56 protein-coding genes (2 of these 56 running past the window's edge) are annotated in these 56,233 nt (G+C 63.5%); 34 read left to right on the top strand and 22 right to left on the bottom strand.

Features of this window, described 5'->3' with window-relative positions; all coding sequences use genetic code 11:
• Together folP and uvrA are read right to left on the bottom strand one after the other, a co-directional pair.
• Positions 1–90, bottom strand: the 5' end (the start) of a protein-coding gene (gene folP / locus G522_RS0101360) for a dihydropteroate synthase (protein ID WP_245586566.1). The gene continues 729 nt to the left of window position 1, outside the view; 90 of the gene's 819 nt are visible here — the first part of the coding sequence; its start codon is at positions 88–90; its stop codon lies beyond the left edge, outside the window.
• Between the two features lie 312 nt (positions 91–402).
• Entirely contained in the window at positions 403–3,315 is a 2,913-nt protein-coding gene (uvrA, locus tag G522_RS0101355; protein WP_051228021.1) for an excinuclease ABC subunit UvrA, read from the bottom strand.
• Between the two features lie 426 nt (positions 3,316–3,741).
• Here uvrA and G522_RS0101350 point away from each other — a divergent pair, with 426 nt between their 5' ends.
• Complete coding sequence (locus G522_RS0101350; protein WP_026789511.1) at positions 3,742–4,269, top strand: single-stranded DNA-binding protein; 528 nt, start codon at positions 3,742–3,744, stop codon at positions 4,267–4,269.
• 159 nt (positions 4,270–4,428) lie between these two features.
• The gene (locus G522_RS0101345) at positions 4,429–4,938 is read left to right on the top strand and encodes a GNAT family N-acetyltransferase (RefSeq protein ID WP_026789510.1); all 510 of its coding nucleotides are present in this window, start codon (positions 4,429–4,431) and stop codon (positions 4,936–4,938) included.
• On the opposite strand, the gene G522_RS0101340 is transcribed toward G522_RS0101345, so the two are convergent.
• Both G522_RS0101340 and G522_RS0101335 read right to left on the bottom strand, forming a co-directional pair.
• Positions 4,939–5,985, bottom strand: coding sequence for a zinc-dependent alcohol dehydrogenase family protein (locus G522_RS0101340; protein WP_026789509.1), 1,047 nt, complete (start codon positions 5,983–5,985; stop codon positions 4,939–4,941). It lies immediately after the preceding gene.
• Positions 5,986–6,074: 89 nt separating this feature from the next.
• Complete coding sequence (locus tag G522_RS0101335) at positions 6,075–6,443, bottom strand: winged helix-turn-helix transcriptional regulator (RefSeq protein WP_026789508.1); 369 nt, start codon at positions 6,441–6,443, stop codon at positions 6,075–6,077.
• Positions 6,444–6,571: 128 nt separating this feature from the next.
• On the opposite strand from G522_RS0101335, the gene G522_RS0101330 reads away from it, so the two are divergent.
• A complete protein-coding gene (locus tag G522_RS0101330; protein WP_026789507.1) occupies positions 6,572–7,414 on the top strand; it encodes an SDR family oxidoreductase in 843 nt (280 codons plus the stop codon).
• 26 nt (positions 7,415–7,440) lie between these two features.
• On the opposite strand, the gene G522_RS0101325 is transcribed toward G522_RS0101330, so the two are convergent.
• The 3 genes from G522_RS0101325 to G522_RS0101315 all read right to left on the bottom strand — a co-directional run bounded on the left by G522_RS0101325 (position 7,441) and on the right by G522_RS0101315 (position 10,269).
• Positions 7,441–8,313 carry an MBL fold metallo-hydrolase gene (locus tag G522_RS0101325; RefSeq protein ID WP_026789506.1) on the bottom strand — a complete coding sequence of 291 codons (873 nt, stop codon included), beginning with the start codon at positions 8,311–8,313 and terminating at the stop codon, positions 7,441–7,443.
• Entirely contained in the window at positions 8,310–8,741 is a 432-nt protein-coding gene (locus G522_RS0101320) for a metallopeptidase family protein (protein WP_026789505.1), read from the bottom strand. The genes G522_RS0101325 and G522_RS0101320 overlap by 4 nt, the downstream gene beginning before the upstream one ends.
• A 400-nt stretch (positions 8,742–9,141) precedes the next feature.
• On the bottom strand, positions 9,142–10,269 hold the full coding sequence (locus G522_RS0101315) for a PA0069 family radical SAM protein (RefSeq protein WP_026789504.1): 1,128 nt from the start codon (positions 10,267–10,269) through the stop codon (positions 9,142–9,144).
• Between the two features lie 251 nt (positions 10,270–10,520).
• On the opposite strand from G522_RS0101315, the gene G522_RS0101310 reads away from it, so the two are divergent.
• The 3 genes from G522_RS0101310 to G522_RS0101300 all read left to right on the top strand — a co-directional run bounded on the left by G522_RS0101310 (position 10,521) and on the right by G522_RS0101300 (position 13,164).
• Entirely contained in the window at positions 10,521–11,222 is a 702-nt protein-coding gene (locus G522_RS0101310; protein ID WP_026789503.1) for a glycosyltransferase, read from the top strand.
• Positions 11,223–11,321: 99 nt separating this feature from the next.
• A complete protein-coding gene (locus tag G522_RS0101305) occupies positions 11,322–11,828 on the top strand; it encodes a DUF1993 domain-containing protein (RefSeq protein WP_026789502.1) in 507 nt (168 codons plus the stop codon).
• Between the two features lie 175 nt (positions 11,829–12,003).
• Positions 12,004–13,164 carry a site-specific DNA-methyltransferase gene (locus G522_RS0101300; protein ID WP_026789501.1) on the top strand — a complete coding sequence of 387 codons (1,161 nt, stop codon included), beginning with the start codon at positions 12,004–12,006 and terminating at the stop codon, positions 13,162–13,164.
• A gap of 284 nt (positions 13,165–13,448) precedes the next feature.
• Here G522_RS0101300 and mutY read toward each other — a convergent pair whose 3' ends face one another.
• Entirely contained in the window at positions 13,449–14,555 is a 1,107-nt protein-coding gene (mutY, locus tag G522_RS25030; protein ID WP_051228019.1) for an A/G-specific adenine glycosylase, read from the bottom strand.
• A gap of 48 nt (positions 14,556–14,603) precedes the next feature.
• On the opposite strand from mutY, the gene G522_RS0101290 reads away from it, so the two are divergent.
• The 8 genes from G522_RS0101290 (at position 14,604) to G522_RS0101255 (ending at position 22,540) form a co-directional block, all read left to right on the top strand.
• Positions 14,604–15,131, top strand: a complete 528-nt coding sequence (locus tag G522_RS0101290; RefSeq protein WP_051228016.1) for a DUF721 domain-containing protein — start codon at positions 14,604–14,606, stop codon at positions 15,129–15,131.
• Between the two features lie 164 nt (positions 15,132–15,295).
• Positions 15,296–15,946, top strand: a complete 651-nt coding sequence (locus tag G522_RS0101285) for a DsbA family protein (RefSeq protein WP_036837556.1) — start codon at positions 15,296–15,298, stop codon at positions 15,944–15,946.
• A 141-nt stretch (positions 15,947–16,087) separates the two neighbouring features.
• Positions 16,088–19,546 (top strand): chromosome segregation SMC family protein, encoded by a 3,459-nt coding sequence (locus G522_RS0101280; protein WP_026789498.1) that lies wholly within the window; start codon positions 16,088–16,090, stop codon positions 19,544–19,546.
• Positions 19,547–19,793: 247 nt separating this feature from the next.
• Entirely contained in the window at positions 19,794–20,168 is a 375-nt protein-coding gene (locus G522_RS25025) for an AtpZ/AtpI family protein (RefSeq protein ID WP_084632642.1), read from the top strand.
• A 68-nt stretch (positions 20,169–20,236) separates the two neighbouring features.
• Positions 20,237–20,995, top strand: coding sequence for a F0F1 ATP synthase subunit A (locus G522_RS0101270; protein WP_026789497.1), 759 nt, complete (start codon positions 20,237–20,239; stop codon positions 20,993–20,995).
• 63 nt (positions 20,996–21,058) lie between these two features.
• Complete coding sequence (locus G522_RS0101265; protein WP_026789496.1) at positions 21,059–21,286, top strand: F0F1 ATP synthase subunit C; 228 nt, start codon at positions 21,059–21,061, stop codon at positions 21,284–21,286.
• A gap of 146 nt (positions 21,287–21,432) precedes the next feature.
• Positions 21,433–22,047 (top strand): F0F1 ATP synthase subunit B, encoded by a 615-nt coding sequence (locus G522_RS25020; RefSeq protein ID WP_036837552.1) that lies wholly within the window; start codon positions 21,433–21,435, stop codon positions 22,045–22,047.
• Between the two features lie 10 nt (positions 22,048–22,057).
• Positions 22,058–22,540, top strand: coding sequence for a F0F1 ATP synthase subunit B family protein (locus G522_RS0101255; protein WP_026789495.1), 483 nt, complete (start codon positions 22,058–22,060; stop codon positions 22,538–22,540).
• Positions 22,541–22,589: 49 nt separating this feature from the next.
• Here the strand turns inward: G522_RS0101255 and G522_RS25015 are convergent, their stop codons facing one another.
• The gene (locus tag G522_RS25015; RefSeq protein WP_051228013.1) at positions 22,590–23,282 is read right to left on the bottom strand and encodes a ribonuclease HII; all 693 of its coding nucleotides are present in this window, start codon (positions 23,280–23,282) and stop codon (positions 22,590–22,592) included.
• A 146-nt stretch (positions 23,283–23,428) separates the two neighbouring features.
• Between G522_RS25015 and aroC the strand changes: the two genes are divergently transcribed.
• From aroC to G522_RS28730, 3 genes are all read left to right on the top strand, one after another.
• Entirely contained in the window at positions 23,429–24,547 is a 1,119-nt protein-coding gene (aroC, locus tag G522_RS0101240; RefSeq protein WP_026789494.1) for a chorismate synthase, read from the top strand.
• Between the two features lie 5 nt (positions 24,548–24,552).
• Positions 24,553–25,077: a GNAT family N-acetyltransferase gene (locus G522_RS25010; protein WP_051228010.1), complete on the top strand. Its 525-nt coding sequence runs from the start codon at positions 24,553–24,555 to the stop codon at positions 25,075–25,077.
• Between the two features lie 224 nt (positions 25,078–25,301).
• Positions 25,302–27,431, top strand: coding sequence for a methyl-accepting chemotaxis protein (locus G522_RS28730; protein WP_084632641.1), 2,130 nt, complete (start codon positions 25,302–25,304; stop codon positions 27,429–27,431).
• Between the two features lie 75 nt (positions 27,432–27,506).
• On the opposite strand, the gene G522_RS0101225 is transcribed toward G522_RS28730, so the two are convergent.
• The gene (locus G522_RS0101225) at positions 27,507–27,965 is read right to left on the bottom strand and encodes an Lrp/AsnC family transcriptional regulator (protein WP_026789492.1); all 459 of its coding nucleotides are present in this window, start codon (positions 27,963–27,965) and stop codon (positions 27,507–27,509) included.
• Positions 27,966–28,132: 167 nt separating this feature from the next.
• On the opposite strand from G522_RS0101225, the gene ald reads away from it, so the two are divergent.
• Positions 28,133–29,248: an alanine dehydrogenase gene (gene ald, locus G522_RS0101220; protein ID WP_026789491.1), complete on the top strand. Its 1,116-nt coding sequence runs from the start codon at positions 28,133–28,135 to the stop codon at positions 29,246–29,248.
• Positions 29,249–29,321: 73 nt separating this feature from the next.
• Here the strand turns inward: ald and G522_RS0101215 are convergent, their stop codons facing one another.
• From G522_RS0101215 to G522_RS25000, 3 genes are read right to left on the bottom strand one after another with little or no spacing between them, the layout of a single operon-like run.
• Positions 29,322–30,554, bottom strand: a complete 1,233-nt coding sequence (locus G522_RS0101215; protein ID WP_245586565.1) for a class I SAM-dependent RNA methyltransferase — start codon at positions 30,552–30,554, stop codon at positions 29,322–29,324.
• Positions 30,547–31,281, bottom strand: coding sequence for a TlyA family RNA methyltransferase (locus G522_RS0101210; protein ID WP_036837546.1), 735 nt, complete (start codon positions 31,279–31,281; stop codon positions 30,547–30,549). The genes G522_RS0101215 and G522_RS0101210 overlap by 8 nt, the downstream gene beginning before the upstream one ends.
• Positions 31,282–31,322: 41 nt before the next feature.
• Positions 31,323–32,603, bottom strand: a complete 1,281-nt coding sequence (locus G522_RS25000; RefSeq protein WP_051228008.1) for an MFS transporter — start codon at positions 32,601–32,603, stop codon at positions 31,323–31,325.
• 214 nt (positions 32,604–32,817) lie between these two features.
• Between G522_RS25000 and G522_RS0101200 the strand changes: the two genes are divergently transcribed.
• Both G522_RS0101200 and G522_RS0101195 read left to right on the top strand, forming a co-directional pair.
• Positions 32,818–33,204: a hypothetical protein gene (locus tag G522_RS0101200; protein WP_026789488.1), complete on the top strand. Its 387-nt coding sequence runs from the start codon at positions 32,818–32,820 to the stop codon at positions 33,202–33,204.
• A 142-nt stretch (positions 33,205–33,346) separates the two neighbouring features.
• Entirely contained in the window at positions 33,347–34,183 is an 837-nt protein-coding gene (locus G522_RS0101195; RefSeq protein WP_036837543.1) for an MBL fold metallo-hydrolase, read from the top strand.
• Between the two features lies 1 nt (position 34,184).
• On the opposite strand, the gene G522_RS0101190 is transcribed toward G522_RS0101195, so the two are convergent.
• Together G522_RS0101190 and G522_RS0101185 are read right to left on the bottom strand one after the other, a co-directional pair.
• Positions 34,185–34,970 carry a DUF1499 domain-containing protein gene (locus G522_RS0101190; protein WP_026789486.1) on the bottom strand — a complete coding sequence of 262 codons (786 nt, stop codon included), beginning with the start codon at positions 34,968–34,970 and terminating at the stop codon, positions 34,185–34,187.
• Positions 34,967–35,965: a DnaJ C-terminal domain-containing protein gene (locus G522_RS0101185; RefSeq protein WP_026789485.1), complete on the bottom strand. Its 999-nt coding sequence runs from the start codon at positions 35,963–35,965 to the stop codon at positions 34,967–34,969. The genes G522_RS0101190 and G522_RS0101185 overlap by 4 nt, the downstream gene beginning before the upstream one ends.
• Before the next feature lie 221 nt (positions 35,966–36,186).
• Between G522_RS0101185 and pdxH the strand changes: the two genes are divergently transcribed.
• The 7 genes from pdxH (at position 36,187) to G522_RS0101150 (ending at position 43,668) form a co-directional block, all read left to right on the top strand.
• Positions 36,187–36,816 carry a pyridoxamine 5'-phosphate oxidase gene (pdxH, locus tag G522_RS0101180; RefSeq protein ID WP_281168415.1) on the top strand — a complete coding sequence of 210 codons (630 nt, stop codon included), beginning with the start codon at positions 36,187–36,189 and terminating at the stop codon, positions 36,814–36,816.
• Positions 36,817–36,833: 17 nt separating this feature from the next.
• Entirely contained in the window at positions 36,834–37,079 is a 246-nt protein-coding gene (locus G522_RS0101175; RefSeq protein ID WP_026789483.1) for an exodeoxyribonuclease VII small subunit, read from the top strand.
• 132 nt (positions 37,080–37,211) lie between these two features.
• Positions 37,212–37,670 carry a GyrI-like domain-containing protein gene (locus G522_RS0101170; protein ID WP_026789482.1) on the top strand — a complete coding sequence of 153 codons (459 nt, stop codon included), beginning with the start codon at positions 37,212–37,214 and terminating at the stop codon, positions 37,668–37,670.
• Between the two features lie 120 nt (positions 37,671–37,790).
• On the top strand, positions 37,791–39,713 hold the full coding sequence (dxs, locus tag G522_RS0101165; protein WP_026789481.1) for a 1-deoxy-D-xylulose-5-phosphate synthase: 1,923 nt from the start codon (positions 37,791–37,793) through the stop codon (positions 39,711–39,713).
• A gap of 24 nt (positions 39,714–39,737) precedes the next feature.
• Complete coding sequence (locus G522_RS0101160; protein ID WP_036837725.1) at positions 39,738–40,466, top strand: GNAT family N-acetyltransferase; 729 nt, start codon at positions 39,738–39,740, stop codon at positions 40,464–40,466.
• A 31-nt stretch (positions 40,467–40,497) separates the two neighbouring features.
• Positions 40,498–42,453: a bifunctional 2',3'-cyclic-nucleotide 2'-phosphodiesterase/3'-nucleotidase gene (locus G522_RS0101155; protein WP_026789479.1), complete on the top strand. Its 1,956-nt coding sequence runs from the start codon at positions 40,498–40,500 to the stop codon at positions 42,451–42,453.
• 171 nt (positions 42,454–42,624) lie between these two features.
• Positions 42,625–43,668 carry an AraC-like ligand-binding domain-containing protein gene (locus tag G522_RS0101150; protein WP_026789478.1) on the top strand — a complete coding sequence of 348 codons (1,044 nt, stop codon included), beginning with the start codon at positions 42,625–42,627 and terminating at the stop codon, positions 43,666–43,668.
• Between the two features lie 382 nt (positions 43,669–44,050).
• Here the strand turns inward: G522_RS0101150 and G522_RS24995 are convergent, their stop codons facing one another.
• Entirely contained in the window at positions 44,051–44,362 is a 312-nt protein-coding gene (locus tag G522_RS24995; protein WP_051228005.1) for a hypothetical protein, read from the bottom strand.
• A 328-nt stretch (positions 44,363–44,690) separates the two neighbouring features.
• Here G522_RS24995 and G522_RS0101135 point away from each other — a divergent pair, with 328 nt between their 5' ends.
• A complete protein-coding gene (locus G522_RS0101135; RefSeq protein WP_026789477.1) occupies positions 44,691–46,331 on the top strand; it encodes a Na/Pi cotransporter family protein in 1,641 nt (546 codons plus the stop codon).
• A 97-nt stretch (positions 46,332–46,428) separates the two neighbouring features.
• On the opposite strand, the gene G522_RS0101130 is transcribed toward G522_RS0101135, so the two are convergent.
• Complete coding sequence (locus tag G522_RS0101130; protein WP_026789476.1) at positions 46,429–47,406, bottom strand: magnesium transporter CorA family protein; 978 nt, start codon at positions 47,404–47,406, stop codon at positions 46,429–46,431.
• 247 nt (positions 47,407–47,653) lie between these two features.
• Here G522_RS0101130 and G522_RS29870 point away from each other — a divergent pair, with 247 nt between their 5' ends.
• Positions 47,654–48,007, top strand: a complete 354-nt coding sequence (locus tag G522_RS29870) for a DUF2946 family protein (protein WP_026789475.1) — start codon at positions 47,654–47,656, stop codon at positions 48,005–48,007.
• 115 nt (positions 48,008–48,122) lie between these two features.
• On the top strand, positions 48,123–48,692 hold the full coding sequence (locus G522_RS24990) for a copper chaperone PCu(A)C (RefSeq protein WP_245586564.1): 570 nt from the start codon (positions 48,123–48,125) through the stop codon (positions 48,690–48,692).
• Between the two features lie 206 nt (positions 48,693–48,898).
• On the opposite strand, the gene G522_RS0101115 is transcribed toward G522_RS24990, so the two are convergent.
• The 5 genes from G522_RS0101115 to G522_RS0101095 all read right to left on the bottom strand — a co-directional run bounded on the left by G522_RS0101115 (position 48,899) and on the right by G522_RS0101095 (position 52,682).
• A complete protein-coding gene (locus G522_RS0101115; RefSeq protein WP_026789474.1) occupies positions 48,899–49,090 on the bottom strand; it encodes a hypothetical protein in 192 nt (63 codons plus the stop codon).
• 512 nt (positions 49,091–49,602) lie between these two features.
• On the bottom strand, positions 49,603–50,532 hold the full coding sequence (locus G522_RS0101110; RefSeq protein WP_026789473.1) for a histone deacetylase family protein: 930 nt from the start codon (positions 50,530–50,532) through the stop codon (positions 49,603–49,605).
• A 103-nt stretch (positions 50,533–50,635) separates the two neighbouring features.
• The gene (locus tag G522_RS0101105; protein ID WP_026789472.1) at positions 50,636–51,625 is read right to left on the bottom strand and encodes an L-threonylcarbamoyladenylate synthase; all 990 of its coding nucleotides are present in this window, start codon (positions 51,623–51,625) and stop codon (positions 50,636–50,638) included.
• An 89-nt stretch (positions 51,626–51,714) separates the two neighbouring features.
• Positions 51,715–52,074: a hypothetical protein gene (locus G522_RS0101100; RefSeq protein WP_026789471.1), complete on the bottom strand. Its 360-nt coding sequence runs from the start codon at positions 52,072–52,074 to the stop codon at positions 51,715–51,717.
• Positions 52,068–52,682 (bottom strand): NUDIX domain-containing protein, encoded by a 615-nt coding sequence (locus G522_RS0101095; protein WP_026789470.1) that lies wholly within the window; start codon positions 52,680–52,682, stop codon positions 52,068–52,070. Before G522_RS0101095 ends, G522_RS0101100 begins: the two co-directional genes overlap by 7 nt.
• Before the next feature lie 94 nt (positions 52,683–52,776).
• Here G522_RS0101095 and G522_RS0101090 point away from each other — a divergent pair, with 94 nt between their 5' ends.
• The 4 genes from G522_RS0101090 to G522_RS24980 form a co-directional block, all read left to right on the top strand.
• Positions 52,777–53,532: a DeoR/GlpR family DNA-binding transcription regulator gene (locus G522_RS0101090; RefSeq protein WP_026789469.1), complete on the top strand. Its 756-nt coding sequence runs from the start codon at positions 52,777–52,779 to the stop codon at positions 53,530–53,532.
• Between the two features lie 175 nt (positions 53,533–53,707).
• The gene (locus tag G522_RS30405; protein WP_051228003.1) at positions 53,708–54,655 is read left to right on the top strand and encodes an ImuA family protein; all 948 of its coding nucleotides are present in this window, start codon (positions 53,708–53,710) and stop codon (positions 54,653–54,655) included.
• Positions 54,573–56,150: a Y-family DNA polymerase gene (locus G522_RS0101080; RefSeq protein WP_084632673.1), complete on the top strand. Its 1,578-nt coding sequence runs from the start codon at positions 54,573–54,575 to the stop codon at positions 56,148–56,150. The genes G522_RS30405 and G522_RS0101080 overlap by 83 nt, the downstream gene beginning before the upstream one ends.
• A 15-nt stretch (positions 56,151–56,165) precedes the next feature.
• A protein-coding gene (locus tag G522_RS24980) for an error-prone DNA polymerase (RefSeq protein ID WP_051227997.1) crosses the window boundary here: on the top strand, positions 56,166–56,233 show its 5' portion. Its footprint extends 3,292 nt past the window's final position; only the first 68 of its 3,360 coding nucleotides appear in the window; the start codon lies at positions 56,166–56,168; its stop codon lies off the right edge, out of view.

Raw genomic sequence — 56,233 nt, 5'->3', positions numbered from 1 at the left:
GCCGCCGTCGGAGAAGCTGTCGGGCGTGACGTTGAGAATACCCATTACCAGCGTGCGCTTGCCGAGGTCGGGAAGGAGAGAAAGGACCATGGGCCTCATCGCGTTTAGGGTCGGATCTCTGAGGTAGACCGCGCGCCGGTCGCTGGCAAGCGGCTGCTCACTCACGATGCCAGAAGTGCCTCATCCTGATTCTGATTGTAAGGATCATCCTGAATCAGATCGTGAGAATGATTTAGCTGAATCAATGCATGAAGTATAGGAATACCCATTAAAATCAGTATCTTGATGGAGATTCCGGAATCTCGTGCAGAACATCGCCGGTCCTGTGACGACGAGCATTCATCCCTTCAATCCCGCTGGCATATCCATGACCCGCCAGCGGGCAAGGTTCATCAGTTGCGATCACTCCGCCGCGTTGCGTCGTTGCGGACGCCGGTCGAGCAACTCGCGAAGATAGCGACCGGTGTAGCTCGCATCCACCTTCATCACCTCTTCCGGCGTGCCGGCAGCAACGATGCGGCCACCGCCGTCGCCCCCTTCAGGGCCGAGGTCGACCAGCCAGTCGGCGGTTTTGATGACCTCGAGATTGTGCTCGATGATCACCACCGTGTTGCCCTGCTCGACCAGCTCGTGCAGCATTTCGAGAAGCTTGGCCACGTCGTGGAAATGAAGGCCGGTGGTCGGCTCGTCGAGGATGTAGAGCGTGCGGCCGGTCGCCCGACGCGACAGCTCCTTGGCGAGCTTGACGCGCTGCGCCTCGCCGCCGGAGAGCGTCGTCGCCTGCTGGCCGACCTTGACATAGCCGAGGCCGACGTCGCGCAGCGCCGTCATCTTGTCGCGGATAGCCGGCACTGCCTGGAAGAAGTCGCAGGCTTCCTCGACCGTCATGTCGAGCACGTCGGCAATCGACTTGCCCTTGAAATGAACTTCCAGCGTTTCGCGATTGTAGCGGTGGCCCTTGCAGACGTCGCAGGTGACATAGACGTCCGGCAGGAAGTGCATCTCGATCTTGAGAACGCCGTCGCCCTGACAGGCCTCGCAGCGGCCGCCCTTGACGTTGAAGGAGAAGCGACCGGGACCATAGCCGCGCGCCTTGGCTTCCGGCAGACCGGCGAACCAATCGCGGATCGGCGTGAAGGCACCGGTGTAGGTGGCCGGGTTGGAGCGCGGAGTCCGCCCGATCGGCGACTGGTCGATGTCGATCACCTTGTCGAGCAGCTCCAAGCCCTCGATGCGGTCATGCGCCGCCGCCTGCTCGCGGGCGCCGTTGAGGCGCCGCGCCGCCGCCTTGAATAGGGTGTCGATCAATAGCGTCGATTTGCCGCCACCCGATACGCCGGTGACGCAGGTGAACAGACCGATGGGGATGTCGGCAGTGACATCCTTGAGGTTGTTGGCCCGCGCGCCGACCACGCGGATGTATTTATTCTTCTGCGGTTTGCGGCGCTTGTCGGGAAGCGGAATAGCGAGCGCACCGGAAAGATACTGGCCGGTGAGGCTGGCCGGATCGGCCATGATCTCGGACGGCGTTCCCTCCGAGACGATCTTGCCGCCATGCACGCCAGCACCCGGACCGATATCGAGCACATAGTCGGCGGCCAGGATGGCATCTTCATCATGCTCGACGACGATCACCGTGTTGCCGAGGTCGCGCAGATGTTTCAGCGTCTCGATCAGCTTGTCGTTGTCGCGCTGGTGCAAGCCGATCGACGGCTCGTCGAGCACATAGAGCACGCCGGTGAGGCCGGAGCCGATCTGGCTGGCCAGACGGATGCGCTGGCTCTCGCCGCCCGACAGCGTGCCCGACGAACGCGACAGCGTCAGATATTCGAGGCCGACGTTGTTGAGGAAGCGCAGACGCTCGCGGATTTCCTTGAGAATGCGAACGGCGATTTCATTCTGCTTGGCCGTCAGCTTTTCCGGCAAGTCCGCGTACCAGGCGCCCGCCTCGCGGATCGACATCTGGGTCACCTGGCCAATGTGCAGGCCGGTGATCTTCACGGCGAGCGCTTCCGGCTTCAGGCGATAGCCATTGCAGGTCTCACAGGGATGGTCCGACTGGAAGCGGCCCAGCTCCTCGCGCACCATGTCCGAGTCGGTTTCCTTCCAGCGACGCTCGATGTTGCCGACCACGCCTTCGAACGGCTTCTTGGTGGTGTAGGTTCTGAGGCCGTCGTCATAGGTGAAGGCGATCTCCTCGCCGTCCGAGCCGGTGAGGATGACGTCGCGCACCTTCTGCGGCAGATCTTTCCACGGCGTGGTCATCGACGCCTTGAAATGACGGCAGATAGCTTCGAGCGTCTGCGCATAATAGGGCGAGGAGGCACCGGTCTTGGCCCACGGCAGGATGCAGCCGCCGCGCAGCGACAGGCTGTCGTCGGGCACAACCAGTTCCGCCTCGAACTTCAATTCAGTGCCGAGGCCGTCGCACTTGGGGCAGGCGCCGAACGGGTTGTTGAAGGAGAACAGGCGCGGCTCGATCTCGGAGATGGTGAAGCCGCTGACCGGGCAGGCGAACTTTTCCGAGAAGGTGATGCGGCGTGGCTCGCTCTCGCCCTCGGCGATTTCGGCGAGCTCCAGCACGGCGATGCCGTCGGCCAACGCCAGTGCCGTCTGGAAGCTGTCGGCAAGGCGCGCGGCGAGATCCGGCTTGACCACGATACGGTCGACGACGATGTCGATGTCGTGCTTGATCTTCTTGTCGAGGGCCGGCACTTCCTCGATCGGATAGAAACTGCCGTCCACCTTGACGCGCTGGAAGCCCTTCTTCTGAAGGTCGGCGAATTCTTTGCGATATTCGCCCTTGCGTCCGCGGATCATCGGCGCCAGCAGATAGAGGCGGGTGCCTTCGGGCAGATCCAAGGTACGGTCGACCATCTGGCTGATGGTCTGGCTTTCGATCGGCAGGCCGGTGGCCGGCGAATAGGGAATGCCGACGCGCGCGAACAACAGGCGCATGTAGTCATAGATTTCGGTGACGGTGCCGACCGTCGAACGGGGATTGCGCGAGGTGGTTTTCTGCTCGATGGAGATGGCGGGCGACAGACCGTCGATCTGATCCACGTCCGGCTTCTGCATCATGTCGAGGAACTGGCGGGCGTAGGCCGAAAGGCTCTCGACGTAACGGCGCTGACCCTCGGCATAGATGGTGTCGAAGGCGAGCGACGATTTGCCAGAGCCGGACAGGCCGGTCATGACGATAAGGCTGTCGCGCGGCAGGTCGACGTCGATGTTCTTGAGATTGTGCTCGCGCGCGCCGCGCACCGAGAGGGGGCGCCGGGCCTGATCGAAAATGCTGGTCGGCTTGTTCGGCATGTCTGTCGTCGTCCTTGTCGCGTCTCTCTCGGAGGCCGGGAGACGGAAATCTGGTGCCCAAAACGCGTGAGCCGGCAGCTCGAGGGCGCGCCAAGCTAGTCTGGGTCTGCTGACGCATCCTGTCAGGATCGTCCGGCGATCTGCAAGGCCGTCGGCAAGCGGGGCTGCCATGCCGCCCAAAATCGAGGGAGAAACCCAGAATCTCGGAATTTGGTTGCAGCAGGCGGGTGAAACGTCTAGAACGTATCAGGAACACATTGTTGGCGCCAGCCCTTTCTCACTGTGGAAAAGGAGCCGGCGCTGGCGGGTCGGGGTATCGTAAGCGCGGTGCTGGCGATAACGTGCCGCCATATTGCCGGGCGAAAGCGCCGGCCGGTCAGGCGTGTCAAGTCCGGCCGAGATGAGCGAATTTAGAGGAAGATAGCCATGGCAGGCAGCGTCAACAAGGTCATCCTGATCGGCAATCTCGGGCGTGATCCCGAGGTACGGCGGATGGGGTCGGGCGATGCCGTGGTCAACCTGCGCATCGCCACCTCCGAGAACTGGCGTGATCGCCAGAGCGGCGAGCGCAAGGAGCGCACCGAGTGGCACTCCGTGGTGATCTTCAATGAGAACCTTGCCAAGGTCGCCGAGCAGTATCTGAAGAAGGGCTCCAAGGTTTACATCGAGGGCCAGCTTCAGACCCGCAAGTGGACCGATCAGTCCGGCCAGGAGCGCTACTCCACCGAGGTGGTGCTGCAGCGCTTCCGCGGCGAGCTGACCATTCTCGACAGCCGTGGTGAGGGCGGTAGCCGCGGTGAGGGCGACTTTGGTGGCGATGCCGGTTCGGACTATGGCTCCTCCGGCCCGATGGATCGCGCTCCGGCTCGGTCGGGCGGCGGACGCGCTCCGGCTGGCGGCGGCGCTCCCGCCTCCAACTTCTCGTCGGACCTCGACGACGACATCCCGTTCTGAGCCGACAGGCCAATGCTCAGTTTGTTCTTCCGATTGGACACTGCGGGTTGAGCCGCGCCCGGACCGCAAGGTTCGGGTTCGGCTCGTTCCGACGCATCATCGACGCATGGTTGCCGGAATGGCGGCCGCGCCGTTTTGTCCTGCAATCGGAAATCCAAAATGAGCTTTGTCATTCGCAACGAAGAGGTGGCCGATCATGCCGCCATTGGGGAACTCACCGCTGCCGCCTTCCTGACGGCCGCCCACGCCAGCGGCACCGAGGCGGCGATCGTCCGTGATCTTCGGGTCGCCGGTGCGCTGGTTCTGTCGCTGGTCGCCGTTGATCCCGCGACCGATGAGATCGTCGGCCATGCCGGCTTCTCGCCCATCGAAACGGAAATGCCTGGCCACTGGTTTGGCCTGGGGCCGCTGTCCGTGAACTCGGGGCTACAACGCACCGGCGTCGGTTCTGCGCTGGTCAGGGCCGGTCTGACGCAACTCACAAACATGGGAGCGGCCGGCGTCGTACTGGTTGGCGATCCGGCTTATTACGGCCGCTTCGGCTTTGCCGCCCGGCCGGGCCTTGCCTGCGAAGGCGTGCCTGATCTCTATGTCCAGGCATTCGCCTTTCGGAAGCCGCCGGAGTGGTGCCCGATAGCCTTCCATCCGGCCTTCTTCACGGCCAAGTAGCTATCGGTCAAAACGGGTGATGACGTTGATGCCGGTCTCCTGAGACCGGTCCATGCCGATGAGCAGGTCGATCGCCTCGTCGAGCCCGACGTGGCGGTTGATCAGCTTTTGCGGCTGGAGCTTGCCGGCGGCGATCATCGTGAGCATGTCGTCGTAGCGCCAAGCCTGCATGCCGTGGCTGCCGTAGACCTCGAGTTCCCAGCCGATGATGCGCGCCATGGGGATCGGCGCCTCGGTATCGTCGCCGAGCATCAGACCGACCTGCACATGGCGACCGCGTCGCTTGAGGCCGAGAATGGAGTTGCGCGCGGTCACTCGATGGCCAAGAGCGTCGATGGAGAGATGGGCGCCACCGCCCGTCAGGTCGCGGATGGCGCCGGCGACGTCCGGCGTCGTCTTGCCGTTGACCACCGCCGTGGCACCAATTGTCTTGGCGAAGGCGAGCTTATCGTCGGCGATATCGATGGCGATCACATTGGCGCCCATCGCCGCAGCGATCATGATGGCCGAAAGGCCGACGCCGCCACAGCCATGCACGGCCACCCATTCGCCACCGCGCACTCGCCCCTGGTCGACCACAGCGCGGAACGACGTGGCGAAACGACAGCCGAGGCTGGCGGCTGTCGCGAAGTCGATGTCATCGGGCAGCGCCACGACGTTCTCATCGGCATGATGCACGCCGACATATTCGGCAAATGAACCCCAATGGGTGAAGCCGGGCTGCGTCTGGTTGCGGCAGACCTGCTGGTTGCCTGAGCCACACTCCGGACAGCGCCCACACCCCGCTACGAAGGGCATGGTCACCCGGTCGCCTTCCCGAAAGCGGGTGACGTCGCGGCCGACGGCAACGACGCGGCCGGCAAACTCATGGCCGGGGACATGCGGTAGCGCGATATCCGGGTCGTGACCCATCCAGCCATGCCAGTCCGAACGGCAGATGCCGGATGCCTCCACCTTCAGTACCAGACCGTGTGGCTCCGGCGTCGGATCGGGCAGGGTGCGGATCTCAGGCCGCTTACCGAACAGTTCGTAGAAAATGGCGCGCATGCTGAGTCTCCAGGACGGAAATCAATCGCGGTCCGGCGATAGCATGGGCGATGCCGGCGAAAAAGCGTGAGATTGCCGATGCCTGCGTTTCAGTCAGCTCTCGCCGCGTCGTAGGTGGTCTGGGCGGCCAGGACGGCATCCATGTTGCGCTCCGCCCAATGGGTGAAGGCGGCAACCGTTTCGGTCAGCGTACGGCCGAGCGGAGTCAGCGCATAATCGACGCTGACCGGAACGGTTGGCCGGACGGTGCGTTCTATAAGTCCGTCGCGCTCCAGCCGCTTCAGAGTTTGTGACAGAACTTTCTGCGATAGACCGCGAATGTCTCGCCGAAGATGGTTGAAACGGACGGGGCCATCGTGCAACCGGTCGAGCACCAAGAGGGCCCACTTGTCAGCCAACCGGTCGAGCACCATGCGCGTGGGGCAGCGGTCGTCGAAGACGTCGTAAGAGGGATTCATCGGCATCCTTTCGGAAGGTTTCCCGAAGGAAACCTGGTCACTGGAAACTGCCTTCTTTCTTGAGTTTCCAGGATTGACTATGTTCCCGATCGAAACATGGTTTCCACTAGATACTAAGGAGTTTCGATATGGCTGGCAAGATTCTGGTTCTCGGTGCCACCGGTCACGTAGGGCGGCCGCTTGTGAAGGCGCTGATGGCCCGCGGTGAGGCGGTCAAGGCGGCCTCGCGTAGCGGCAAGCCGTTGGATGGAGCAGAAGGCGTTGTCTTTGATATCGCCGATCCCATGACCTTCCCACACGCTTTTGAGGGCGTCGATCGTGCTTTCGTCATGCTGCCGGGCGGCTATACCGAGGCCAAGGCGCTGTTGCTGCCGATCATCGAGGCGGCCGCCACGCGCGGCGTGAAAGTGGTGCTGCAGTCGGTGTTCGGTGTCGATGCCGACGACTCCATTCCCTACCGCCAGGCGGAACTCGCCCTTGAGAAGTCGGGCGTGCGGTGGGTGGTCCTGCGTCCCAACTGGTTTACCGACAATTTCATCAACTACTGGAAGCCCGGCATCAACGCCGCCGGCGTCATTGCGGTGCCGGCCGCCAACGGCAAGTCGAGCTTTATCGATGCGCGCGACATCGCCGACAGCGCCGCCGCCGCATTGACCACCGACCGCTTCGACGGCAAAGCGTTCAATCTCACCGGCCCGGAAGCGCTCGGCTATGCCGAGGCGGCCGCCCTGATTTCCGAAGCCATCGGCAAGCCGGTCGCCTATCACGCGATCGACGACGATACCTTTGTCGGCAATCTGGTCGGCGCCGGTGTGCCGGAGGTCTACGCCCGCTTCCTCGCCTCGATCTTCTATCCGGTTCGTGAGGGCTGGACGGCCACTGTCACTGATGACGTGCGGACACTGACCGGCCATCCGGCGCGTCAGGTGGCCGACTGGGTGAAGCAGAATGCCGAGACGCTCAAGAGCTGAGCAGCCAATGGCTGCGGCGGCGGATCCTAAAGACCCGCCGCTGCCAACGCCTTGAGATTGGCCTGATGTATCGCCTCGTAAGGCTCGAAATAGCCGATCCGGCCGGCCGCCACATCGTCGGCAACGAAGGTGGACAGCGGCGTGCCATCGCGTCCCTCGCCGGCCAGCAGCCGCCGGAGATAGTCGCGGTTGGCTGTGATGATGCGGCTATCGTAACCGCCGGCAGCGATCCGCTCAGGTGCCCCATGCGCCGGTAGAATTCTGCGGAAGGGCAGGGCGGCGAGCCGCCCGAGCTCGGCAACATGCTTCGGTGTCTGCTCAGCCTCGGAAATGTAGGTGATGGTATCCTCGACGACGTCTCCGGCGAGCAGAAGGCCGACGTCGGCCAGCCGCAGCACCACGCCATCGGCACTATGGATGGCAAAGTGCATGGCTTCAACGGTGCGGTCGCCAACGCTGAACGTCAGCCCGTCATCGAAGATTTCGGTCGGCAGCACCAAGGGCCGGATCGGCGGGTCGCCATTTTCGAGCTTATCGCGATTGGCAGTGAGCGCGTTGCGCGTCAGGCGGTGGGCGACAATCGGCCCGTCGGCGAAGACGGCGTTTCCGGCCACGTGATCGTCGTGCCAATGGCTGAGGACCAGTGTGAAGCGGGTGACGCCGAGCCCTTCGAGATGGTTGCGAACCGCGCGGGCGTGATCGATCGAGATGTGGCTGTCGAAGACGATCGCCTCGCGGCCATTGGCGACGGCATAGGAGGCGATGCCCAAGCTATAAGCGCCGTCATCGAGCCAGTTTGCGGCGGCCGAGTGCAGGCGGACGCCGGGCACGCGCCCGTCATAATAGGCGAAGACGCCGGACGCGGGCTCCAGAATGCGGAGAGTGCTGGTGTCGGTCATGGCTCGTTGTCCTCGACGCCATACATGTCGTCGTCGCTGAGGCCGAAATGATGGCCGATTTCGTGGACCAGCACATGGCTGACGATGTCGCCCAGCGTTTCCTCATGCTCGGCCCAATAATCGAGGATGGGACGCCGATAGAGCCAGACGCGGTTGGGCAGCCGGCCGGTTTCCGGTATCGCGGTGTCGTGGGCGAGGCCGGTGCCATAGAACAGGCCGAGGATGTCGAAATCGCTTTCGAGCTCCATCTCCTTGACGACTTCCTCGTCGGGAAAGTCGGCAACGCGGATCTCGATCTCGCCGGTCATTGCCCGGAAATCTGCCGGCAGGGCGGCATAGGCCTCCGCCGCCATCGTCTCGAAGTCATCAAGCTCCGGCGCCTTCAGGTCCTTCCAGTCGAATTTCGCGCTGCTGCCGAAGAGTCCCATAAACGGCTTCCCTCCCAATCCTTACGTCACGCTTCAGAAGTGTCGTTGGATTGGTAGGGCGTCAAGGGAAAGGAACTCTCGCTGGCAAAAGCAAAGCACCAGAGATTGAACGGGTACAGTGTCCTCGCCATCTCAGAACCATATCGCATATAGAGCAAAGGCGCCTTTCGACATATCAGCGCAGTATGTCAAAGGGGCCCCAAGGATGTCATGCGAGCCAGAGACCGGGTACTCATCGCTCTGATCCTGATCTTGGCGACAGGAATCGCCTATCTTGGAACACACCTCAGCCCTAGAGGATGCGTCGAACATCAAGGCTCATGGCGTTTTCTGACAGCCGAATGTGAGGGGCGCTCGATTTGGCAACCTGAACCGTAGATTTCTCCAACTCCTGTGCCGCTCAGAACAGGCTGAGCTGAACGCCGCCATTGCCCGGCTTCAGGAATTTCTCGGTATCGAGCTTGATCCGGTGCTTGTTGAGGCCGAGGCGCTTGGCGGTCAGCTCAAACCTCCGGCCGATCTGCCAGGCATAGGGGCCGGTACCGCGCATGCGCTTGCCCCATTCTGCATCGTAGTCCTTACCACCGCGCATCGATTTCAGCACGTTCATGACGTGCCGATAGCGGTCGGGCAGCTCGCGCAGCAAAAACTCCCGGAAGATCTCCGACACTTCAAGAGGCAGGCGCAGCAGCACATAGCCGGCCTCACGGGCACCGAAGGTATGGGCCGCTTCGAGAATGCGCTCGATCTCGCTGTCGGTAACCGCCGGAATGATCGGTGCCATCATGATACCGACCGGGATGCCGGCAGCCGTCAGTTTCTGGATGGTCTCAAGGCGACGTTGCGGGCTGGAAGCTCGCGGCTCCATGGCGCGCGCCAGGCGCCGATCCAGCGTGGTGATCGAGATCGCCACTTTGACCAGCCCCTGTTCAGCCATCGGCTGAAGAATGTCGAGATCGCGAAGAACCAGCGCCGATTTGGTGATGATCAGCGCCGGATGCTGGGTCTTCGCCAGCACTTCCAACACCCGTCGGGTGATCTTCTGTTCCTTCTCGATCGGCTGGTAGGCGTCGGTGGCCGTACCGATGGCGATCACTTTTGGCTGGTAGGACGGCGCGCTGAGCTGGCGCTCCAGCACGTCCGCCGCGTTGGTCTTGGCGTAGAGCTGGGTCTCGAAATCCAAGCCCGGCGACAGGCCGAGATAGGCGTGGTTCGGCCGGGCGTAGCAGTAGACGCAGCCGTGTTCGCAGCCGCGATAAGGGTTCAGCGACCGGTCGAAGGCAATGTCTGGACTATCGTTGCGAGTGATGATGGTCCGCGCCGGCTCGACCTGCACCGTCGTCTTGAAGGGCGGCAGCTCGTCGCTGTCGCTCCAGCCGTCATCGAAGGTGGTGCGGGCATAAGCCTCGAACCGGCCCGAAGGATTGATGCCCGCGCCCCGGCCACGCCGACGGCCGGCGATGACCGCCGTATCGGCGATCTCCGGCACCGGGATGGGCTCTGTGAGGGGGCGGTATGCGATGTTCATGATTTGATCTTATGCGTGGATGAGAACAGGTCAAGAACATTCTTGCATTATCCACCTGTAAGCATTGCGCACGTCCTGCCTGCTCGGTTTCACCGAGGGACGAAGAGTCCTTTGGGAAAACCGTGAGGGGGAAGCGCAAAAATCATGCGCGAGAAAGCAAAACCGGGGTGATGTCCGATCGCGGTCAGTCAAGCGCATGTCCGCGTTCGGACGGGCTCGCGCTTCCCAGGGAAACCCGCTAGAACGAAAGTATGATCTCGGTCGTCATCCCCACTCGAAACAGCGAGGAAGCCCTCGTTCGTACGCTTGCGACGCTGGTCACTGCCGCCGCTGATGGCACGGTGCGCGAAGTGGTGGTGGTCGATGGCGGCTCGGATGATCAGACGCGTCTTGTTGCCGAAGGGACAGGCTGCGATCTCATTTCCGGGTCAGGTGGCGCTTGGGCGCGCTGCGCGATCGGGGCAGCGGCCGCCCAGCGCGGCGAGTTCCTGATGTTCCTGCGTCCCGGCGTGCTGCTCGATCCCGGCTGGGAGAGCGATCTGCAGGCGGCGGTGGAGCGGCGTCTCCGGCACGGTGACAGCCGGTTCGCAGCCGTCTTCCGCCTCGCGTCCGACGACGATACGATTGCCGGCAGCCTCAAGCACTATCTATTGCGCCTGTTCGGCCGCCTGGCCGGCGTGACGCATCCCGACCAAGGCCTGATCATCTCCAGGAACTATTTGCGCGAACTCGGCGGTTTCGTCCGGCATGACGGCTTGGCTGGCGTCGATCTGATCCGACGTGTCGGGCGGCGCCGGCTTATCCGTCTCCGGACGCCGGTGGTACGGGTGATCGCCGATGGTCAGGATGGCGCGCTGGCTGGTGGCGGCGCCAAGGGCGTGTTGGCGGGCCTGCTGCTCGCCGTTCGCCTGCCTGTCGGCATGGTCGCCGGATTGACCGGTCGCAAGGGCTGACATCTCCGAGAGTTGACTGGTTCAAGCCGCCGCGTCCGGCTAATGAGGCGCGTGCAGGAGCGCCAGTTGGAAGCGTTCCGCCAGCTGGAAGGACTTCTCATGACCATCGAGCTTCACGCCATTGCGGCGCCGGTCTTCACGGCCCGCCTCAAATCGCTTGTCCATCTTCTCAAGATTGGTGAGGCCGAAGGCCCGGCGCGCAACCTTTCCGAGGAAGCCATACTCGGGGCTCGCCTCGCGCCGGACATGTTCGAACTGAAGCGGCAGGTACAAATCGCCACCGACCACGCCAAGGGCGCCATGGCTCGCCTCGGCGACCTCGACATTCCCTCGTATGCCGACACCGAGCAGACCTTTGCAGAATTATATGCCCGCATCGAAAAGACGCTCGCCTTCGTTGCATCGGTGCCCGCCGCCGCTGTCAACGGCCGTGAGGAGGCGATCGTTACGCTGAAGCTTCGCCACGAAACGATGGAGCTGAAAGCCATCGACTATCTTCAGGGTTATGCGTTCCCCAACTTCTATTTCCACCTGACCACCGCCTACGACATCCTGCGCCATCTCGGCATGCCCGTCGGCAAGCGCGATTTTCTCTGGCGGGAATGAGTGGTGGGGCGGAAGCTTCGCCTCGTTTCGCTGGTATAGTTAACAAACCATTGAAATAATTAATCAATGGCAACTCTCACCGCTTAACTTCGAATTTACCCTGCCGGAGGAGATTGGTTTCCGGCAGGGGTGTGTAGACCCCCTCCTGTTTGTTTTGCGTCGGAGTGGGAGAGCCATGAGTGTACTGCGTCAGCGGACGGCCGCGCCGTCGTCCGAGGTTTCTCTCCACTCCCCTGCCGTCTCTTCCAAGCCTGAATGGCTCGACAGCGTGATTGTCGGCGATTGTGTCGCCGCGCTGGAGCGTCTGCCCAAGGCGTCGGTCGACCTGATTTTTGCCGATCCTCCTTACAACCTGCAGCTCGGTGGCGATCTCACTCGCCCCGACCAGTCGAAGGTCGATGCGGTTGATGACGACTGGGATCGCTTCGATAGCTTCGAGGCCTATGACGCTTTCACCCGCGCCTGGCTGCTTGCCTGCCGGCGGGTGCTGAAGCCGACCGGCACCATGTGGGTGATCGGCTCCTATCACAACATCTTCCGTGTCGGCTCGATCATGCAGGACCTGGGGTTCTGGGTGCTCAACGACATCATCTGGCGCAAGGCTAACCCGATGCCCAATTTCAAGGGCAAGCGCTTCACCAACGCGCACGAGACGCTGATCTGGGCGTCGCGCGACCGGGAAGCCAAGGGCATCACCTTCAATTACGAGGCCATGAAAGCCTTCAACGATGATCTCCAGATGCGCTCCGACTGGTTGCTGCCGATCTGCACCGGCGGCGAGCGGCTGAAGAATGCCGAAGGCGACAAGGTGCATCCGACCCAGAAGCCGGAGGCGCTGCTGTGGCGCGTGCTGATGTCGTCGTCGAAGCCCGACGATGTCGTTCTGGACCCGTTCCTCGGCACTGGTACGTCGGCAGCGGTGGCAAAGAGGCTCGGCCGGCATTTCGTGGGCGTCGAGCGAGACAGCACCTATGCCGATTTCGCGCGAGCGCGAATTGCCTCGGTGGAGCGCGCGCCGGACGACGGCCTCGCGGTTGTCACGCCGAAGCGTGCCGAACCTCGTATTCCCTTCGGCTCGCTGATCGAAGCCGGGATGATCCGGCCGGGCGACAAGCTTTGTGACGCTCGCCGCCGCCATGTCGCTACCGTTCGGGCCGATGGCTCGATTGCTTCCGGCGCCATAGCCGGTTCGATTCACAAGGTGGGTGCCTCGGTGCAGGGGCTGGAGGCCTGCAACGGCTGGACCTACTGGCATGTCGAGAGTGGCGGAGCGCTTGTTCTGATCGATGAGCTGCGTGGCCGCATCCGCGGCGAACTCGCGGCCGCCGGCGCCTGAGAAACCATCGCCCCAACACATAAAAAGAAGGCTCTCCGACGGTGCGGAGAGCCATTTCTTTTATCGGCGATCAGTTTTCAAATCCGTGCCGTTCGGCATGCGGGATTGGCCTACTCTCAAAATATCTATCGCTCGGCCTTGCCGCACCGGATTAGCCCAACCCAGAGCTGGCCGATCAAATGACTGTCGGGCTTTGCCCTAATGAACGCATTATCTCACTGAAGCCGTTAATCACCAAGTAAGTTGCGATGCGACGATGGTCGTAACCGATCGGAATGATTCAATCAAAAATCGCCGTCGAAAATAGTGCCCTCTTTACGGGAGCGCTGGCGTGGCCGTCGCGTTGACGCTCCTGTTCCCATTTCCACCACCTTGCGCATGACGGAAGGCAACGCCTCGCCGGCCACGGCGGCGGCCTCAAGCCAGAAACAGTCGGCAGGTGGCGGCCGGTCGCCAACGTTCGTCGTGTTCACCGATAGCATGAGGTGGAAATGAGTGAACGTATGCTCGACTATTCCGGCGCTCTTCCAGTCGGCCTGGAATGGTGGTGCGGCTGCCGGTGATGCGCCTTCCTGCCAATCGCTGCCGGGCACTTCCAGCATGCCGCCAAGCAGCCCCTTGTCAGGGCGGCGACGCACCAGCAGCGCGCCGTCGAACCGGCGGGCAACGAAAGCGACGCCGTAACGCGTCGGCCGTTCGGCCTTGGCCTTCCGGCGCGGCAGGGTTTCGGCATCGCCGCGCCGTCGGGCGAGACAAGGCTCCGACCAAGGGCAGAGTGCGCAGGCCGGCCGCTTCGGCGTGCAGATGGTGGCACCGAGATCCATCATCGCCTGTGCGAAATCGCCGGGGCGCTTTTCCGGTGTCAGCGTCGCCGTCAGGCGGCGGATCTCCGGTTTGACGTCGGGCAGCGGCGTTTCCAGTGCGAACAGGCGGGCAACCACTCGTTCGACATTACCGTCGACGACGGCGGCCGGAACGTCGAAGGCAATGGCCGCAATGGCTGCGGCCGTATAGGGGCCGATACCGGGCAGGGTGGCGAGACCCTCCACCGTTTCCGGAAAGCGGCCGCCGTGATCACGTGCCACCGCCTCTGCGCAGGCCTTGAGATTGCGGGCGCGCGAGTAATAGCCGAGCCCTGCCCAGGCGGCCATCACCTCGTCGCGCGGCGCGGCGGCAAGCGCCTGCAGCGTCGGCCAACGCGTCAGAAAATCGAGGAAATAGCTTTTGACCGCGGCTACCGTCGTCTGCTGCAGCATCACCTCGGAAAGCCAGATGCGGTAGGGATCAGGCAGTATGCCCAACTTGCGATCTTCCGGCGGCACCCGCCAGGGCAGCCGGCGGGCGTGGACGTCGTACCAGTCGAGAAGGGCTGTGGCGGACGGCACCGGCATGTGGGATAACCTGAGTTCGAGGACGGAACACTGGAGGTTCCATAGCAGATGGCGCGCGTGAGAAAACCGGCTTTCGTCTACAAAGGGGTGCGACCGCTGGCCGACATCATCGCCGAGCCGCTCAATGCCGCCTGCCGCAAACGCGGCTTCGCCACGCTCGACCTTGTTGCCCACTGGCCGGATATTGTTGGTCCCGCCTATGCCGAAACCACCGCGCCCGATCAGCTTTCCTGGCCGCGACGGCCGAAGGGATTGATCGAAGAGGAAGTGCACGAGCCGGCCGTCCTCACCGTACGCTGCTCCGGGGCGGCGGCGATGCGCCTGACGCTTGAGGCGCCGCAACTGATCGAACGCATCAACACGTTCTTTGGCTATCGCGTCGTGGGTCGCCTGAAACCGCTGCAACTGCCGCCGGTGAGGATCGGTCCGCGGCCGAAACCTCGGCCGGTCAAGCTTTCACCGGAAGCGGAGGCAAGGGTGCAGTCATTGGCATCCGGCATTACCGATGACGGCCTGAAGGCGGCGGTGGAGCGGCTGGGGCGAGCCATCAGCGGTGATGTCCGGAGCCAGCGTTGAGAAGATACTGCAAGCCTCGCCGATGACTTCAGGGCGATGCCGCCGGGATGCCTGATAACAGCAGATCGCAGGCGGAAACTTCGTCCTCTTCCCAATGACGCGTCCTTGCCATAATTTGCCGCCAATGACTTGCCTGCTAGGCCCGTTATCCGGAAGGGAACGACATGTTGACTCGCCGCCGCTTTCTTATGACCACCGCAATTGCCGCGGCCGGCTTTGCCGCCATGGCGTCATTCCCCGGACTGGCTTTTGCGCAGGAGCCGGCAGCCACAGTCGACGTGACCGAACTGATGAAGCCGGGCGTGCTGCCCGAGATGGCTCTCGGCAATCCCGATGCCAAGGTGAAGATCGTCGAATATATGTCGATGACCTGCAGCCATTGCGCCGACTTCCATAACAAGACCTTCGATGCGATCAAGACCAAGTATATAGATACCGGCAAGATCTACTTCGTGATCCGGGAGTTCCCGCTTGATCCGCTGGCGGCAGCCGGTTTCATGCTGGCCCGCAACGCTCCGGGTGGCAAGTATTTCGATGTGGTAGCCTACCTCTTCAAGACGCAGGACCAGTGGGCCTTCGTCGACGATCCGCTCTCCGGCTTGCGCAATGTGTCCAAGCAGTTCGGCTATTCGCCGGCCACCTTCGAAGCGACGTTGACCGATCAGAAGCTGCTCGACAACATCAACGAGACGCGCAAGCACGGCGCCGATGCCTTCGGCATCACCGGCACGCCCACCTTCTTCATCAACGGCAAGCGGGAAGTCGGCTTCATGTCGATCGACGAGATGTCGGCCAAGATCGACCCGCTGCTCTGATTCTCAACTGGTGATAACCGCCGGATATCAACAGGGCCGCGATGCCCGCCTCTTGCCGGGGCGGCGTCGCGGCCTTCATGATGTGGTGGTCCATGGTACGGTCACACTCTATGAATAGGGTGGTGCCGAAGCGGATCGCCAATGCAGTTCGAGCGGCTGAAGATACAGGGCTTCAAGTCCTTCGTGGACTTCTCCGAGTTCGTCATCGAACCCGGCCTGACCGGCGTGGTCGGCCCTAACGGCTGCGGCAAATCCAATCTCGTCGAAGCCATGCGCTGGGTGATGGGCGAAAGCTCCTACAAGGCGATGCGCGCCTCCGGCATGGACGACGTCATTTTCTCCGGTTCCGGCAGACGGCCAGCCCGCAACGCCGCCGAAGTGACGCTGGTCCTCAGAAACGACCTGCGCACCGCGCCGCCTGCCTTCAATGAAGCCGATCTCCTGGAGATTACCCGCCGTATCGAACGGCAGACCGGTTCCTCCTACCGTATCAACGGCAAGGACGTGCGCGCCCGCGACGTGCAGCTCCTGTTCGCCGACGCCTCGACCGGCGCCCGCTCGCCGGCCATGGTGCGGCAGGGGCAGATCGGCGAGCTGATTGCCGCCAAGCCAACGCAACGCCGCACCATTTTGGAAGAGGCCGCCGGTATTTCCGGCCTGCATTCTCGCCGCCACGACGCCGAACTGCGCCTCAAGGGCGCCGAGACCAACCTCACGCGCATGGAAGACGTGCTGCGCGAAATCGAGGCGCGCCTCGAAGGCCTGCGCAAGCAGGCGCGGCAGGCAGCGCGCTACCGCAACCTCTCGGCCGATATCCGCAAGGCCGAAGCCACCGTCGCCTTCCTGCGCGTCGGCGATCTGATGATCCAGGTCGAGGAAGCCGAAGCACAGATGACGGACAGCTTCGGCGCCGTTGCCGATGCTCAGGCCGCCCAGACCGAGGCTGTCCGCCGCCAGGCGATCATCGCCCATGAACTGCCTGGCCTGCGTGACCGGGCCGTCGAAACCGCCGCGGCCTTGCAGCGATTGCGGATTGCGCTTGCTGAATCGGAGGCCGAAGAGCGGCGCGCGCGCGAACGACTGGCCGAGCTTTCCCGCCGCGCCGAAGAGATTGCCCGCGATCGGGCGCGCGAGTCGGCGCTGGTGGCCGAAAACGACGAGCGCCTTGCCGCCCTCGCCGACGAGGCCGAGACGCTGATGGCAGAAGAGCTCGGCGAGGAGGAGCGACAGGCTGAGGCCGAGGCGCTCGCCTCCGACATTGCCGGCCGTCTTGCCGAAATCGATGCAGATCTTGCCGCGGCAACGTCGGCCGAAGCCGAGGCGGCGGCGCTGAAAGGCTCGCTCGAACGTGAGGTTCGCGACGCCGGGCTCCGCCTCGATCGTCTTTTGCGCGATCTCGAAGCACTCGACGCCGAACTGGCCGAGCTTGACGAGCGGCTTGGCGCCGACGACGCCATTGCCTCGGCGCGCGAGGAAATCGAACTCGCCGCCGCCACTGTCTTCGAGGCCGAAACGTCGGTTGAGGATGCCGAAGCCGGCCGCCGCGCTGCCGAGGAAGAGCGTCTCGCGGCGACCGGTCCGCTTGCCGAGGCGGAGCGCGAGCTTCAGAAGCTCGACACTGAAGCGCGGACATTGGCCAAGATGCTCGATATCGAGCACGGCCAGCTGTTCCCGCCGCTGGTCGATCGGCTCATCCCTCAGAAGGGGTTCGAGACGGCGCTGGCCGCCGCCCTCGGTGAGGACATCGAGGCACCGATCGACGATCGCGCGCCCGCTTACTGGACCATGCCCGGCGATGGCTCCGACGATCCGTCGCTGCCCGACGGCGTGCCGCCGCTTGCCAAGTTTGTCGATGGCCCCGACGTGATTGGCCGTCGCCTGCGTCAGATTGGCGTCGTCAAGGCGGAGGACGCCGCGCGGTTGCAACCGCGGCTCGCCACTGGTCAGATGCTGGTCACGCTCGAAGGCGCCCTCTGGCGTTGGGATGGATACGCCGCCGCTGCCGATGCGCCGACCGTCGCCGCCCGCCGGCTCGCCGCTCGCAACCGCCTTGCGGAGATCGATGCCCTGCGGGAAGCGGCGGGTGAGCTTTGCGCCAGCCGCCGACAGGTGCTCGACGGTGCCGAAGCGCGCCTTCGCGAAGCCGAGGCCGAGGAACGCGCTGCCCGCGAGGCGGTCAAGGTGGCGGAGCGCGCCGCCTCTGTCGCCCGCGATCAGTTGCTGATGGCCGAGCGAGCTCTGGCTGAAACCGTCGCCCGCCGTTCGGCCGCCGCTGGCCAGCGCGAGCGTCTCGCAGCCGATGCTGAGGAGCTTGCCGCTCGCAAGGCCGAAGCCGAGGAGCGGTATGCCGAACTCGCCGACGCCGCCGAGCTAACGGCTCGCGTTCACGATCTGCGCACCGAGGCGGCCGATACGCGCGCCCGCTTCTCTGAGGCACGCGCCGCCGTCGATATGATCCGCCGCGAGGGTGAGTTGCGTAAGCGGCGCATGGAGGCGATCGAGCGCGAGCGGGCAGGGTGGGGCGATCGCGTTCGCCACGCTGCCGCCCACCTCGGTGAGCTGGACGACCGGCTTGCGCAAGTGGAAGACGAGCGGGCCGAGCTGATCGACAGACCCGACGAGATTGTCGAGGCTCGCCGTGGACTGATGCGGGCGATCGCCACGGCGGAAACCGCCAGCACCGAGGCTTCCGATCGCCTGCGCGACGGCGAGATGCAGGCCGGCGAGGCGGATCGTACAGCCGCCGAAGCTCTTGCGCGCTTGTCCACCATCCGCGAGGGACGAGTGCGTTCCGAAGAGCGGCTCGCCGCGGCAAAGCACCGGCTCGAGGAATATGCCGGCGAGATCCGTGATCGCTTCGACGCGCCGCTCTACGCTCTGCGCCAGCTTGCCGAAATCGATGAGGACGCGCCCTTGCCGGATATCGTCGGCGTGGAAACCCGCCTTGAACGACTGAAGGTGGAGCGCGACAAGCTCGGCGGCGTCAATCTGCAGGCCGAGGCGGAGCAGGCCGAGCTGGAAGAACGACTCGACACGCTGGTCAACGAGCGCGAAGACCTGATCGAGGCGATCCGGCGGCTGCGCCAGGGCATCCAGAACTTGAACCGCGAGGCGCGCGAACGGCTGCTCAATGCCTTCGGCATCGTCAACGCCCATTTTCAACGGCTGTTCGTTCATCTGTTCGGTGGCGGTACCGCGGAATTACAGCTCGTCGATGCGGAAGATCCGTTGGAGGCAGGGCTCGAAATCCTCGCCCGTCCGCCGGGCAAGAAGCCGCAGACCATGACGCTGCTCTCCGGCGGCGAGCAGGCGCTGACCGCCATGGCGCTGATCTTCGCCGTCTTCCTCACCAACCCCGCGCCGATCTGCGTGCTCGACGAGGTGGACGCGCCGCTCGACGATGCCAATGTCGAACGCTATTGCGATCTCCTGGAAGAGATGGCTCGCTCGACCGAGACCCGCTTCGTGGTCATCACCCACAATCCCATCACCATGGCGCGGATGAATCGGCTATTCGGCGTCACCATGGCCGAACGTGGCGTGTCTCAACTGGTGTCCGTGGACCTGCAAACCGCCGAATCCTTCCGTGAGGCGAGCTGAGCCGTCAGCCGCTTTTGGCTGCCTGTTGCGAGGCGATCCCAGCTTAATCGATTACGCGCGCCTCAACTAAGGTCGTAGTCTGCGGAGAGCTGTGGTTTCAGGCGGAAAAATCGTATATAAATCAAGGCAATGTTAAGGCCCAAGCCAATCTTGACAGGCATCCGTGTGAACACTATGGTGCCGGCCAAATCAGGGATTACCCCGATCTTGCAGGGCCTTGGCGACTGCGTTCTCGAGGATGCCGCCGATGGGTCAGGATGACGAACGGCCGGACGACGTCGGAAGCGATCCCCGCCTCAGGGCGCTGGGGGAGAAGCTGGCGGAGGCGCGTCGTACTCCGTCCGAGCAGGGGGGCAACGGGTCACAATCTTCCGGGCTGGCGGGCATCGGTCAGGCGATGAAAGTCGGGTCGGAGTTTGTGGCTGGGGTGATCGTTGGCTTCGTGATCGGCTACACGATCGATCGGCTCTTCGGGACGACCCCGTGGGGGATGATCGTATTCTTGTTGCTGGGTTTCGCCGCCGGGACGCTGAACGTGATGCGTACGACGGGGAAGGCGAAGGATCCGTTCTCCGCTTTGTCAGGTAACGTGCCTGGGCGGAACAAGGACGGCGAAGACTGAGTTAGAACGGCTGGGCGGGCTGGCCCGAGGCCGTATGCGGGCGAGATCGAGCGAGGGAGCTCCTCAAGGTGGCTGACGTAAGAACCGATCCCATCCATCAGTTTGGTATCCACAAACTGGTGGACATCAATATTGATGGCTATGACGTCTCCTTCACCAACTCCTCGTTGTTCATGATATTGACGCTGGCCGCCATTGCTCTGGTGCTGCTCTGGGGCAGTTCGTCGCGTGCAGTGGTGCCGGGGCGGGCGCAATCGGTCGCAGAGCTTTCCTATGAGTTCGTCGCCAATACGCTGAGAAACGCCGCCGGCGAAAGCGGTATGCGCTTCATGCCGCTGGTGTTTTCGCTGTTCATGTTCGTGCTGACCGCCAACATCTTCGGCATGGTGCCCTATTTCTTCACGGTCACCTCGCACATCATCGTCACGGCGGCTCTGGCGTTGCTGGTGATCTTCACGGTGACGATCTACGGCTTCTACAAGAACGGTACTCATTTCCTGAAGCTGTTCGTGCCGTCGGGCGTGCCAATGGCCATTGTGCCGCTTGTGACGCTGATCGAGATCATTTCCTTCCTGTCGCGGCCGCTCAGCCTCGCCGTTCGTCTGTTCGCCAACATGCTGGCCGGGCACATCACCCTCAAGGTGTTCGCCGGCTTCGTGGTGACGCTGACCAGCCTCGGCGCGTTCGGCTTCCTCGGGGCTCTCCTGCCGCTGATCATGGTGGTAGCGCTGACCGCCCTCGAATTCCTGGTGGCTTTCCTCCAGGCTTACGTCTTCACGATCCTCACCTGCATGTACCTCAACGACGCCCTGCATCCGGGGCACTGAGGCCGGATCGACGAAGTTCACCCATCAAAACCACCAGGTCTTTGTTTCTTAAGGAGCCTTACAATGGAAGCTGAAGCCGCGAAGTACATCGGCGCTGGCCTTTCGACCATCGGCATCGCCGGTGCCGCCATCGGCCTTGGCAGCATTTTCGGCAACTATCTGTCGAGTGCCGTCCGTAATCCTTCGGCCGCTGACGGCCAGTTCGGTCGCCTGATCCTCGGCTTTGCCGTGACCGAAGCGCTCGGCATCTTCTCGCTGCTGATCGCCCTGCTGCTGCTGTTCGCCGTCTGATCGCGAGACAGTTGAAGTGAGCCCTAAGGGGCTCGCTACATGTTGCCGACCGATTTTCGGCCGGCCGTGACGAGCCGGCGCCTCGCGAGGTGGTTTTCGCCTCGAGGCGCCGCTTGGCCATCATCATCCATGGAGCCTGAGCGTCGATGAGCTGGTTCATCAGCCAAGCCAACGCACAACAGCCGGCGGTCGTTCCGGCGGAGGGCGGTCACGCGCCGACGGAAGCTACCGGCACGACGGTGGCGCACGGAGGCGGTGAGCATGGCGGCACCTTCCCGCCATTCGACCCCTCGACCTTCCCCTCGCAGCTGTTCTGGCTGGCCATCGTCTTCATCGCACTCTACGTTCTGATGGCCAAAAAGGTCATCCCGCAGATTAGCGACATTCTCGAGGCGCGCGCCGCGAAGATTGCCAGCGAATTGGTTGAAGCCGAAAGGGCCAAGGCCGAAACGGATACTGCCATCGCCTCCTACGAGGCATCGCTTGCGGCCGCCCGCAATAAGGCCAACGCGATCGCTCACGAGACGCGCAGCAAGGTAGCGCACGAGATCGACGGCCGGCGTCATGCCGCCGAGGCGCAGCTCGCCGCCAAGCTGGCCGATACCGAGCAGCACATCGCCGACGTCAAGAAGATCGCGCTCGACCACGTGTCAGCCATCGCCACCGAAACGACCGAGGCGGTCGTCGAAGCGCTGGTTGGCAAGGTTGGTCGCGACGAGGTCACCGCGGCTGTTGCCGCCGTGTCAGTCGGCAAGCACTGAGGGGGCCACGATGCTTGATAACACCACTTGGGCTTTCGTAGGTCTGATCCTGTTCTTTGTCGTGCTCGGCTATTACGGGGTGTTCGGCAAGGTTGGCCGCATGCTCGACAAGCGCGGCGAAGAGGTGACTGCCGAACTCGACGCGGCAAAGCTCCTGCGTCGCGAGGCGGAAGCGCTCTTGGCTGAATATCAGCAGAAGCGCATCGCTGCCGAAAAGGACGCCGCCGAAATCATCGCTCACGCCGAAGCCGAAGCCAAGCGCATGACGGCCGACGCCGAGGTAGCGCTCAAGGAACTGATCGAGCACCGGACCCGCACCGTCGAGGCCAAGATCGCTCACGCCGAGGCGGCGGCTGTCGCCGAGGTGCGGGCCGTCGCCGTAGATATGGCGATCGCCGCCTCGAGGCGCCTGCTCAAGGAAAAGGTGCAGGGCGAGGTTGCCGCCGATCTCATCTCTAAGGGGGTCGATGAGGTCAAGGCGCGGTTCAGCTGAACAGCCGTTATGGATCGACAGGGAACGAGGGGCCTTTGCGGCCCCTTTTTCATGTCTGCTTACAGCCCGCCCGCGCTTCGATGCAGTCGCGGACCGGCCGGAAACTGCGCCGATGGATCGGTGTCGGGCCGAGTTCCGTGAGCGCTTTCAGGTGCTTGGCCGACCCGTAGCCGACATTGGTCTCGAAGCCATAGCCGGGAAACTCGATGGCGTGGAGTTCCATCATGCGGTCGCGCATCACCTTGGCGACAACCGAGGCGGCGGCGATGGCGGCGACGCGTGCGTCGCCCTTGACGATGGCTGCCCCGCGATAGCCGGCGGCGAGCAGCCCGGCAGGGACGTCCCGCCCGTCGACCAGTACGCCCACCGGCTGTTCGGCCAGCGATCGGACCGCACGACTCATCGCCCAGAGATTGGCGGCGAGAATGTTCATGGTGTCGATACGCGCCGCCGACGCCGAGGCAACGGCGACGATATGGTCGCGGCAGATCGCTTCGTACATCCGCTCGCGCACATCCGGCCGGAGCTGTTTGGAATCGGTGAGCCCATCGGGCAGGGGCGCGTCGGTGAGAATCACGGCCGCGGTCACCACCGGCCCGGCCAATGGGCCGCGCCCGACCTCGTCCACTCCCGCCACGGGGCCACCCCAGCGGCGCGCGAAATCTTCTTCCATGCGGCGGTCGCAGGCCTCGATGATGAGCTCGGAAAGAAGATCAGGGGCAGGAGAAGCAAGGCGGGGCATGGCACGGCCGTGGTGGACGAATCATTCTGTCCACCATGATACGGCAGCGTGGCAAAGTCTCGGCCATTTGACGTTCGCCTTCGCGCCCCATAAGAGAAATCCCAGATCGTCGCGGCTGCCGCCGCTCTTCAATCCCGGGCAAATCGATGTCGCACAACAGTTTCGGACATCTCTTCCGCATTACCACCTGGGGCGAAAGCCACGGCCCGGCGCTGGGCGTCGTCGTGGACGGCTGTCCGCCCGGCCTGCCGCTGACCGCCGAATTCATCCAGACCTTCCTCGACCGCCGCAAGCCCGGCCAGTCGCGTTTCGTGACGCAACGGCGCGAGGATGACCTCGTCGAGATACTCTCAGGCGTGTTTGAGGATGACCGCACCGGTGGCCCAGTGACCACGGGAACGCCCATTTCGCTGCTCATCCGCAATACCGACCAGCGGTCCAAGGATTACGGCGACATCCGTGACAAGTACCGGCCCGGCCATGCCGACGTCGCCTATGATCTCAAGTATGGCATTCGCGACTATCGTGGTGGCGGCCGTTCTTCGGCCCGCGAGACGGCAGCCCGTGTTGCCGCCGGCGCCGTCGCCCGCCTGGTGATCGACGGCGTGACCATCCGTGGCGCCCTGGTCCAAATCGGCACGGAGAAGATCGACCGCGCCAATTGGGATTGGAGCACCGTCAACGACAATCCCTTCTTCTGTCCCGATCCTCAGGCCGTGCCGCGTTTCGAAGCCTATCTCGACCGCGTGCGCAAAGCCGGTTCGTCGGTCGGCGCGGTGGTGGAGCTGGTGGCCGAAGGCGTGCCGGCCGGCTGGGGGGCGCCGATCTACGGCAAGCTCGACCAGGATCTCGCCTCGGCACTGATGTCGATCAATGCGGTGAAGGGTGTCGAAATCGGCGAGGGCTTTGCCGCCGCCGAACTGACCGGCGAAGCCAACGCCGACGAGATGCGCATGGGCAACGACGGCACCATCCTCCACTCATCGAACCATGCCGGCGGCGTCCTTGGCGGTATCTCCACCGGCCAGCCCGTGGTGGCTCGCTTCGCCGTCAAGCCGACCTCGTCGATCCTGACCGATCGACGTTCGGTTTCGGCAGCCGGCGAGGACGTGGACATCATGACGCGTGGGCGCCACGATCCTTGCGTTGGCATCCGCGCCGTGCCGGTTGGCGAGGCGATGATGGCGCTGGTGCTCGCCGATCACAAGCTGCGGCACCGTGCCCAGACCGGTCGCGACGGCGCGGTCGCCTTTCCATTGCGCTGACCGGCATGCCGACGACGGTTGCCCTTGTGCCGCTCCATCCGGCACGCGACTTCGGCGCGGTCGAGTCTGTCTATCGCCGCGCCGCCGACTACCTTGCTCTGGAAAGCGGCTTGACGCCGGATGCGGCCGCTCACGCCTTCTTCGAGGAACGGCCGCCGGCCAGCACCGAGGACACGTTGAAGTTCGGCATCTGCGGCAATGATGACGCTCTCGTTGCGATTGGCGATCTGGCCTTTGGTTATCCCGAAGCCGATGATGCCTATCTTGGCTTGCTTCTTCTGGTTCCGGAAGCGCGGGGCGAAGGTCTGGGACAGGCGATCCTTTGCGAGGTGAAAAAGCTCGCGCGCGCACGTCGTGCATCACGCCTTTTGATCGGCGTCCTCGATGCCAACCAACGGGCGCGAACCTTCTGGGAGCGGCAAGGATTCGAGTTGGACCAGACCAGCGGGCCGCATGCCCTAGGCAACCGACGGCACATTGTCCACCGTTTTGCCCTGTCGCTGACGGCTCCCTCTGAGAATTGCGCCTAGAGAGGCTGCAATCGTTAGGATATCGCGAAAACTTCATATCCGCTTTACGGCTTGTTTACGCGCGACCACGCACAAACTCAGACGAAAGTATCAGTCACGGCGGGGACCAGTCATCGGCAGAGGCCGGACCGGTCTGTCGAAATCGGGTGGACGTGTCCGCGTCCAGCCTTCGATTTTGGCATCGCGAAAACAGGCGGTCCCGCGCCATTTTAGCGGGGGCACGCATGCTGAAGTCCTTCACAGGGAGAATAGTTTTCGTCGTGCTGGCATCCGCGCTGGCACTGGCCGCCGTTCTGACCTTCGCCACCCAGCGCATGGCGGAACAAACGGTCACCGATCTCTCGGGTGAGGCCATCGTTACTGCGGCCGGCGCGCGTGCCGGCGCTCTGCAGGCGTGGATCGATAGCCTCTCCAGCCAGGCGGCAGCCGTCGCCTCCGCCTCGGCCCTTCAGGAGTCGGCTCGCGAGTTCAACAGCGCCTGGAACCAGCTCCTCGACGACGATCCCGGTGCGCGCCTGCGGCAGGTGTTTGTCGACGGCAACCCGAACCCGCAGCACCGCGAGGAGATGACCACCGTCAACGACACGTCGGAGCGTTATTTCATCTACCATGCGACGGGCCATAAGGCGGTCGCCTCCGCCTTGCGCGACACGGGCTTTGACGATCTCGTGCTGTTCGATGATGGCGGCAGGGCCTACTACTCCTATGCCAAGGACGACCTGTTCGGCCGGCGTATCACGGACGCCAAGAACAAGCCGGCACTGATCGACGTGGTCAAGGCGATGATCCCGGCGCCTGGCGCTAAGCCTGCCGCGCTCAAGCCCGCCTTCACCAGCTTCATGACCGATCCGTCCACCTCGGTTGGGCTCAGCAGCTATTTCGTGGCGCCTGTGATCATGGAAGGTCGCTTTGTCGCCGTGGTGGCATTGCGCGTCAACATGGCTCAGGCTTCGAAGATCCTGACCGACAAGACCGGTCTCGGCGCCACTGGACGGTCCATTCTCGTGTCATCGGAAGCCGGTTCGGGCTTTACCTTCGGCCAGACGGCGAAGGGCGACATGCAGATCGATCTCTCGGCCAACGCCTTGCGCAAGGCAGCGGAGGGACAGGTATTCGAAGCGCAAATCGAACCCGGCATTGTGGAACTTGCAGCGCTGGCGCAAGTGCGCCCCGGCTGGCAGGTGTTGTCGCTGCATGATCGCAGCGCGGCTCTGGCGCCGGTCAAGCGGCTGACCCTGACCCTCGTCGCAGTCGCCGCGGCGGTCCTGCTTCTGGTCGGAGGCATCGCAGTGCAGCTTACCCGTCGTCTGACACGGCCCTTGGCGACACTGGCCGCCGATGTCCGGCGTCTCGGGGCCGGCGAACTCGAAACCCAATTGTCGGGTCGTGACCGCAAGGACGAGATCGGCGATCTTGCCCGCGCCGTCGATGTGTTCCGCGCCGCTGCCATCGAACGGCTGCGGCTTGAGGAGCAGCAGATCGAAGAGGGCCGCCGGCGCGAGAACCGCCAGCAGGAGGTCGATCGCCTGGTCACCGAGTTCCGGGCCGAGGTGCACAACACCATCGAGGCGGTTGCTCGCCGCATGGCCGGCATGACGGCCACCGCCGCCGATCTGACGCAGGTCGCCGAGGAGACGACCGTGCGTACCGGTGAGGCCGCGCATGCCTCATCGACGGCCTCGGGTTCGGTGGGCTCGGTGGCTGCCGCCGCGGAGGAACTGGACGCGTCGATCCGTAACCTCGGCACTCAGGTGAACGCCGCCCGTGACGTGGTCGAAAGTGCCACGCAGGGCGCCAATGCCGCCAATGCCAAGGTCGGCGGCTTGCGCGTCGCTTCCGAAGAGATCGGCAAGATCGTTACGCTGATCCAGTCGATCGCCGGTCAGACCAATCTCCTGGCGCTCAACGCGACCATCGAGGCGGCCCGCGCCGGCGAGGCCGGCAGGGGCTTTGCGGTCGTTGCCTCCGAAGTGAAGAACCTGGCCGGCCAGACCGCCAAGGCCACTGAGGAGATCTCTCACCAGATCGCTGCCATCCAGACGTCGTCCGAGGAAGCCGCAGAAGCCATTCAGGCGATCACCGACACCATGGCGACCGTCAATCGCTATACGGTCGCCATGGCCGACGCCATGGGGCAGCAGAGCGAGGCGACCACATCGATCAGCGGCAACGTCCATGCCGCCGCTGCGGCCACCGGTTCGGTGCTCGGCATCGTCGAGCGCGTCGCCAGCGCCGCCGATGCGACCACCCGCTCGGCGCAGTCGGTGAAGGAAAGCGCATCCGAAGTCGAGCGCGAGACCAAGGCGCTGGAAGATCTACTGGCCGATTTCCTCGACAAGGTCACCGCAGCCTAAAACTCCGTCTTGTCGTTCATGCCCGGAGCACGACGTCGATCTCATGGATCGGCCTCCTGCTCCGGGTCTTGCTTTTCAGATCGGCAGTTTAGTGGAGCGCTTCACCGTCCGGAGCGTCAACTGCGACTGGACGCGCACGACGCCGGGCAGTGGCGTCAGGATCTCGCTGTGGATACGCTCGAGGTCGGCGGCGTCGCGATAGACGACGCGCAACAGATAATCGTGCTGACCGGCCAGAAGATAGCACTCGGTGATCTCGGGGATGGCGCGCACCGCTGCCTCGAACCGGTCGAGCGAGGCGCGCCCCTGGCTGTCGAGCGTCACGGAAACATAGGCGGTGCCGGGCACGCCGGCTATTCGCGGATCGAGAATGGCGACGAAGCGGGCGATGAGGCCGCTTTCCTCGAGAAGGCGCGTGCGCCTCAAGCAGGCCGAAGCTGAGAGGTGGACCCGATCCGCGAGCTCGGCATTCGTCGGTCGGGCATTGTCTTGCAAGGCGGTCAGGATCGCACGATCCGTCACGTCGAGGCGCATGGGTTGAATTTCCTGCGGTTCAAGGGGCGAAGACCAGAATTTTATGCCAATCTGCGACCATAGTCTGCTGAATCTGTGCAAGAAATTGCGTCATGCTTGGCCAATTATGCGCCATCATGCCAAAACCGGGACAAAACCCGGCGGCAGAACCAGGGGAACATAATAAAATGCTTGTCGGTACGCCGAAGGAAATCAAGGATCACGAGGACCGCGTTGGCCTCGTTCCCTCGTCGGTGCGCGAACTCGTCGCCGCCGGACATAAGGTCATCATCGAAAAGAATGCCGGTGCCGGCATTGGTGTTGCCGACGCTGCCTACGTCAAGGCGGGCGCCACCATGGTTGACGGCCCCGATGAAATCTTCGCCAAGGCCGACATGATCGTCAAGGTGAAGGAGCCGCTCGCCGTCGAACGCAAGAAGCTGCGTGAAGGGCAGACGCTGTTCACCTATCTGCATCTCGCTCCTGATCCCGAGCAGGCCGAGGATCTGATGAAGTCCGGCGCCACCTGCATAGCCTATGAGACGGTAACGGCGCCGAACGGTTCGCTGCCGCTGCTCGCGCCGATGTCGGAAGTGGCCGGCCGCATGGCGCCGCAGGTTGGCGCTGCCGCGCTCGAGAACGCCGCCGGCGGTAAGGGCATCCTGCTCGGCGGTGTCGCCGGCGTGGCGCCTGCCAAGGTGGTGATCCTGGGCGCTGGCGTTGCCGGTACCAATGCCACCCACGTCGCCTTGGGTATGGGCGCCGACGTGACACTGGTCGACAATTCGATCGACGCTCTGCGCCGCGCCATCGCCACCTTCGGCGTCCGCATCAAGACGGCCCATTCCAACAAGGACACCGTGGCGGAACTGGTCTCCGGCGCCGATCTCGTCATCTCAACGGTACTCGTGCCGGGCGCGGGCACGCCCAAGCTGATCAGCCGCGAGCTGATCGCCGCCATGAACAAGGGCTCGGCCTTCGTCGATGTCGCCATCGACCAGGGCGGCGCCTCGGAAACGTCGCGCGCCACCACGCACTCCGATCCGACCTATATCGAAAGCGGCGTCGTGCACTATTGCGTCGCCAACATGCCCGGCGGCGTCGCCCGCACCTCGACCTTCGCCCTCAACAACGCGACACTGCCTTTCGCCCTGGCGCTCGCCAACAAGGGCTGGAAGCAGGCCTGCAAGGACGACATCCACCTTGCCCATGGCCTCAACGTCCACGCCGGCAAGATCACTTACAAGGCGGTCAGCGACGCCCTCGGCCTTGCCTACCTCGACCCGGCCAAGGCGCTCGCCTGAGTCGATACTGCCCTGATGTGAAAAGGCCGGAGCGGGGAATCTGCTCCGGCCTTTGTTCGCCTCAACCGATCTTTCAGCGTTTCAGCACTGTGACCACTTCGACGTGGCTCGACCACAGGAACTGGTCGACCGGCGTAACGCTTTCAATGCGATAGCCACCATCAACGAGCGTTCGAAGGTCACGGGACAGCGTCGCCGGATTGCAGGAGACGGCGACGATGGTCGGTACCTTCGAGCGGGCAAGCCACTGGCTTTGCTCGGCGGCGCCGGCGCGTGGCGGGTCGAACACCACGGCGTCGATTTTCTCCAGTTCCTTTTCAAGCAGCGGTCTGCGGGCAAGGTCACGCTTCTCGGCGGTAATCCGATGGCGACCGCTCGTGCCGCGCGCCGCCCGGTCGAGAGCTGCGACGGCGCCGGCCTCGCCCTCGATCGCCAGCACCTCGGCTTGCCGGGCAAGCCGCAATGCAAAGGTGCCAACGCCCGAGAAGAGATCGGCGATCCGCTTTACCTTGGCCGGAATGGCCGCGGTCACCAGCTCGCCCATGATCGTTTCTGCCTCCTCGGAGGCTTGCAGGAAACCACCAGGCGGCAGCGTGACGGCAACACCGTCAATGTTGATGATGGCGGGGCGGCGTTCGACGATCGCCTCGCCGCCGGCCGACAAGCGGGCAAGATCGAAGCGCGCGGCGAGCTCGATGAGAGGCATGCGCAGCCGATCGACGTCGCGCGCCGCAATGCCGGCGACGGATACGTCGAGACCACCACTGGTGAGCGTCACCGTATGGTCGAGCCCGCCTTTCCTGGGCGCAATGAGGCCGGTCAGGGCTGTCAGTGCCGGCAGAGCTGCGAGGAGCTGCGGCTTCACCACCGGACATTGATCGATGGTGACGAGGCGGTGGCTGGCCCGCTCGTTGAAGCCGACCAGCGGATGGCGGCCGGCCATGAGCCCGGCAAAGGTTGCGCGGCGGCGGGAATGCGGCGGTACGATGCGTGTCTCGCCGACCTCGGGCGACAGGCCGCGATCGGCCAGCGCATCGACAACGAGTCGTCGTTTGAAGGCGGCATAGGGCGCCGGCGCGACATGTTGCAACAGACAGCCGCCACAGGTGCCGAAATGCCGGCACACCGGTTCGATACGGTCGGGGGAGGGGGTGAGGATCCGATTGAGCCGGGCCGCTCCGCCCTGCATGTCGACATCGACGGTTTCGCCGGCCAGCGCATAGGGCACGTAGAGCTGCCGTCCGTCTGGCTGGTTGACGACGCCGTCTCCGCGGTGGCCGAGACGGTCGATTACGAGTTCAGTCAAGGCTCGCTCCAAGAAGATATTCATGATTGCCGTCGCCGCCGAGAATGGGCGAGGGGACGAGATCGAGGACACGCCAGCCATCGCGGCCGTCGAGCCAGGCGCGAATGCGCTCGGCGGCGGCCCGGCCGGTCGCTTCATCGACGATGCCGCCCTTGCCGATGGCCTGTCGACCAGCCTCGAACTGCGGCTTGACGAGGAAGACGCCGATGGCCGGCCGGCGAGTCAACCCAAGCGCCGGCGGCAGCGCCAAAGTCAGCGAAATGAAAGACACGTCGGAGACGATCACCTCAGGCCGAAAGGGCAGGTCGGCGGGCGTCAGGTCTCGCGCATTCAAGCCTTCCATATTGGTGACCCTTGCGTCTCCGGCAATGCGCGGATGCAACTGGTCATGGCCGACATCGAGCGCCACGACGCGGGCAGCCCCCCGCTGCAGCAGCACCTCGGTGAAGCCACCGGTGGACGCGCCGATATCGAGGCAATCGCGGTTGCCGACATCGAGGCCGAAATGATCGAGGCCGGCGACGAGCTTCAGCGCGGCCCGCGACACATAGGCTGCTGCCGGATCGGACATCGAGAGGTCGGCGTCTTCCTCGACGGTGAGACCGGGCTTGTCGACCGGCCGCCCGGCCACGGTCACATGGCCACGCAAAATCGCATCGCGAGCGCGAGCGCGACTATCCGCGAGACCACGGGCGACGAGAAGCTGATCGAGACGGATCCTTGCCATGGCGTTGCTTTGCGGCAGGCGCCGGCCTTTGGCAAGAGCCGTCAGGGAGAATCCTTCGGCTCGGTTGCCGGCACCACCGGCGTCTGGAGAATGGGGTCGTCCGGTGAGGGGGCTTCCGGCGGAATGGCACCGCCAACCGGGGCGGTGGCGAACATCTCGTAGGCCTCTTTGGGATCGTCCGGGCGCGACGGACGCATGCGCCAGCGGAGCGCGATGAAGGCGGCCAGCAGAAGTTCGACGATGGCCATGAACACGAACAGCGAACCGTTGCCCCAACTCTCCATGGCGAAGGAGGCGATCAGTGGCCCGAACACGGCGCCGACGCCGTTGGCAAGCAACACGCCGGTTGCCATCTCCACGTAGGCGGATTTCTCGGCGCGATCATAAGCATGAGCGGCTGCCACGGAATAGGCGGTGAGCACCACGGTGCCCAGCACGAAGGCCATGACGAACAGGCCGTCGTTGCCGAGCGGCAAGAGAACGGTGAGAAGGCTGGCAATCGCCGACAGCACCACGACACCGGCCAGTACCAGACGGCGGTCGTGCGCGTCGGACAGCCTGCCGACCGGCCATTGCATCAAGGCACCGCCGATGACCGCTATGGAAAGGAAAATGGCGGCACCATCCGCCGTTAGGCCGCGGCCGATGGCGAAGACGGTGACCAGCGACCAGAAGGCGCCGTTGGCGACACCGATCATGAAGGTGCCTGCAAGGCCCACCGGTGCGATCTTGAGGAGGCGTAGCGGCCGGAACTGTACGATGGCGATCGGCGCCGGTTGCGCCGACGTGGTGAGCGCCACCGGCACCACGGCAAGCGACACCAGGAGCGAGGCGGCGGCGAACAGCTCGAAATGCTGGACCGGCGCCAGCAGCACCATCAATTGGCCAGCTGTGGTGGTGAGGAAGTTGACGACGATGTAGACGCTCATGATCAGGCCGCGATTGTCATTGGTGGCGCGGTCGTTGAGCCAGCTTTCGATGATGAGATAGAGTCCGGCAAGGCAGAAGCCGGTAATGGAGCGTGCGCCGATCCAAACCAGGGGATCGACGACCATCGGATGGACGAGCGTTGTGGCGGCGGCGAGCGATACCAGCGTCGAATAGGCGCGGATATGGCCGGCTCTCAAAATGAGATAGGGGCACGCGAGGCAGCCGACCACGAAGCCGAGATTGTAGGACGAACCCATCAGACCGATGGTGACCGGCGTGAAGTGTTCGTAAAGGCCGCGCAGCGGGATCATCGTTCCGAGCAGAGCATTGCCGCACAACAGGAAACCGATGCCGGTCAGCAGCGAAACGAGCGGGGCGAAAGTCTTGGACAAGGACAAACTCGTGTGCAGGCGTAAGGTCGATGGCCGCTGATCGAAACCAGCCACGATAATCGCGCCGATACCTGGCTCCGGCCTGTTTTTTCGGACGGTCGCGAACCTCTACGGCAATTCCATGAACTTTGTATTTTGAATCGGTTTGGGGCAGTTCGGGTGGAAATGCAAGCACGCCTCCGTCATATTCGACGGGTTGTCGGGAGATTGCGACATGGCGACGACAGGCTGGGCCAGGGCCGACGGATTCTACGATCAGGGCGACGGACAGCGCCGGCCGGCGCAAGCGGAATTGTCCCCTGATGGGCTGGCCATAGTCGCTGCCGACGGCACCCCCATCGCCCGGTGGAAGCTGGCCGATCTCATACGCACGATGGTGCCGGACGGCTTCCGGATCAATGATCGACGGCAAGCTGGTGAGTTCGTTTTCGACCCTGGTACCGGTCACGATTTGGTCCTGGGTTTGGCCAGAATTCCGGAAGCCGACGCGCCAGTCACGCCGCAAACCCTGATCCGAACCATGGTGATGATGGTCGCCGTGGTGCTTGCCGCGCTTTTCGGTCTGGCCTGGGGATTGTTCTGGATGATTGGGTCGCCATGAGAGGCCAGCCCCAGCCTCGGTCCGGCAGGAAGGGAGAGTCCATGCGGGTCCATCGGGAGTCAGGGCGATTCATGGGATGTCCCAAGGAGTCAGGCGCCTTCATGGGCGTCCATGTCGCAGCATGGTGGCAAGGGAGAGCAGCTTGAGCGATCCGGCTCTAGATTTCACGCCCACCCATGGCATTGCCGAGCGGGTGTCCTCGGGCATTCGCCGGCTAACGGCCCGCAACGCCGGACCGCTGACGTTCCGCGGCACGAATTGCTATCTTCTCGGCGATCATGAGGTCACCGTGATCGACCCCGGTCCGGATGACCCAACTCATGTCGCCGACCTCATCGCGGCCGCCGGTGCACCGATCCGACGTGTCGTTGTCACCCACGATCACGCCGATCATGCCGGGGCAGCGAGACGACTGTCCGAGATGACCGGTGCCGAGATTGTCGGCCCCGCGCCCGATCCATCGCGGCTACTCCACCGGCCGGACAGGATAGTCGCCGATGGTGAGACGATCAGGACAGAAGCCGGCGAGCTCCGGGCCATTGCGACACCGGGCCACACCGCCAGCCATGTTTGCTACGACCTTGCCGGGGCAGGACTGTTGTTCTCCGGAGATCATGTCATGGGGTGGTCGACCAGCGTGGTGGTGCCCCCTGATGGACGCATGGCCGACTATATGGCCTCCCTTGACCGTTTAGTCGCCCTCGGTGCCCGTATCTATCTACCCGGGCATGGTGGCCCGGTGGCCGATGGCCTTGCCCGGGTTACCGAGCTGAAGCGTCATCGACAGGCGCGTGAGGCCGCCATCCTGCGGGCGCTAGAGAGTGATGATCGGACCATCGAGGAGATCGTGTCGGCGATCTATATCGGCCTCGATCCGGCGCTTACCAAAGCAGCCGCTCTCTCGGTCATGGCACACGCCGACTGGCTGGAAGAACGGGGGCTTGTCAGACGGATCACCGATCGGCTGAGTCGCCTGTGATTTAGTTGGCGTCCTGCCGCCGGGACATTTCAGCGAAACGGGCGATGAAGTCGCCGACATGGCGGGCGTTTTCGCCGAGATCAGGCATGGCCACCCGGCTCAGCGAACGAACGTCGATACGGCTTCCACCACCGTCACCGGGACGGATGCGAACAACGATATCCTCTTGGGTGCCCAGCACCATCGACCGTGCCTCGGCTTCGATCCGGCCGCTCGCTGCTTCGGTATCGGGCTCTTCGGCCAGCCGGATCGTCCATCCGAGATCGTCGGTGGTCTGTCGGGCAAGCGCGTAGGCCTCGACGGTGGAGAGATCGGCGGCCTGCGTCGTCAGATCGGGATAAGCGTCTTCCTGCAAGGAGGGAGCGTCATCGGGCGCGGCACGCAGATCGATCGGCAGCGCCACCTGCTTGAAGCCGGCGGGCGCGGCCGGCGGGTCGTCCGTGTCGGTCGAAACGCTGTCGAGGGCGGGATAGGCGATATAGGCGGCAAGGCCGCCGATCAGCGGCGAGAAGGTAGCGATGATCAGCAGCAGCGAGCCAAACGCACTGTTGGCGCCGCGCCGTCCCTCGTGCCAGACGTCGCGCACCGTGACTGAAACCACGCCGAGTGCCGCGAGGCCGAGCAGCAGGCCGACGATGACCGCGGCGTACATGGTGGCGCTCGATATGAAATCGAGGTGGCGGGACGCGATCCCCACCACCATCACCATGAAGGCGAGGCTAGCCAGAAAACGTGCGGGACGGGCGCCGCGTGCCGGCGGCAGCGGCAGCGGCGGCAGACGGCTCATGAAGAAAATTCCGGTCCGCGCACGTCATAGGGACGCACTTCACGCCAGCGCTCCATCAGCTTTTCAAGGCCGGCATCGGCCCCGTCCGGCAGCACGATGCGCGGCGTGACGAAGATATCGCCCCGCACGCCTTTCTTATCCGGCAGGCCCTTGCCCCGCAGGCGGAAAGCCTTCGAACCGGTCACGCCGGCTGGGATGGTCATGTCCACGGCGCCTTCCAGCGTCGGCACCCGTACCTTGCCGCCCAGCACCGCCTCGTCGAGCGTGACGGGCAGGTCGAGGCGCAGGTTGTAGCCATCCGGCCGGAACAGGGCATGCGGCTCGTAAACCAGAATGGCAATGGCGTCGCCCGGCGGTGTGCCGTCGCCGCCCTGACCCTTGAGGCGGAGCTGCTGGCCTGGCTCGAAGCCGGCGGGAATCTTGGCGTCGAGCGACTTGCCGCTCGGCAGGGATATCCGCACCTTGCCGGAGCCGACGATGTCTTCGAGACGGACCCGTGCGGTCACCATGACGTCGGCGCCCTTGGTTGATCCCGTGGCGCCCGCGCCCGGTCCGGCTGCGCCTGCAGAGGTGAAACCTTCAAAGCCGGAGAACCCACCGCCGCGCCGGCCGCCGCGCGCGCCACCTCGGGCCGCGCCGCCTGCGAAGTTGGCGAAAGCGTCGCCGAAAATGTCGTGCAGAATGTCATCGGTCGGCCGGCCGCCTGCCTGCCGGAAACCGCCGCCGCCCATGCCGCCCGCGCCACCGAAACCCTCGAACCCGGTAAAGCGCGGCTTGCCGTCGGCGTCGATTTCGCCGGCGTCGAATTGACGGCGCTTGTCCTTGTCGCCGACGATTTCATAGGCCGAGTTCACCTCGGAGAAGCGTTCCTTGGAACGCGGATCGTTCTTGTTGGCATCCGGATGATGCTGCTTGGCGAGCTTACGGTAAGCCTTCTTGATCGTCGCTTCGTCCGCGCTCTTGGGCACGCCCAAGACCTCATACGGATCACGCATGCTGGTTGGCCCTCTTCAAATGGATGATGGCGCACGGTGGCGCCAAGGTTCTGCCAAGCATGTAATGCCCGATCACGTTCCGTTCCAGAGTGTGCCATTATACGGGGCGGACGGCTTTGACAAAATCTTTTCGAACAAGATGTGTCAGAGGTTGTCGCCGGCCGGGATGTGGCTATATGCCGGTCGGACGCTTGCGCGAATCTGGCCGCCGGCCAGCCAGCATGACGAGGCGCCGACGAGAGATGTCCAGTTCCGAGCCCGATTTCACCGAAGCCTCAGAGCCGTATCAGCTGTTCGTCAGCTGGATGAAGGAAGCTGAGAAGAGCGAGCCGAACGATCCCAACGCCATGGCGCTGGCCACGGTCGATGAGGACGGATTGCCAGATGCGCGCATGGTGCTGCTCAAGGGCTTCGACGAGCGCGGCTTCGTCTTCTACACCAACTTCGGTTCCGCCAAGGGCGAGCAGATTCTGAAGACCCGCAAGGCGGCGCTGCTGTTTCACTGGAAGAGCCTCAAGCGCCAGGTGCGGGTGCGTGGCAATGTCTCCGAAGTGTCGAAGGAAGAGGCGGACGCCTATTTCCAGAGCCGCGACCGCGGCAGCCGGATTGGCGCCTGGGCTTCCAAGCAATCGCGCCCGCTGGAAAGCCGCTTCGCCCTTGAAAAGGCGGTGGCCGAGTGGGGCCTCAAGTTCGGCGTCGGCACGGTTCCACGTCCCGATTATTGGTCGGGCCTGCGTGTGGCGCCGACTGCCATCGAATTCTGGCGCGACGGGCTGTTCCGTCTGCACGACCGCATCCGCTTCCTGCCTGATGGCAACGGCGGCTGGACGCGCACCCGCCTCTATCCGTGATCGAAAGGCCGCCGAGAATGACCACTGCCACCGACGTCAGCGCCCTCAGCTTCGAGCAGGCCCTGAAGGAACTCGAAGGTATCGTCGCCAGGCTTGAGCAGGGTTCGGTGCCGCTCGAGGAGAGCATCTCCATCTACGAGCGTGGCGATGCGCTGCGCAAACACTGCGACGGCCTTTTGAAGGCCGCCGAGGCCAAGGTCGAGAAGATCCGCATCGCCGGGGATGGCTCTGCGGCTGGCGTCGAGCCGCTCGATAGAGAGTGAACCGGGCCAGCGTTGGAGACGAATTTTCCACTCCGGCGACTTTTGTCCAGTCGATCGAGTAAAAAAATCTCATTTCCTCGCTTGGCGATTGCCATTTGCCCGGTAGCTTGCCCCTGAGAAGAGGGGGAGCGGATGAATATCGTTGAAACCCAGGACATGTGGGTGCTGAGTGCAGCCCGGAGGATCTCTATCCGGGATGTCGCAGCCGTTTCGGCCGAGCTCGGTCCGATGATGCTCGCCGAGGCCGAGGAGTTGGGCCTGACGACGGCCGGCCCATGGGTTTTCATCTCGCAGAATCTTCCGCGCGACGGCAAGACGCCGTTCGACTGGCGGATATGCCTGCCGATCGAGCGCCCCGTCGCCTACGCCGGACAGTTCGAGGTGCGGCATCTTGAGCCGATCATCGCGGCGTCAGCTTTGCATCGTGGATCGCTGCGAACGCTGTTTTCCAAGGGGTATGGGCCACTGGTGTCGGAAATCGAGCAGTCACGGCATGTCTTTTCCGGTGAGAGCCGCGAGGTCTATCATGACTGGCGTGGGCCGGGGTCGCCCTATCATCTCATCGAAATCCAGTTTGGTCTCGCTCGATGAGTGTCCCTGCATCTGCCGCAATTTAGCTTGATAAACACGACGCTTGCGAATTGATGAGACTGTGATTGACTGATATCTGAGGGTGAGAGGTTTGCCCTCGTAATTTCACGGATTTTTGGATTGCCGCGTCCCGCCACTCCGCTCCTCGACAAGGTATTGTCGCCTGACGATCTCAAGGTGCTGTCGGTTGCCGAGCTTGAGCAGCTTGCGGCCGAAGTGCGCGCCGAGATGATCGACGCGGTGTCGGTAACCGGCGGCCATCTCGGTGCCGGGCTGGGCGTGGTCGAACTGACGGTGGCGTTGCATGCGGTGTTCGACACGCCGCGCGATCGGCTGATCTGGGACGTCGGCCATCAGGCCTATCCGCATAAAATTCTAACCGGCCGGCGCGACGACATCCGCACCTTGCGCCAGGGCGGTGGTCTCTCCGGCTTCACCAAGCGCACCGAAAGCGTCTTCGACCCGTTCGGCGCAGGTCATTCTTCAACCTCGATTTCCGCCGGCCTCGGTATGGCCGTGGCGCGCGATCTGAAGGGTGACGACAATCAGGTGATTGCCGTCATCGGCGACGGCGCCATGTCGGCGGGCATGGCCTATGAGGCCATGAACAACGCCGGCGCCATGGACAGCCGCCTCGTCGTCATCCTCAACGACAACGACATGTCGATTGCCCCGCCGACCGGCGCCATGAGTGCTTATCTGGCGCGCCTCGTGTCCGGGCCGACCTATCTGACGCTGCGCGAGGCGATGAAGCAGCTCGCCTTCAACCTGCCGAAGGGCCTTCGCCAGAAGGCGCAGCGGGCCGAGGAATACGCGCGCGGTTTCCTGACCGGCGGCACGCTGTTCGAAGAGCTGGGCTTTTATTATGTCGGCCCCATCGACGGTCACAATCTCTCACACCTGCTGCCCGTGCTGCGCAACGTCCGCAATGCCAAGGACGGGCCGGTGCTGCTGCATGTCGTGACCAAGAAAGGCAAGGGCTATCCGCCGGCTGAGGCGGCGGCCGACAAGTATCACGGCGTCAGCCGGTTCGATGTGGTGACCGGCGCCCAGGTCAAGCCCAAGGCCAACGCGCCGAGCTATACCCAGGTGTTCGGCGAAACGCTGGTCGATGAGGGGCAGCGCGACGAGCGCATCGTCGGCATCACCGCCGCCATGCCGGCCGGCACCGGGCTCGACCTGTTCGCTGAGGCCTTTCCCGATCGCATGTTCGATGTCGGCATTGCCGAGCAGCATGCCGTTACCTTCGCGGCGGGCATGGCTACTGAAGGCCTGAAGCCGTTCTGCGCCATCTATTCCACCTTTTTGCAGCGTGCCTACGATCAGGTCGTGCACGACGTGGCGCTGCAGAATCTCCCCGTTCGTCTGCCGATCGATCGTGCCGGTTTCGTTGGTGCCGACGGCGCGACTCATGCCGGCGCCTTCGATACTGCCTTTCTTGCCTGTCTGCCCAATATGGTGGTGATGGCGCCCGGCGATGAAGCTGAGCTTCGGCATATGGTCGCCACCGCCGTGGCTTATGACGACGGTCCCATCGCCTTCCGTTATCCGCGTGGCGAGGGTGCTGGCGTCGAATTGCCAGCGCGGGGGCAGCTGCTGGAGATCGGCCGCGGCCGCATTGTCACCGAAGGCAGCAAGGTGGCCATTCTTTCCTTCGGCACGCGTCTCGCCGAAGCGCTGAAAGCGGCTGAAGAGCTCGCTACCTTCGGTCTGCCAGCCACGGTGGCCGATGCGCGCTTCGCCAAGCCGCTTGACCGCGCGCTGATCCGTCAGCTCGCCGCCCACCACGAGCTACTGATCACCGTTGAGGAAGGTTCGACCGGCGGCTTTGGCAGCCAGGTCGCTCAAGCGCTGATTGATGATGGTCGTTTCGACCGTGGCTTCCGGTTCCGTTCGCTGACGTTGCCGGACACCTTCGTCGACCATGACAAGCCGGAGCGCATGTATGCCGATGCGGGTCTCGATGCGCATGGCATCGTTCAGGCGGTACTCGCTGCCCTTGGACGGAGTCGGATCGAGCTGGCCGGCGTGATCGGAAAATAAGGCAAAATGGCCGAGGGGAAGGATATGAGGTCTCACGAGCTGGACGGCAACGGTGATCCCGTCGGACCAGTGGTTGTCGGCTGGACGCCGCGCCCGCGTCCGTCCCGCACAGTGATGGAAGGGCGGGCGGTGCGGCTCGAGCCCCTGTCGACCGATCATGTGCAGGATCTCTTCATCGCTTACTCCGCCGACAAGAGCGGCCGGATGTGGACCTATCTGGCCGTCGGCCCCTTCGACAGCGAGGCCGACTTCGCCACGTTGGTCGGCTCAATGATTCCGTCCGAAGACCCGCTGTTCTTTGCTGCGGTGGACAAGGCGAGCAGCAGGGCGGTGGGCATTGTATCCTATCTTCGCATCGACCCGGCCAACGGCTCCATCGAAGTCGGCTGGGTGGCATGGTCGCCGTTGATGCAGCGGTCGCCCGTCTCCACCGAGGCGCAATACCTGCTGATGAAGCACGCCTTCGAAGACCTCGGCTATCGCCGCTACGAGTGGAAGTGCAACGCCCTCAACGCACCATCGATGAAAGCCGCCGAACGGTTGGGATTCAGCTATGAAGGCACCTTCCGCCAAGCCGTCATCGTCAAGGGACGCAACCGTGATACCGCGTGGTTCTCGGTGATCGACAGCGACTGGCCGGCCTTGAAGGCTTCTTTCGAGGCTTGGCTGCGGCCCGACAACTTCGATGTCGAAGGACGACAAAAAAAGCGGCTCCAGGATTTCAGGTCGTTCGGCGCCGCATCGACGCTTTAGCCCGCAACGGGATTTCATTCAGGAGACAGCCATGCCGATCCATCGTCTCAGCCGTCGTCAACTGTTGCTGGCTACTGCTGCCGGCGCGCTCGTCGCTTTTGTTCCCGCTGTCGCTGCCGCAGCCTCCGATCCGACTGTTCGCCTGCGCCTGATGGCGACCAGCGACCTGCACGTCAACATCTACCCTTACGATTATTATCGCGATAAGGCGGACGACACGGTCGGCCTCGCCAAGACGGCTGCGTTGATCGCCGCCGCCCGCGACGAGGCGCACAATGCCATCCTGTTCGACAACGGCGATCTCATCCAGGGCAGCCCGCTCGGCGACTATATCGCCTATGAGAAGGGTCTCGACGGCGGCAACAAGCATCCCATCGTCGCAGCGATGAATGGCCTTGGTTACCTCTGCGGCACGCTAGGCAATCACGAATTCAATTATGGACTCGACTTTCTCGGCAAGGCGCTGTCCGGCGCCGAATTCCCGGCCGTTTGTGCCAACGTTCTGAAGCCCGACGGCACGCCGCTAATCGAGCCGACCCGCATCTTCGACGCCAAGGTGACCGACGCCGATGGCGGCGAGCACGTGTTGCGCATCGGCGTCATCGGTTTCGTGCCGCCGCAGATCGTCCAGTGGGACAAGGACAACCTCGAGGGCAAGGCGACCACCATCGATATCGTCGACGCCGCCAGCAAATACCTGCCAGCGCTGCGCAAGCAGTCGGACGTGGTCGTCGCTCTCTGTCATTCCGGCATTGCCGGCGGGGCGCGGTCGGGCGGCGAGGAGAATGCGGCGCTATTCTTGTCGAAGGTCCCGGGAATTGATGCCATCTTCACCGGTCACCAGCATCTCGTCTTCCCTGGCAAGGACTTTGCCGGCATTGATGGCGCCGACATCGAGAAGGGTACGCTCAACGGCATTCCCACGGTAATGCCTGGCTTCTGGGGCAGCCATCTCGGCGTTATCGACCTTGATCTCACCAAGCAAGGTGAGGGCTGGAAGGTCAGCGGCTTCAAGGTCGAGGCACGTCCGATCTACGAGCGCACGCCTGACAAGAAAATCGTCTCCCGTGTCGATGCCGTGCCGGCCGTGCTCGCGGCGGTGAAGGCCGACCACGAGGCAACGCTCGATTACGTTCGCCGGCCGGTGGGCGAAACGTCGGCCCCCATTTCCAGCTATTGGGCGCTGGTCGCCGACGATCCGTCGGTTCAGATCGTCAGCCAGGCGCAGCTTTGGTATGGCGCCACCCAGGCGAAAGCAGCCGGTCTGCCGGACCTGCCGATCCTGTCGGCGGCGGCGCCCTTCAAGTGCGGCGGCCGTTCCGGTCCGGACTACTACACTTTCGTTCCCAAGGGCCCGATCGCCATCAAGAACGTCGCCGACATCTATCTCTATCCGAACACCATCCGGATCGTGAAGGTCACCGGCGAGCAGTTGAAGGAGTGGCTGGAACGCTCTGCCGGCATCTTCAACCGGATCGACCCGGCGAAAGCCGACGAGCAGCCGCTGATCGACACATCCTTCCCCTCGTATAATTATGACGTCATCGACGGCGTCACCTACCGCATCGATGTGACGCAGGCAAAGCGCTACGACAACGACGGCAAGGTGGTGGCGCCGGATGCCCACCGCATCGTCGACCTCGCCTACCAGGGCAAGCCGGTCGAGCCGACCCAGGAGTTCCTGGTGGTGACCAACAACTACCGCGCCGGTGGCGGCGGCCACTTCCCCGGCGCCGATGGCAGCACGGTGGTATTCCAGGGGCCGGACAGCAACCGCGACGTCATCGTTCGCTACATCATCGCCAACAAGACCATTAATCCGTCGGCCGACGGCAACTGGTCGATCGCCAAGTTGCCGGAGAAGGCCAATGTCACCTTCCCGGATTCCCCCAACGCCACGCTGGAAACGGTGCCGGCTGGCGTCAAGGTCGAGAAGGTTGGCGACGCCGGTGATGGCTTTGCGAAATATCGCCTGACGGTGGCGTAAGAACGCATTCGCCCGTGATGTAAGAATGAAGGGGCGCCCAGCGGCAACGCTGGGCGTTACCGTCTCTGGTCGGACCATTCCTGGCCGCAACGCGGCTTGATATTCCTTACCACGTATGAGTATTTATCCAGACCGTCGGTTTCCCTGCGATGACCGGAGCGCCGGATAGAGATGAGCGCCGCTTCTCCTGACTCGAAAGTCCTGCGTTCGCGCTTCGATACGCGCTCCTTGCCACCCCATCTCGCCCAGCCGGCTTGGACCGAGGCTATCAGCGTTCTTTTCGATTCCCGCCCCCGCAAGACCGTGGAGGAGGGCTTTTTCGCCCATGTCGAAGCAGCCTTTACCGGCGACGTGGCGCTTGGCCGGCTGCGGAGCACGGCGCAGGATTTCGATCGCTCGCGCTACAAGATCGCCCGCGACGGCATGGACGGCTATCTCCTGCAGTTCTACCTCTCCGGACGAAGTGCAACGCGCGGGGGCAGCAATTCGGAGGTGGCCGGCGAGGGCGACCTTTACGTCATCGACATGGCGCAACCGCTTTCGACCACCACCACCGATCTCGACCAGATCAGCCTTGTGGTGCCGCGTCGGCTCCTGTCTCCTCGGCTTGAGACCCCCGATGCCTCGCACATGCGGATCATTCCGGCCGGCCTGCCGCTGGTTACGCTGTTTCGCGAAAGCCTGAAGAGCTTTCACGGACAGATCGACAACATGTCGCGCCGCGAGGCGGAGGCGGTGATCAACCCGCTCCTCGACCTTGCTGCCGCCGCCGTCAACGGTCATGTGGACGAGCGCAACATGGCCGGTGTCAATCTGGCGCATTTCGTCGGCCTGAGGCGCCACGTCGAGGATAACCTCCTCGATCCCAACCTGACGCTCGACAGCCTGCTCGCGACCTTTGGCCTGTCGCGACGGAAAGCCTACCGGCTGTTCGAGCCGGTCGGAGGCTTCGCCACCTACGTGAACCGACGTCGTCTGCAGCGCGCCTTGCAGGCCCTGCGCTCGGTCGACTGGCGGCACATGTCGATCTCCGAGATCGGCACTGCCCACGGTTTCCCAAATCCCGAAAACTTCAGTCGGGCGTTCCGTAGGGAATATGATCTGTCGCCGCGAGAGGTCCGCCAACTGGCCGACTCGGGCCGGAGCCTGCCGGATGTGGCGGAGAGGCTGTCGCAAAAAGGCTGGGCGCAGTGGATCGGAGATATCGGCCGGTGACGGGCCGCTTTCGGTGCTCAAGGCCGTTAACGTGCGAAGAGCTGACACCAAATGCGGGGTGGATGGCACAAAATGACCATTTCATCGCCGCTACGTATTAGGCCATAGAAATTCGGCGGCCCGCATGCGATGGAACGGCGGTCCCGAGATGATCGGGTCTATCGAGGCGGCTGAACACGCGGCGGTCAAAAACGAAGCAATTTTTACACGTCAGTTTTTAAGTCTTTTTATAGTCATAAGCAGTCACAAGATTTGAACTCCGGTCGGCCCGGTTCAGCCACCTCGATCTCTTTTCGTTCATCTTCATCTGGAAATAGAAACCCTGGAACCTCTTCATAAGGAAGCGGCGCCAGGGTATTTCACTTTTCAAGACCAGACCGCATCACTGGGCCGGTAGGCAGAAGTCGACGTCGATTGGTCTTACGCGTCCCGCCTCAAGATCTTCTTTGAGCGGAATCGTCGGGTCCGGGCCGCGTGTGCCGACGTAGGCCAGGCCCAATCGCATTCTACAGAAATACTGTTTCGTGCCATTTGAGGCGACCCAGCCGGGCATGCCAGATTTGCCGGTGGTGAGCTTGCCGATCTTGTAGCCCTGCTCCATCAGCTCGGTGAAGGATTTCGCCTGAACAATGCCGGTTGTCGCGATCACGGCAACGAACGCGCCGATGACGAGTTTCTTCGGCAATACAAACATCTGTATCCCCTAGAGCATTCCGGCGAACTCTGGTTCGCTGGAGTACTCCAACTTTTGGGTTCACCGCAATTTCGGGCGCAAAATCGGTTCCCACTTTGGCTGAAATTGCTCTAGTTCGGTCCGAACCACCGTGTTCTAGCAGAATGGTAGGTGCGCAACCATAACCTGCAAGGAGGTAAGTCTCATACCAAAAGCTTCCGAGGGCCCGTCAAACCCCGCCATTGAATCCCACCAATTGCTCTCTAGGTGACATTTTCAGTTGCCGAATTTGTTAGGCGGCTACCGTGTATACCGATCAAGTCAGGACGCTCCAACGGAAGCCAATGCCATGACCATCCTCAATTTCGCGGTGCAACTGCTGAGCGGGGCGATGCTGCTTCTGTTTGCGGTGCGCTTCATGCGGATCGGCATTGAGCGTCTGTGGAGCAGTCAAATCCGATCAAGCCTCAATGAGGGCTCTTCGACATTCCGTAATCTGATGACGGGCACTGGGCTTGGCTTCGTCATGCAGGGCAGCACGGCCGTCATGCTGATCGCGGCTGGGCTTGCCAGCACCGGATCGATACCCGTCGGAGTGGCCGCGACCGTCGCGCTTGGCGCCGATATGGGATCGGCGTTCGCCGTTCAGTTCCTGCAATTACCGGTCTCCGCGCTCGGACCCTTTTGCATCCTTGTGGGAGCGACGCTCTATCTGCGCTCGACGGAACCGCGACTGCGCAATTATGGACGGACCATCCTTGGTCTGGGGCTGATCTTCCTTTCACTATCGGTCATCAGGCTGAGTGTGGCCCCGCTCGCCACTTTGCCCGGAGCGAACGCGGTCGTCGATTATCTCAACAGCGATCCGATAACGGCCCTGCTTCTCGGGGGCGCGCTAACGCTCGTCATGCACTCGAGCATCGCGGCGCTTCTGGCGGCCCTGGCCTTCTCGTTTCACGCTCCGCTCGGGATCAGCGCCGGCCTGGGGCTTGTGCTGGGAGCCAATCTCGGTAGTGCCCTTCTTCCACTGTGGCTGCTCAAATATGAGAACGCCCGCAGCAAAGCGGTCGCTGGCGCGGTGGCGGGGCTGCGTTGTATCTTCGTCCTGGTATGCCTTGTCATTCTACTGGTTGCCCACTTCAGTGGTCTGATCGATCAGATCCACTTTGCCACCGGTGAGACCATGCTCGCCGGTCATCTTGGTTTTAATGCCCTTCTGCTTCTCTCCGCGCCCTTCTGCGTGCGTTTGGCGCGCGTTCTTGACCGGCGCATGGCGATGGACAAGGAGCTATTGCCTGCTGATTTGCCCATAGGGGTGGCCGACGATGTTGGTCTTGCTTTCCCGACCATCAAGCGGCAGCTCGGCAACATGCTGGAAATCGCCTCCTTGATGCTCAACGAGGCCACCGGACCCAAGCCCGATCGCGAGCGCATGGCAGGCTTGGAAAAGCGTATGAACGCCACCCTGGCCAGCATTCGGGAGATTTACGCCAAGCTACCTGCGACATGTGAAGCGGAGCTTGCCGATATCCAGCCGATCATCGACTTCGCGATCCGTCTGGAACGGTGCGGCGATGTCTTTGCCGGCAAGTTCCTGAACCTCAGGCTGGAGCAGCTCCAGGGCGAATACCAGTTCTCTGAGGAGGGAAAGGCCGAAATCGCAGCCATGGTTCAGGCCGTGCATCAAGCGGTCATTCTTGCCGAGGAAACGGCATGGACGGGGGACGTATCCACGGCACGGCGCTTGGTGCGTCACAAGCAGGCTGTCGCGGAAATGGAGAGCAGCAGCCGCGCCGCACACCTTGCTCGTCTTCGCCGCGGCGATCACCTAAGCCTCGGCTCCAGCAATCAGCACCTGGAGGTCATTGCTGCGCTGAAAGAGGTGAACTCCAAGTTCGCCACTATCGCCTATGCTGTTCTGGAAAAGCATGGTGACCTAAGAAAGTCTCGGATCAAGCCAAGCCACCCTGACCCGTCACCGGTCATTTGACGAGCAGGCAGACGGCTGTGCATCGCCAAGAGCAGACTCGCTTGGCGGGGGCGCGCATGGCAAAGCGCGACCTGTTCAGGCCGCCGCAGTTATGCCCTTACAGCCATCTTTTCCAGCGGAAGAAGCCGTAGGTGCCGACTGCTGACAGGATCATGACGGCAATACCCCAGAGATAGCCGTAGGACCAGGCGAGTTCCGGCATGTAGTGGAAGTTCATGCCGTAGAAGCTGGCGACCAGCGTCGGCGGCATGAAGATCACCGCCAGAACCGAGAAGATCTTGATGGTGTCGTTCTGCTGGATCGAGATGAGGCCAAGCGTCGCGTCGAGCAGGAAGGTGATGCGTTCCTCCTGGCCACGGCAATGGTCGGCCAGAGCGGTCACGTCGCTCTTCATCGGCTTCAGACGGGCGACGTCCTCTTTCGAATAACGCGGGCCTTCCATCTTGGCCGTGAGGAACAACAGGAGGCGGGAGAGCGAGATCAAGCTCTCCTGGAAGTGGCCGAGGCGCAGACCCTCTCGGCCGATACGCCGCAGCGAACTCTTGTAGCGGTCGCCCGACGGCGAGGCGCGTGAGTCGTCCTCGAAAACGCGACGGGCGATGGTCTCGATGCGGGCCCCCGATTGCTCGATGACGTCGGCCAGGCGGTCGATGGCCGCCTCCAGAATGGTCAACAGCGCGCCGTGCGGGGTCGTCACGTTGGCGCCGGCTGTCGTCACGTTCTTGATGGCGAGCGGGATGGTACCCGGCTCGTCATAGCGGACGGTGACGAGGTGCTTGTCAGTCAGCACAAAGGTGACGACGGTAATGCCGGGATCATTGCTGCCGGCGCGGCAGGGCAGGGCAGCTGTCAGATAGAGAACGTCGTTGGTGACCGACAGCCGACTCGACGGCTCGATCTCTTCCATCTCGGCGCGCGTCGGCAGTTCGGCCCCAATGAATTTCTCGACGGCGAGCTCTTCGGCGCGCGTCGGTGTCATCAGGTCGATCCAAAGCGTCTGCTGGTCCGGCACCAGGGTGCCGCAATTAGGGGCGTATTCGAGTTTGTCGCCGACGGGATGAAACGCGTTGAGCATGGGCGACGTCCAGAACTCTGGCCTTCGCGAGGCCGGTTCGCTTGGCGATGGGCGATTCTCCGAATGCGGCGACTCCCCTCGAAAGAGGAAGGTGTCACCGTTCGCCGTTTCTCTATACGTGGGCGCGGCGGCGGTCGAGTCTTTCTCGTTGGACATTGCACCGCCAAGCCAATCTGCTAAGTGTTTTGGCGCATATGAGCCGGGGGAGGCTATGACACGCACCGGCTGGCGACGAGGGCTGGCAGACTTGGCGCGCGACGTGACGCGCGTTCTGTTCATCTATGCGCTTGTGCTGCAAGGGCTGGCGCCGCTCGCTATGATCCAGGCAGAAGCACGCGATGGCCTTAACGGGCATGGCGTTCTTTGCTCAGCAATGATGCAAACCGGCGTGGAACATCCGGCCAAAGCGCCCGTGCATGTCGTCCACGATTGCCTTTCCTGCTGCCTCGGCAGCGTTGTTGGCGTTCTGCCGACGCCGACCGAATTGCGCGAACCGGCAAGTTTCTCATGGGTGCCTACGTCCCTCACGCCGGAAGCCTTTGTCCTGCCGGCGAGAGCGGGAAGCCCGCCGCCGCAACGGGCCCCGCCCAGCCTCGCCTGACCGGACTGGTCCGCTGAGAAACGGCAGTCATCTTCTTCATCAATAGATCAAGCCCGTGCAGCGGGCACGCCGGAGCCACGGGCGACGGCCGTCAATCAATCATCGAGGTTTTCCCATGGCCCAGATTTCTCATGCTCTTCTTCGCTCCGCGCTGCTTGTCGGCCTTCTGACGTTTTTGCCTGCTGCTTCCGGGATGGCGATCGAACCGGCTGCCGCCCATGAGTTCAAGGCGGGTTCGCTCACCTTGGTGCATCCGTGGACGCGTGCGACGGCGAAGGGCGCCGAAATGGGCGGTGGTTTCGTCACCATCATCAATGCCGGTAGTGAGGCTGACCGGCTAATCGGCGGTAGCTTCGCGCTTGCCGGGCGCGCCGAAGTGCACGAGATGAAGATGGAAGGCGACGTCATGAAGATGCGGCAGCTCGAGGGTGGCCTCGAGATTCCCGCCGGCGCCACTGTCGAGCTGAAGCCCGGCTCCTACCATCTGATGTTTATGAAACTGACGGCACCCCTCGAAGCCGGCACCAAAGTGAAGGGGGCGCTCACCTTCGAAAAGGCCGGCGAGGTGCCGGTGGAATTTGCAGTCGAATCCATCAACGCCAAGGCTGGGGATCATCAGCCCGGCGGTCACGACGCCATGCCGATGGACGGCGCCGACAAGATGCACAAGACGAACGGCGGCTGATGCGCCACCGGAGGAAGTCATCCCCATAAACGTCGAAGGCCGGAGCAGCGAGCTCCGGCCTTCGACGAATTCAGTCTTGTATCAGAGGCACAAGCCCTACCTCACACGCAAAGCCATAAAGACCGGCGCGTCGAGCCTCCGAAGCAAATCTGAAAAAGGTACCGCCGGGCCGGCCACAGCATGCGCCAGCCCACGGAATCGTTCGATCAGTCCTCGTAGGAGAACATCGGCGCAGTCTGCTGGGCCGTGGTGTAGTCCTTCTGCTGCACTTGGCGACGCATCGCGCGCGCCGCAGCGTTCACCGCCGGAATGCCGATCTCATGATATTGGGCGTCGAGTTCAGTCTCGCTGCCTTGTTGGATCTGGCCCTTGTTAACAGCGTCAGCCTGTTTGACCATCTGGGTACCGTCCTACCCCGTTGCCGGGTACGTGGTTTGTCTTATGTATTCGTTCGGGAGCGTTGTGTTTAAATCACGCTTTCCACGGTCATATATTATTCCTTTGAATGCGGCTGAACAAGGGCGGGCAGCATTCATGCTGTTCGGATTTCTAACTAGGCTGGGTTAGATTTTCGACTGCGTGGCTAAAATGCGACATTTGCTTTGTCGGAACTTAAGACCAAAAGCTGATCGAGTATTTGATTGAATGCAAAGCAAATGATCATGCCAAGAAAAACTTAACCACTCATTAAGCAAAAGTTGGCCGAAGACCACGATCGCCTGCCTTCCAGCATGGCAGCGCCTGAGGAGACGGTGCTTTCATCAAGGGAGTGATGAGAAGTGTAGGCAGCCAAGACGGGGCGAGGTCGCAACGCATGGCTATGAACACTCGCGACGCGCAGGTCGGGTGGGCAATTGGAAATAAACGCCTTTTCGATTACGCCGCCGCACATGGCATTGCTCGGCGCGACTCAATGGCCCATGAGTGCCGCGACATGAGCGGCGGCCGACAGGCCGAGAGCGTCGATGTCGTAGCCGCCTTCCAGCAGAGAAACGATGCGGCCGCCACAGACTCGATCGGCGACCTCCATGACGGCGCGGGTAAGGACCCCATAATCGGCTTCGACGAGGTTGAGGTCGCCGAGGGGGTCGCGATAGTGAGCATCGAAGCCAGCCGACAGCACCAGAAGATCCGGCCGGAAGGCGTCGACGGCCGGCAGGACGGCTTCAGCCATCGCCCTGAGGACGACCTCGCCGTTAGCGCCGGCCCCCAATGGCACATTGAGAATGTTGCCGTCGATGCCGGTTTCCGATGCCTCTCCGGTGCCCGGAAACAAATGCGACTGGTGGATCGAGGCATAGAACACCGTTTTGTCGGAATAGAAGATGTTCTGCGTGCCGTTGCCATGGTGAACGTCGAAATCAACGATGGCGACGCGTTCCGCTCCGTGTGCCGTTTGGGCATGGCGGGCGGCAATGGCCGCATGGTTGAAGAAGCAGAAGCCCATGGCCTGTCGGGCGCTGGCGTGGTGACCGGGTGGACGGGCGGCGGAAAAGGCGTTGTCCACGAGGCCGGCCATCACCTCGTCGACCGCAAGGCAGGCCGCGCCGGCGGCGAGGCGTGCCGCCTCGTAAGTGCCGTTCGATAAAATGGTATCGCCGCTGATCGACATAAGTCCGTCATGCGGAGCCTGAATGCGGATGTGCTCGACATAGCCGGCGGGATGGACGCGCTGGATCTCTTCGTCGGAGACCGGCCTGGCCATGTCGCGGATCAGATTTTGAAAGGCCTCGCCCTCGAGCTGCCGCTCTATGGCGGCTATGCGTTCCGGTTGTTCGGGGTGATGTTCCGGCGCGAGGTGGTCACGATAGCGCGGGTGGCTCAGGAAAAGTGTCCGCATGCGGCCCTCTCCGGAAGGCGCCATCTGGCGTCCGTGAAAATCCTGAGACAAGAGGATGCCCCCACGGCCGCGCCGTCAAGTGGCAGGAAGGCTTAGCGTAACCTTAGCGAGGCGCCGCCGCTCGTGTCAGCCGATCGCGGATTGCCTCGCCGAGACCATGAATGGGGATGGGCGCCACGGCGATTCCGGTGATGTCGTCGCCATCGGCCCGGCGCAGCATGTCGAACAGATTGGCCGCCGCTTCTCTGAGATTGCCTGACGGGCTCAGGTTGAAGACGCGCGCTGCATCGGCTGCGCCATGGATCGAAGCGCCGCCGAAGGCGAGCAGCGCCTCACCGGGCGCGACACGGCGGGCATCGAGCCGGACCCGGGCGTTCGGGGCATAGTGGGATGCCAGCATCCCCGGCGCTATCGGTGCGGCGGACGGATCGCCCTCCGAGCGGACGATGGCAATGCCGATCGCCGCCTCGATCTCTTCCCGAGCAAGGCCACCGGGACGCAGCAGATAGGGAATATCGTCGCGGACCTGCAAAATGGTCGATTCGAGGCCCACCTCGGTGCGGCCGCCATCCAAGATCAGCGGGATGCGGCGGGACAGGTCGCCGTAAACGTGCGCGGCCGATGTGGGACTGACATGGCCGGAGGTGTTGGCGCTGGGTGCGACTATCGGTACGCCGGCAGCTTGGATCAGCGCCAGTGCCACTCGATGCGCCGGCATGCGTACGGCGAGCGTATCGAGACCGGCGGTGGCCAGTGAAGAGACCGGACAATCCGGCCGCTCCGGCAGTACCAGCGTCAGCGGGCCCGGCCAGAAGGTTTCGGCGAGCCGTCGTGACAGCGGGTCGAAGACGACCAACGTCTCAGCCATGGCGAGGCTGTCGACATGGGCAATCAGCGGATTGAAGGAAGGGCGCCCCTTGGCCTCGTAGATGGCGGCAACGGCCTGCCCCTGGGTCGCATCAGCGCCCAGGCCATAGACGGTCTCGGTCGGAAAGGCGACGAGGTCACCCTGCCGGATGTGATCGGCGGCGAGACGAATAGCTTCATCGGTCGCCGCTTCAATGCGGGCAAGTTCTGGAGAACGCTGGGGCACGGAGGATCCCGGAGAAGGAGTGTCTTGGCGGGGCGCCGGACCGGGCCTGTGTGAGACCAATCCGTGGCAACGTCAAGGCAGGGAAAGGATCAGTTTCCGACGCCTGGTACATCCTCCACCCGATAATAGACCGGAATTCCCCGCTCCTTGGCCAGGCGAACGTCGGTGTCGGCGCCTTTTGAGTCTCCTGGAAGGCGAAGAACGGCATCGCAGATGGCCAACAAGCGCTCGGCTGTCGGATAGAAGATCTGGTCGTAGAGCTCATCACCGAGCGTTTTCCCACCAGCCGACTGCCAGACGGGAAGGGCGATCCATTCGCCGATCATCGGAATGTGCCCGGTTTTGAACAGCGGCCAGGAGACTTCCTCCAGTCGGCGAAGATTGTCGGCCATCTTTTGGGGATCGTCTCCGGTTCCGGAGCGGTAGGGGCCGGCGATCAGGATCAACATGCGACGATCTCCCCGTTTTGTGCTGTTTGCGGAAAGAGGTGAAGAGCGGCGTATTGCAGGAGCATGATCGTCTTGCCGTCGCGGATGGCGCCGGATCCGATCATCGACAGCGCCTCGTCGATGCCGACTTCCAGAACGGCGATGTCTTCGCCCTCGGCCTCGTTGCCGCCACCGGACGAAGTTCTGTCGCCGGGCTCGTACTGACCAACGAAGAAGTGCAGCCGCTCGGTGACCGAGCCGGGGCTCATGAAGGCATCGAAGATGGGGCGCACGTCGCGCACGCGAAAGCCCGTTTCCTCTTCCGTCTCGGCCCGGATGCGAATTTCGGGTTCGGCATTGTCGAGGAGGCCGGCCGGCGCTTCGATCAACAGGTCGTCATGGCCATTGACGAAGGCCGGATAGCGAAACTGGCGGGTCAGGATCACGGTGCGGCGTTTCGGATCGTAGAGCAGGATTGTCGCGCCATTTCCCCGGTCGTAGGTCTCGCGCGATTGGCGCTGCCAGCTTCCATCGCTGCGCCGGAAGGAAAAGGTCGTCTTCTTCAGGACGTACCAGTCATCGGAGAGGACGGTGACGTCCTCCACGCGAACGCGATGGGCTATGCTCAAGTTCGTACCCCGGGTTTGATCGTTGCTCTGGATATGCCCTCATTTTCGTGCGATATCGTGCAGAGTCAAGTAATTTCGTGCAATCGGGGATCGCATGCTCACGTCGGAACGTAAAGCGCTGATTCAACAGATACTCAGGCAAGAGGGCCGCCTTGTCGCCAAGGAGTTCAGCCAGAAGTTGGGCGTGTCGGAAGATACGATCCGGCGCGATTTGCGCGAACTTGCCGGTGAAGGCCTGCTGCTACGCGTTCATGGAGGAGCCTTGCCGGCCTCGCCGGCTGTCGCGGATTACGAATCCCGCGAGCAGGTCGGTTCTTCGGCAAAGGCCCGGCTCGGACAGGCGGCGGCTCGCATGATCCAGCCCGGCCAGATCGTCTTTCTCGACGGCGGCACGACCAACGTACAGCTCGCCCGTCACCTTCCCCACGATCTCAAGGCGGTGGTCGTCACCCACAGTCCGAGCATCGCAGTGGAACTGGTCCGTCACCCCCTGGTGGAGGTCGAACTCATTGGCGGGCGGCTTTTCAAGCACTCCATCGTCGCGGTGGGAACGACGAGCGCCGAGGCGATCTCGCGTATTCGCGCCGATCTCTTCTTCATGGGGGCAACCGGCGTGCATCCGGAAACCGGCGTCACGACGGGGGATCGGGAAGAGGCGGCAATCAAGGCGCTGATCGCTCGTCAATCGGCGGAAACGATCGTTCTGGCAACACATGAAAAACTAGGAGCGGCGTCTCCCTACCAGATCATGCCGCTTGCCGATATCGGCACCCTGGTGACGGTGACGGGCCTTCCTGGAGAAACCTTGCGCCCGTTCAAATCCTCCGGCTTGACCCTCGTCGAGGTATGATGCTCGGCGAAGCGGCAGCCATTTCCTGAATCCAAACAGAAACATCCTGAGGGTCAGCCACAGCCCGTTCTTGACTCTTCGAAAGCCCCTTCTATACTGGAACATATAGAGAACAAAGGCCACGGAAACGGGGGTTATAACCGTGCTCGCGAGCGAGTCGACGGACAGGATTGCTATGCTTCGACGGCAGGTGGCGCAGCTGGAGCGAGCGCGCGGCCGAAGCGAGGGGTTTGCCGATCCTGCCGCGGCGGAAGAACTGGCTGGCGTGCCGGTGCACGATATGGCGCCCACCGTTGGCCGTGCCGCGCCGATGTCGGTCTTTCGGAGCGGGCGGGCGGCAAACGCCTGGGCAGGACCGGAGACGACGGCGGTTGCCTTCGGCCATCCCGAGGTTGACGCGGCGACGGGCGGTCTCAAGCGTGGCGCGCTCCATGATGTCAGTCCGGCAGGTGCCCCCGACATGGCGGCAGCGACGGGCTTTGCCCTGGCATGTGCGGGGCGGCTCCTGGCGGCGGCCGGGCGGGATAGTCTCTGGCTCTGGGTGCGGGCTGAAATGGCCGGCCGCGAGGCGGGCGAGCCCTACGGCCCAGGGCTTGCCGCCTTTGGCCTTGATCCTTCGCGCCTTATCGCGGTGACGGCCAGCGATACTGCCGATGTACTGCGCGCTGCCGAGGAGGGGCTTGCTGCCCGTGCCTTCGCGGCGGTGGTGATCGAGCCGTTCGGCGATGACCGCCGCCTCGACCTGACGGCCTGCCGCCGCCTGTCGCTGATCGCCGATGGTGGCCGTTCCACGGGAATTTTGCTCAGGACTGGCGGTGCCCCGGGCCCGACCAGCGCCGTCACGCGATGGCGCGTCGCAGCCGCCCCCAGCGGCGGCGGCGCACATCCTGGAAACCCGGTTTTTGCGGCGGATCTCGCCCGTAATCGTCTTGGTCAGGTTGGCATGTGGATGATGGAGTGGCGTACCGATGAGCAATCCTTCCGAGCCCCGCGCGGCGGGTCCCAAGCCGAAGGACCCGCCTCTCTGGCAATCCCGCTATCTGGTCGCCTGGCTGCCGCATCTGGCGACCGATCGCCTCGCCCGACTGGATCGGCAACGGTCGTTTCCTTCCGCAACCGCTGAGGGCGTGGCGCACCTACCCATGGTGCTGATGGCCAAACATCGCGGCGCCGCGCGTCTTGCTCATGTCGACGGACAGGCGGTGCGGCTCGGATTGCAGCCGGGGCTCGGCCTTGCCGACGCCCGTGCCCGCGTGCCTGGCCTCGACGTGCGTGCCGCCGATCCGGAAGCCGACGCGGCCTTCCTCGATCGGCTGTGCGACTGGGCGCAGCGCTATACGCCGCTCGCCGGTCGCCGCATCGGCACGTCGTCCGTCGACCCGGAGTTTCCTTATCCCGAGGATTTCACGCTGGTGCTCGACATTGCCGGCTGCGCCCATCTGTTCGACGGCGAGGAAGCTTTGGCTGCCGACATGGCGCAGCGGCTCGAACGGCAAGGCCTGACAGTCACCATCGGCATTGCCTCGACCATCGGTGCCGCCCACGCGCTGGCCGCTTTCAGACGGGGTGGAAGGCTGCAAGCCGGCGAGGAGCGGCGTGCGCTGGCCGGCCTGCCGGTGGCGGCGCTACGGCTCGATGCATCCACCGTCGACGCGCTTGCCCGTGTTGGCCTGAAGCGCATCGGCGACCTCATAGACGCCCCGCGCGCGCCGCTCACCGCCCGCTTCGGCCGCCCCGTGCTCGTCCAGCTCGACCGGGCGCTGGGGCTCGCCGAGGAAACCTTATCGCCGCGGCTGCCGGTCGCGCCTTATTGCGCCGAGCGGCGCTTCTTCGAGCCGATCACCCGTCAGGAAGATGTGCGCGCCGTGGCCCTGTCGCTGATCGGCGCGCTGGCCGAACGGCTGGAGGCGGCCGGCGAGGGGGCGCTGCGTCTCCGCCTCAGCCTCTGGCGGGTCGATGGCGCTCTCTCTCACATCGAAGCGGGCCTCAGCCGGCCGAGCCGCGAAGCGACGGTGATGCAGGACATTCTCTGCCGTCGGCTCGACAGCCTCGCCGAGGAGTTCGATGCCGGCTACGGCTTCGATTGCGTCACCGTTGCCGTCACCGAGACGAGCCGCCGCGAGGCTGTGGCGCTGTCGCTCGCCGGCCCCGACATGGCGCTGGAGTTGACACGTTTCGTCGATCGAGTCGGCGCCCGCATCGGCCGGGGGCGGGTGCGGCGGCTCAAAGCCCACGCGAGCCATATTCCCGAGCAGGCGAGCCGCGCCGTGCCGGCCCACATGGCGGGGGAGGGCAACGCCTTTGCAACCAAGGTACTGCCCGGCGACCCGCCGGAACGGCCGATCCGTCTGTTCGCCCATCCAGAGTTGGTGGAAGCGATGGCCTCGGTGCCGGATGGTCCGCCGCTCCGTTTCCGCTGGCGACGCGTTACGCACGAGGTGAAGCGCGCCGAGGGGCCGGAACGGATCGCCGGCGAGTGGTGGCGGCAGGAAGCGCCGACACGCGATTATTTCCGGGTCGAGGATGCCGAGGGGCGACGCTTCTGGATGTTCCGAGAAGGCCTCTTTCAGGTCGAAACCACTCATCCGCGCTGGTTCGTGCACGGACTGTTTGCCTGAGGAGTGGAGGTGATCATGAGCGCTTATGCCGAGCTTGCCGCTGCTACCAACTACTCCTTCCTGCGCGGTGCCTCCCATCCCCT

Source organism: Pleomorphomonas oryzae DSM 16300 (assembly GCF_000422965.1).
Lineage (GTDB): Bacteria > Pseudomonadota > Alphaproteobacteria > Rhizobiales > Pleomorphomonadaceae > Pleomorphomonas > Pleomorphomonas oryzae.
Note: the sequence above shows the minus strand (reverse complement) of the source record. Positions and strands in the feature narration are given on the sequence as shown.

Bases quoted from the DNA above. Each gene is read 5' to 3' on its own strand.
- G522_RS25010 (WP_051228010.1), top strand. From the start codon at position 24,553: ATGCCGACGACGGTTGCCCTTGTGCCGCTCCATCCGGCACGCGACTTC.
- G522_RS0101100 (WP_026789471.1), bottom strand. From the start codon at position 52,074: ATGTTGATCCTGATCGCCGGCCCCTACCGCTCCGGAACCGGAGACGAT.
- pdxH (WP_281168415.1), top strand. From the start codon at position 36,187: ATGACGAGGCGCCGACGAGAGATGTCCAGTTCCGAGCCCGATTTCACC.
- G522_RS0101110 (WP_026789473.1), bottom strand. From the start codon at position 50,532: ATGCGGACACTTTTCCTGAGCCACCCGCGCTATCGTGACCACCTCGCG.
- aroC (WP_026789494.1), top strand. From the start codon at position 23,429: ATGTCGCACAACAGTTTCGGACATCTCTTCCGCATTACCACCTGGGGC.
- G522_RS0101255 (WP_026789495.1), top strand. From the start codon at position 22,058: ATGCTTGATAACACCACTTGGGCTTTCGTAGGTCTGATCCTGTTCTTT.
- G522_RS0101310 (WP_026789503.1), top strand. From the start codon at position 10,521: ATGATCTCGGTCGTCATCCCCACTCGAAACAGCGAGGAAGCCCTCGTT.
- G522_RS0101130 (WP_026789476.1), bottom strand. From the start codon at position 47,406: ATGCTCAACGCGTTTCATCCCGTCGGCGACAAACTCGAATACGCCCCT.
- G522_RS24990 (WP_245586564.1), top strand. From the start codon at position 48,123: ATGGCCCAGATTTCTCATGCTCTTCTTCGCTCCGCGCTGCTTGTCGGC.
- G522_RS25015 (WP_051228013.1), bottom strand. From the start codon at position 23,282: ATGCCCCGCCTTGCTTCTCCTGCCCCTGATCTTCTTTCCGAGCTCATC.
- G522_RS0101345 (WP_026789510.1), top strand. From the start codon at position 4,429: ATGAGCTTTGTCATTCGCAACGAAGAGGTGGCCGATCATGCCGCCATT.
- G522_RS0101300 (WP_026789501.1), top strand. From the start codon at position 12,004: ATGAGTGTACTGCGTCAGCGGACGGCCGCGCCGTCGTCCGAGGTTTCT.
- G522_RS0101315 (WP_026789504.1), bottom strand. From the start codon at position 10,269: ATGAACATCGCATACCGCCCCCTCACAGAGCCCATCCCGGTGCCGGAG.
- G522_RS0101330 (WP_026789507.1), top strand. From the start codon at position 6,572: ATGGCTGGCAAGATTCTGGTTCTCGGTGCCACCGGTCACGTAGGGCGG.
- G522_RS0101320 (WP_026789505.1), bottom strand. From the start codon at position 8,741: ATGGGACTCTTCGGCAGCAGCGCGAAATTCGACTGGAAGGACCTGAAG.
- G522_RS0101150 (WP_026789478.1), top strand. From the start codon at position 42,625: ATGAGCGCCGCTTCTCCTGACTCGAAAGTCCTGCGTTCGCGCTTCGAT.
- G522_RS0101265 (WP_026789496.1), top strand. From the start codon at position 21,059: ATGGAAGCTGAAGCCGCGAAGTACATCGGCGCTGGCCTTTCGACCATC.
- G522_RS0101185 (WP_026789485.1), bottom strand. From the start codon at position 35,965: ATGCGTGATCCGTATGAGGTCTTGGGCGTGCCCAAGAGCGCGGACGAA.
- G522_RS0101210 (WP_036837546.1), bottom strand. From the start codon at position 31,281: ATGGCAAGGATCCGTCTCGATCAGCTTCTCGTCGCCCGTGGTCTCGCG.
- G522_RS0101155 (WP_026789479.1), top strand. From the start codon at position 40,498: ATGCCGATCCATCGTCTCAGCCGTCGTCAACTGTTGCTGGCTACTGCT.
- G522_RS0101175 (WP_026789483.1), top strand. From the start codon at position 36,834: ATGACCACTGCCACCGACGTCAGCGCCCTCAGCTTCGAGCAGGCCCTG.
- ald (WP_026789491.1), top strand. From the start codon at position 28,133: ATGCTTGTCGGTACGCCGAAGGAAATCAAGGATCACGAGGACCGCGTT.
- G522_RS0101350 (WP_026789511.1), top strand. From the start codon at position 3,742: ATGGCAGGCAGCGTCAACAAGGTCATCCTGATCGGCAATCTCGGGCGT.
- G522_RS0101190 (WP_026789486.1), bottom strand. From the start codon at position 34,970: ATGAGCCGTCTGCCGCCGCTGCCGCTGCCGCCGGCACGCGGCGCCCGT.
- G522_RS0101225 (WP_026789492.1), bottom strand. From the start codon at position 27,965: ATGCGCCTCGACGTGACGGATCGTGCGATCCTGACCGCCTTGCAAGAC.
- G522_RS0101285 (WP_036837556.1), top strand. From the start codon at position 15,296: ATGTTGACTCGCCGCCGCTTTCTTATGACCACCGCAATTGCCGCGGCC.
- G522_RS0101135 (WP_026789477.1), top strand. From the start codon at position 44,691: ATGACCATCCTCAATTTCGCGGTGCAACTGCTGAGCGGGGCGATGCTG.
- G522_RS0101325 (WP_026789506.1), bottom strand. From the start codon at position 8,313: ATGACCGACACCAGCACTCTCCGCATTCTGGAGCCCGCGTCCGGCGTC.
- G522_RS24995 (WP_051228005.1), bottom strand. From the start codon at position 44,362: ATGTTTGTATTGCCGAAGAAACTCGTCATCGGCGCGTTCGTTGCCGTG.
- G522_RS0101335 (WP_026789508.1), bottom strand. From the start codon at position 6,443: ATGAATCCCTCTTACGACGTCTTCGACGACCGCTGCCCCACGCGCATG.
- G522_RS0101280 (WP_026789498.1), top strand. From the start codon at position 16,088: ATGCAGTTCGAGCGGCTGAAGATACAGGGCTTCAAGTCCTTCGTGGAC.
- G522_RS25020 (WP_036837552.1), top strand. From the start codon at position 21,433: ATGAGCTGGTTCATCAGCCAAGCCAACGCACAACAGCCGGCGGTCGTT.
- G522_RS0101160 (WP_036837725.1), top strand. From the start codon at position 39,738: ATGAGGTCTCACGAGCTGGACGGCAACGGTGATCCCGTCGGACCAGTG.
- G522_RS0101090 (WP_026789469.1), top strand. From the start codon at position 52,777: ATGCTCACGTCGGAACGTAAAGCGCTGATTCAACAGATACTCAGGCAA.
- G522_RS0101290 (WP_051228016.1), top strand. From the start codon at position 14,604: ATGGCGCGCGTGAGAAAACCGGCTTTCGTCTACAAAGGGGTGCGACCG.
- G522_RS0101340 (WP_026789509.1), bottom strand. From the start codon at position 5,985: ATGCGCGCCATTTTCTACGAACTGTTCGGTAAGCGGCCTGAGATCCGC.
- mutY (WP_051228019.1), bottom strand. From the start codon at position 14,555: ATGCCGGTGCCGTCCGCCACAGCCCTTCTCGACTGGTACGACGTCCAC.
- G522_RS0101305 (WP_026789502.1), top strand. From the start codon at position 11,322: ATGACCATCGAGCTTCACGCCATTGCGGCGCCGGTCTTCACGGCCCGC.
- G522_RS28730 (WP_084632641.1), top strand. From the start codon at position 25,302: ATGCTGAAGTCCTTCACAGGGAGAATAGTTTTCGTCGTGCTGGCATCC.
- G522_RS25025 (WP_084632642.1), top strand. From the start codon at position 19,794: ATGGGTCAGGATGACGAACGGCCGGACGACGTCGGAAGCGATCCCCGC.
- G522_RS0101115 (WP_026789474.1), bottom strand. From the start codon at position 49,090: ATGGTCAAACAGGCTGACGCTGTTAACAAGGGCCAGATCCAACAAGGC.
- G522_RS0101200 (WP_026789488.1), top strand. From the start codon at position 32,818: ATGGCGACGACAGGCTGGGCCAGGGCCGACGGATTCTACGATCAGGGC.
- uvrA (WP_051228021.1), bottom strand. From the start codon at position 3,315: ATGCCGAACAAGCCGACCAGCATTTTCGATCAGGCCCGGCGCCCCCTC.
- G522_RS0101170 (WP_026789482.1), top strand. From the start codon at position 37,212: ATGAATATCGTTGAAACCCAGGACATGTGGGTGCTGAGTGCAGCCCGG.
- G522_RS30405 (WP_051228003.1), top strand. From the start codon at position 53,708: ATGCTTCGACGGCAGGTGGCGCAGCTGGAGCGAGCGCGCGGCCGAAGC.